We start from the raw sequence: 57,671 nt of genomic DNA, 5'->3' as shown, positions 1-57,671 counted from the left end.
GCTCCTGGGTTAGTTGCATTATTATTCGTTTTACTATTTACGTTTTGATCTTGCTTTGCGTTTGATTTAGGAGTGGTTGTACTTTGTGTAGGCTGGAATGATTTAGAACCAGATTTGTATCCACCACCGCGCTTTGCATCTACCTCATGCGCGTTTATTCCAACGGTCGTAAACATTAGAGCTAATGCTAGAAAGACCATCATTAGTTTGTTTCTTTTCATAACGGTATGAATTCCCCTCTCTTTTCAAATGACAAGTACGGTATACGATCGAGCTGGTAAAAGGTTTCACTATTTGAAAACATTTTTTAAGATCTGACCACGCTACGTCTATTATGCCATTTCCTTGTCGAATATAAGTGTTTATGCATATTATTGTAGCACAGATTTATAATTTTTCCAGAAAAAGCAACGCTGAAACTGTTAAAGAAATTTCCTTGATAAAAAAAGACGCTCCCCCGCTAGGGCGCGCCTCATCAATATAAAACAGAGAAAAGATGTGCTCCCGACAGGAATCGAACCTGCGACCTCTTCCTTACCATGGAAACGCTCTACCGACTGAGCTACAGGAGCATGGCTCCTCAGGACGGACTCGAACCGCCAGCCTACCGGTTAACAGCCGGTTGCTCCACCATTGAGCTACTGAGGAATAGTCAGATAAATACAACAACTCATCTCCACATTACCATGTTCTCCTTCTACAAGTCAATAGAGTCCGCTCCACTACTTATTTTTATGGGTGGATAGTACACCTCTTGTAGCCAACCTTTTTTCATATAAATAGGCAGACACCAAAATACATCCACTGGAATATAACCAAGCTGCCACGACATCACTAAAAAAATGAACCCCTAAGTAAATTCGGCTACATCCAACCAATAGTGGGATTGCAATACCTATCGTAGGCCAGATCCATGCGTTTTGACGTCCACGCTGGTTCTTCCAAAACAGATAAGCTCCCATTCCAAAAAACAAGGTACTAAAAGTCGTATGTCCACTGGGGAAAGACCAAGAAGAGGGCAGATCGATCAGATTTACATCAATAGGTCGCTCACGCATGATCGTTCTTTTCAAAATTTCTTTTCCTAAAAAGCCATAAACAAGTGTGCCTAAAAAAAATAAGGACTCTAACCTGTGTTTATTCCACCAACCAGCAAATAACAGGACAACGACAATTACTAAGATATACACATCTCCCAACTGGGTAATGGCATTCATAATCGTTGATAGGAGCGGATCGCGTACTTCTTTACTCAACCTAATGCCCCACTCATCCATCCCATTCGAACGAAGCCCGATTACGATATACGTGATCCAAAAGAATGCGATAAATAAAGCGCCTGCAAGGATAAGTGAAAATTTACTATAAAAGAGCGAGGGGCCTTTTATTTCACCTTTTCCCATCATTTTTCCCCTTCCTCTTGCATCAGGTACGCAAGTGCATCCTGAAAATGTTGGTCGTCTACTGAAGTTCTAGCATGTGGACCCTTTGTCCGTCCGCCACCACGCCGGAAACGAGCCTTTTCATTACGTACTTCCAAATCAAACGTAATGCTATCGGAAGTGAAAATTTTTCCATGTGGCGTCAGAGATTTGGCTCCCTTTCCCATTACCATAGCACCCAAACCGATATCCTGCGTCACCACAATATCGCCTGGTTTCGTTTCATTGGTCAATCTGATGTCCACTGCCTGCGAGCCTGCATCAACAACCACATGATTGTCATGCTGAAACTGATGGTTATAGCTAGCGAAGGTGATCAGCTCATAGCCATTTTCTTTACATAGCTCTACTGCTATTTGGAGAGCCTTTTTTGGACAAGCATCTGCATCAATTAAGACTCTAGGTTTTTGGTTCATATCATAATCCTCTCATACGTACTGTTTCCTGCATGCATTAACTTTTCTATTTTTTGCAGTTTTATGTAGGATAACCCTATATTCTTTGCTCTTTTTCGTATACCATAATTATAACATGCTTTGCTGAAGGGAGTCAGATTCGTGGTACGTTATGAATTTAAACGTGAGGAGCGACTAGGCATTCTCCTCCCGATTCTCTATTTGGAGTGGGAAGAATATGATCCTGCTGAGCGGACTGATATCTTGTTCAAATGGGAAGAAATTCGCTCCAGAATACCAGATCACGTCATCGCTCTTGAAGCTGTTATTAATCAAAAACAGGCTCAACTGTATCAGGAAGATAATTTTGAACGCTCGTGTGAACTTAATTCTGAGATTGCTGAATTAGCTAGTACAATCAATGATTTAAACATTTGGTTTCGTGTTCAACAAGATTTTGAGCCGACAGAAATACATGGGTGACACTATCATGACTATAGTTGCAAGTAGGGTTACAGAAATCACATTTCATGTAGTTTATAAAAAACAGCAGGATTTTGTGGGAATCGATATCTTTTAAATTTGTACGTTATCTTCACGAATGTTAAACCGATGGCTAACGTAGCATGGCAATGTCAATTGGGGCGTTTGATTACTGCTACGAGATTAATTTCCCAATCCCCCATAATGCAATTGCGAGCGTGATTGTTTCAAATGATATGTATAAAAAGCTTTTATTTCACGCCTGAAACGACTCAGTTTCCTCACACGACTAAAGTCGCGTGTCTCCACTGAGAAATGATGAAAAAGGTTGTTGCCTCTTACTCGAACTACGCTGCTTCCACCCATGTAACCATTGCTCTCCTTGACGAACTACACCAACACCAAGCAAGATGAAGAATGCTCCACAGGCTTGCCAGATATTCATCCCTTCATCAATCCAAAGCATCGCAATCACAATAGCCGTGACTGGAACTAAATACATGTAGGGCATCACGCGGGAAGACCCTACTTTCTCTATCCCATAATTCCAAACCACAAGCGAATATGCCGTGACTGGATAAGCAGCAAATAAGAGCGATCCCCATGTGGCTACTGGTAAAGTCGTAAAATCTGTTCGAAGCCAATCTGCTCCACTGTAAATCGCTAAAAATATACTACCAAATAAAGCAGTATACAAGGTAATGGTAAGAGCGGTATACGTTTTTTGCAGGCGAGTAAGGGTAAAAGGATAAATTCCAAACAACATGCTAGCTAATAAAGCAATGATATCACCACGCAAGGAATCCCAGCTAAACTGAAATGGAACATCTCCCAGCCCTTTAATCATAAAAACGCCCATTACGGCAACAAAAGAGCCAATGACCCGAGTTGGTGTTGCTTTCTCTTTCTTGGTGAGCAACAGCCCAATAACAGTAAACAATGGAGACATTGCGATTAACAGGGATGAATTAGACGCAGTCGTATAACGTAATGACGCAACAAATAACGTTTGGTAGAGTGAAATTCCCACTAAGGCGGCAAGTAAAAAGGCAGGGATATCTTTCAAACGAATTTTCACGTTGCGTTCTGTCATATACACTAGCCCAAATAATATAGGAAGAACCATCAAAAAACGGGTTAACGTGAAGACCTCAGCCGATAACGTTACAGAATAGTACGGGAGATATACATCCCAATCCCAACACAGTTGATATGTAAGCCAGCTATAAACAACAGAATAGCCCAGCAAGAAACATGGCATAACGCAAAACAAATCTGACGCCATGTGTTGGTCTTATCATGATCCAAGCCACTCAGCAATTACTTCATAGAAGATTTTCTCTTCCTTAAAATAAGCCATTGCGTTTGGTTTTTCCAAATACTTCCCAATCTCTGCTAAACGCTCATCAGATAATATAACTTGGCGTTGCTTTCCATTTTCATCCCGATATTCCACGGTGATAGCCACCTCACGCTCACGTCCGTATTCGGCAAGCTCAGTTGGGTTTTGAAAAGTTATGCGTTTCATTGACTATGTTCACTCCTGTCTGATATTGACACTGTATGGCGACATTATGGCATTAAATGAAGCGTTGGTAAAGAGGGAAGTGGTTTTAAAAAAAGAACGCCCAGATGAGCGTTCTAAAGAGTATCTATCAAATCAATGCATATATTCGTCCAACCTGTTTACCTTGATATGTAAAATAAATTGGTCAGGTATGTTTTCGAGTAAATGCAAGGTATAAATTTTATTAATTGAATCAATTTCATAAATCAGAGCCCTACGGGCCCAAGAGTTTTTGAGCATAGAAAAAGGAGTACCTCCCCAAATCTCTAATAAGTTAAGTGCGACCCAAACTTAAGAGGTGGTGGTGACTCCCAATGTCTATTATAAAACAAGGAAGCCTATTTGATATACAGGAATTATTCGACTTAGAACCTCCCAAACGTTTTGAGGCTATTTTCTCCACTCTTGACATTGAACCGCTTCTTTTCTCTATTTCCAAAAAGTCGATCTATGGTGCTCCTACCGAGTTGAATTATGCTGCCATGCTATATTCTCTGGTCGCTCGAATCGTAGAACGAATTCCCACTGTGAAAGATTTACGAAAACGACTAAAACATGACTTTATCTTTCGAATGGAATGCGGTTTTCTGTTTTCTGACAATCTTCCTTCCGAGGCATCGTACTCTCGTCTCGTTCAGAAGCTTTCTGAAACAGCACACCTCAATAAAGTCCAAGACAAGTTACTGTTGCAAGCGATACAGGAAGGGTTCATAGGCGATGAAGCAATTGCCATCGATGCAACCCATTTTGAATCCCGTGATCGAGGTGTGGCAAAAGAAAAAAAGACGAAACCAGAATTGAAAAAACGTGGACGTAAATCAAAAGCAGAAAAAGATATCTACGACAAGCAAAAGCAAGAAAAGGAAGCCCAGAAGTCCTTATATGAAAAAACCATTGCAGCTCAACTGGATGTGACGTTGGAGGACCTACGGTACCAAGTTCCTATCAAACCTGCTTGGGGAATAAAGAAAAATAGTGATGGAAAGAACATGTTTTGGTTTGGATACAAAGCTCATCTTGCAGTCAGTACGAAAAGTCAATATATTCTTTGCTCCCTCATGTCCTCTGGAAGTATGAACGATGGGAAAGCAGCGATTCCTTTGTTGAAAGGAATTCAAACTGTCCTTCCCAATCACATGCGATATGCAATCATGGATGCGGGATATGACTATGTCCCGATCTATCAACAAATCGGACGAATGAACGCACAAGCGATTATTGCTTACAACAAGCGGAATGAAGGAGAAATGGTTGGATTCGATTCACATTTTGCGCCAACTTGTGTCCGAGAATGCTCTTATCGTTACGACAGTTATGATAAGAAGTACAAAACGTTGAAATTTGTACGGCCAAAAGAATGTAAAGACTGTCCATTGAATCAGGATTCTCTCTGTCAAAAAGTCTATAAAATTAAGGCTGAAACCGATCTTCGAAAGTACACCGCGCCAGCCAGAGGAACAAAAACGTGGGAAGAACTATATGACCAGAGAACAGCCGTAGAGCGAGTACATGCTTATTTGAAGGAGTTCTTTCAGCTAAACAATGTCCGATATCGCACAGGAAAGAGGGCAAAAGTCCATTTTGACTTGGTTACTCTTGTTTATAATGCATCCAAGTTAGCAGTGGATCGAATTCGTAGGAACTGGCAAGTAGGATGAAAGTAGCAGCTTAATTTTTTCAAAAAAACAGCATTAATCCCGTAGGGATAGTCTAATTATTTTTGGAAAAAGCCTTTATGAAATTGATTCAATTTACATTAATTGTAAAATAAACATCTTTTTTTATTACCTTTATGACGAAACTCTATCCAATCGTTGAGAAACACAACATGATTAATCTCTACCTGCTCTTACCAGATTATTGGCAATCATAGTTGGCATGGTATAAAAAGATGTCATATGATCCCCTTTCGATTTTATCAATCGAAACAGCCCAAGACGACTGGACATGTGTGGATGCCATCCGTACTGCTCACCTTGCGGAACAGCCGTATCCTCCATGAGGTAGTAGTAGCTTTTTGGGATATCAAGACTGTAGAATGCCGAAAGATCCAGCTTCTGAAATAATGGCCCTGCTGGTTCTGGAGTGACAGTCTGATATATCTCCGTAGCCAGCTCGAGATCAGCTGTATTCATAAATGTTTCCCGCCAGATTTGAAAAGGTAACATAATTGCATTATCTGGTGATTTTTTGGCAAGTTCCGCCCAAAGAGCCTTTCCTTCTGGTGGTATTTCATCCGCAGCACTATAGCCATTACGCACAACGAACGCGTCCATAAATACAAGCTGTCTGATTCTTCCGGGAATCTGTTCAGCCACTTTAGAGATCACCGTTCCACCAAAGCTATGCCCAACAAGAACAAAGTTATATAAATTTCTTTCTTCTATGAAGTCAATGACGGATTTTACATAATCCTCATGAGATACTGCTTTATTCGTATCTCTCCCATGTCCCGGCAAATTTGGTGTAAAAACTGTGTTACCCATCTTACACAGTTCTTCCGCTGTATTATACCAATAACCGCAATCCCCCCAAGCTCCGTGAACTAAAACAAAGGTAATAGGAGGTGATAAGGGATGGCTGCTTGGATAAGGATAATAAAAATGGTGGTAAGGAAATTGGCATTGTACATGTTCAGGATAACCTACAGGAAAAAAAGGGCTCTGACTTACATCCTCGTGCATTTTTGGTCACCTGCTTTTTTATTTGTAGTTCTTTTGACTTTACAGTATGCCTAGCGTGCATAATTGGGAACTTTGAAAATGTGTTTAACCGTTTGCTGTACCATGTCCTTTACAAGAAAAAAAGCCATCCAGGTAGGATAGCTTTTTTACAAACAAGTTCTTACATTTTTACATCTCTATTCTAATCTTACCCATGTTATGATTCTGGTTAATTTTAATGTAGAGTTTGTAATTATTTCTCTAGATGAATTGGAACTTCCCACTGCACATTACTGTTTTCTTTACCTGCTTTATCAAAAGTAAGCGTAAGTTCTTTAGGTTGTTTTCCTTCATTTTTATACAACAGTTCACCCTTCAATTGTACATTTCCATTTTGATTAATGCTTGGTTTTCCATTAAAGAACACACCATGATTTACTTTCCCAGTTTCATCCTTTATCTTCCATCCGGCAGCCTTTATTAATTTAGAATGAGCAAGTTGTTTCATAACCATCTCCTCTCTTCCAAAATTGAAAAACCCCTGCATCACTTTTATTTGTGACACAAGGGTTTGGCCTAGCCTTATTGGTTACAACAACCGCGTTCTCTTCACTTCATAAACACTAAGGTCTTGTGCGATTTGCGTATTTGGAAAAATCTCCTGCGCTTCCTGTAGCATATCATCAAGGGTAATCGGTCCGTCTTCAGTATCATAACGCGGACTCAAATGTGTAAGCAACAAGCCTTTCACTTCTGCTGCAACAGCGATTTCTGCTGCTTGTTTAGCTGTCGAATGACCACTGCGTTCAGCTAAATCTAGATGCTGATGAACATAGGTAGATTCATGGACGAGCATGTCTGCTCCTTGGGCTAAACGCACCATATTAGGACACGGTATAGTATCTCCACTAAACGCTACCTTGAGACCAGGTTGAGGTGGATTTACAAAGTCTTTGCCATGAAAAAACCTTCCATCTTCTAATTGAATACTCTCTCCTGCTTTAAGTTGAGCATACATAGGACCTTTGGGAATTCCCGCCTCTTTTGCTAACTCAATCTTAAACGAACCTGGACGCGGCTTCTCCATCATCGAATAGGCAAAGGCTGGAACACGATGCCTCACCTTTGTCGCTTCCACAATAATGGTATCATCCTCGTAAATAACCCCTTCTTCCACCACTTTAATGATAAGGGGATACTGTAAATGAACCGGGCTAATACGCATGATGGCCTGTACATACTCGTCGATGCCTTTTGGACCATATAGAGTAATTCCCCCCGTATCAGCTCCGCGTAGAGAGCGACTGGCAAGCATACCAATTAATCCATATAAATGATCGCCATGCAAATGCGTAATAAATATATTTTCCAACTGCGAAATATTCAGCACGGAACGCATGATTTGGTGTTGCGTGCCTTCTCCACAATCAATGAGCCACCACGTGCCTCTCTCCATGAAACGAAGTCCAATACCTGATACATTCCGCTTAGTGGTAGGGGCTCCCGAGCTAGTTCCAAGAAAAACAATCTGCATACCCTATCCACCTCCATCCTTTATGTAAAATCCACGTGCATATTTTACCAATCTTATCATATTTGATGCAAAATATCATCTGTGTGCTTGGCACTGTTTTTTTACCCATTACCCATTCACCATTCTCCTCACCTGGGCATAGGCTACAGTAAAACGAAACGCCTAGGAGGTTTTTTCATGAAACGTTTCCTTATCCTAGGCATTGTTCTTTGCCTAGGTCTTACCTGTTTTTTGAGCGGTTGCTCCAGTAGTAGTACGAATAAAATCCGAGTCGGAGAGGTAACTCGCTCCCTATTCTACGCTCCTCAATACGTCGCTCTGGAAAAAGGATTTTTTAAAGAAGAAGGATTGGAGGTTGAATTGACAACAACATGGGGAGGCGACAAAACCATGACTGCTTTGCTATCAGACGGGATTGATGTAGCACTAGTCGGTTCGGAAACCAGTATCTACGTTGATCTTCAAGGCGCTCAAGATGCTGTCATTAATTTTGCTCAGCTTACCCAAACCGATGGGACATTTCTTCTTGCTAGGACCAAACCAGATCAATTCTCTTGGGATCAAGTAAGAGGCAAGGTATTCCTCGGTCAACGAAAAGGTGGCATGCCCCAGATGGTAGGCGAATTTGTACTGAGAAAAAACAGCATCGATCCCCACATAGATACATCCCTTCTCCAAAACATTGATTTTAAAAACATTCCTTCCGCATTCGCCTCAGGTACTGGAGATTATGTGCAGCTCTTTGAACCAACAGCATCTCAATTTGAACAAGAGAGCATAGGTCACGTGGTCGCCTCATTTGGTAAAGAAAGCGGTAATGTTCCTTACACCAGCTATATGGCCAAACAAAGCTATATTCAGACAAATCAAAAAAAAGTCCAGAGTTTTACTAACGCCATTTACAAAGGGCAACAATGGGTAAATTCTCATTCCGCAGAAGAAGTCGCAAAAGTGATTACGCCCTATTTTTCTGACGTAAAACCAGAAATCCTCATACGTTCCATCAAACGTTACCAAGAGCAAGATTCCTATCCAACAAATCCCTTACTCAAAAAAGCCGACTGGGAATTATTACAGAAAATCATGAAAACTGCCGGAGAGCTCAAACAATCAGCACCCTATGAAAAGCTAGTGAATGAAACGTTTGCCAAACAGGCGTTGGGGGGGAAATAACGAATGAACCCTTCCCCTTCTTCTCCGGCAAAAATTGAGCTGAGCCATGTAACCCACCTCTACGTAACACCGCGCAACGCGTTCATGGCCATAAACAGCATATCCTTGCGTGTGGAGGAGGGTGAATTCGTCTGTTTAGTAGGTCCTAGCGGTTGTGGAAAAACCACTTTACTTTCGCTAATCGCAGGACTTGAAAAACCAACAGCAGGTCAAATTTATCTAGACGGTAATAAAATAACAGGAACCACTCGTAAGGTAGGCTACATGCTACAACAAGATTATTTATTTAACTGGCGTAGCATAGAAGAGAATATATTTCTCGGCCTAGAGGTGCAAGGAATACGTACCAAAGAAAATGAAGAATATGCGCTACATTTATTAGAAGAGATGGAGCTGATTCACTTTCGGAAAGCCTTGCCACAACAATTATCTGGCGGGATGAAACAACGTGTTGCCTTAGTGCGCACCCTTGCCTGTCAACCAGAAATTCTGCTCTTGGATGAACCCTTCTCCGCTCTGGATCACCAGACGAAGCTTATGCTTGAGGATCTCATTATTGAAACCTTGCGTCGCCACAAGAAAACAGCCATTCTGGTCACTCATGATTTACAGGAAGCTGTAGCTATGGGAGACCGAATCTACATATTAGATCGTAATCCGGGACGCATTCGTTCGGAAATGAAGATACCAGAGACAATTCGTCAGGCGTTGCCATTCCAAGCTCGACAATTGACCGGCTTCTCTGATCTATACAACCACGTGTGGAAAGAGATGGAGGGATGTTCTGATGGAGCAGATTAACATAGATCGCATTCATCAGCAGTATAAACAAAGCGTAGCACGTACTAAATGGCTAGTTCTCCTCACTCAGTTTCTTATCCTGGTCGTGTTTTTAGGTATGTGGGAAATTGCCGCCCGCTTACAATGGATTGATGTTTTACTGTTTAGCTCACCTAGTCGCATCTGGAGTTTATTTATTGAAAAAATCACTGATATGAGCATATTTATGCATACCGGTGTAACCGTGCTAGAAACCGTAATTGGATTTTTACTCGGAACCCTTTTTGGTACCTTGATTGCCATCGTGATTTGGTGGTCCCCTTTTCTATCTCGGGTGTTGGAGCCTTACTTAATCATCGCAAATAGCATGCCAAAAGTGGCATTGGGTCCTCTGTTTATTGTCGGTTTAGGCCCCGGTATCGTCTCCATCATTGCCACAACACTTTCCATTTCCATCATTATTACCGCCATAACGATTTATACGAGCTTCCGTGAGGTTAATCCTAACTACATGAAAGTAATGCAGACCTTTGGTGCGAAAAAAAGTCAGATGTTTACCAAGGTGATTCTCCCCGCCACGATGCCGACGATTATTTCATCCTTAAAGGTAAATGTCGGTCTATCTTGGGTAGGTGTTATTGTCGGAGAGTTCCTCGTTGCTCAAAAAGGCTTGGGGTATCTGATTATTTACGGATTTCAGGTTTTTAACTTTTCCCTGGTCATGGTATCTCTCTTCGTCATCGCTCTCGTCGCCGCTTTGATGTACCAAGGTGTCAGCTATCTAGAGAAGAGGCTTACCAGCCAGTTTAAATAGATAGCAATACCAAAAAGTCGCTCCATGTTCGGGGCGGCTTTTTACTATAAGGATATATACTGCTATCTCTTATTTCAATGAATGGGGTTACATACTCTCCGTTCGTATCTCCTCTTTTTTCATCGTCTGCAAGCAACCTAATTGCACCATCGCTATAAGTCCCGCAACTAGGATAATAACAGCGGATCCAATAAAAATAAGTCTGGTAGAAATCAAAGACTGTAAATACCCCGATAAGCCAACGGAGACTAACATGGCAAGGAGTGGAGCCGTTTCTAACACAGCACCAATTCTCCCAAGCAACTCTTCTGGAACTTCATATTGAAATAAGGTGGTAAGTGAAACAGTCAACACGGTCGAACCAATCCCTGTAATGAATCGACTAGCAAGCATGATCCACGCATTAGGAGAGACAGCGAGTAACACAATGCCTAGAAAAATAATCCCTACTCCACCAATGCTCAACCAATTAAAGGCTTTGACTCGTTTACTAATGACACCCAACAGAATGGCTGAAGCTAACATTCCGATAGCTTGACACGTATTACCCCAAGCAACATGATCTTCAGGTAGCTCAAGGATATCTACCACAAGAAAGATATTTAAAAGGTTAACGGCACCCGCACCTAAACTAATAATACAAAATCAATAAAAAGATGCCACGTACGGCTGAATTTCCCCAAGCAAACTGCATGCCTGCAAAAAAATCTTTCCAAAATGATGTAAATAAACCAGAAATCCGCCTGTTTTCCCCATCTACGTTTCTATCCATACGAATGATAAAGATACATGCCGCTGCTAAAAGAAAACTAAGCCCGTCTAGAACAAGAGATAGTTCTGCTCCAAATAGCTGGTACAGGGCTGTAGCGCAAATAGGTCCTAGCAGATTAAGGGAGGTTTTTGTACTTCGCGTGAGGCTATTAGCTGCCAGCAATGATGCTTTGGGAACAAGAACAACCATTAATTTTGACATGGAAGGCTGAAAAAACTGGGCGATTACAGCTGAAATGGCAATTAGAATCAAGATTGCTCCCATATTGACCGTGATGATAAAAGGAATGATTGCTAAAGAGAGCAACGACCGAACGATCAAAGAAAAGTACAATACACGTTTATGATTAAATCGATCTACCCATACGCCTGCTAAAGGCCCGAATATAATAGCAGGAACATACTGAGCAATCAAAACCATCATCTGCATGGTCGGGGAATGATCGCTCATCTTAAATATCCAGAAAATAATAGCCCACGTTCGAACTTGATCTCCTAATCCGATGTAGAACAGGCATGATATCATAGGTAACCGCAAGCGTTTTAGCAGGTTTCACCATTTCTTCTGTACATTGTTGCGTTGGATCAACACCTTTGTATCGTACCCATCCATTAGCTCCATCTGTAAAGTCTGCCACAGAAGTATAGACGGTCTCATAGTTCAGCACATCTTGTATAAACATTCCTACATCACCTGGTAAATCTGCTACAACTGCTTCTAAAGCTTGCAGCAATTGTTCTGGCAGCCACTCACGAAAATCCCCAGACAATTTTTTTACCAATCGTGCCACTATTTGTACATTTTGCAACCCAACTAACCGTTTTATTGCATATAAAGTCTTAGGTCGATAATGAACAAGATAGAAATAGCTTCCTCTCGCCTGATACACGAGTTCAAGTGGATAATGCTTGGTAGGCACGGAGTAAAAATTACTAAAGATTTTTTTATGTTCTTGAATCCACTTTAATTCTACCTCAGTAATATCAATGACAGATGTGATATCCAGAAACGTAAGCAAATTAGTATCAAAAATGATATCATCTAGACATTGTTCCAATACCTCTGTACCTGGTAATGTAGTTAACGAATGCAGTTGGATATCTCTATTTCCCGCCATTTTTAGTTCCAATGCCATAGAGAGCGTATCTTCAAAATCAGCCAATGTTTCATCCGGAAAACCTACAATAAATGAAGCAGTCGCATTAATTTTTACCTCTTGCAAGTGAGTAAAGGTTTCCAAAGCATTTTGAAGTTTTAAGCGTTTCCCAATATTTTTTTGCATCTCTTGACTGCCTGACTCTACACCAAAAAAGATACCTTTACACCCTGATTCCTTCATTTTCTCCATCATTTCTCTGTTGATCGTGTCCGTTCTTGAAGAACAATACCAGGTAAAATTCTCACCCGACTCAAGAAAAATTTGACATAGTTCGAATATCTTTGTTTTGTTTACTGTCAAGTTATCATGAATAAGCCCAAATCCAGTTATATTCCAATGCTCTTTTAGCCACTTCATCTCATTCACTAAACGCTCTGGGGATTTCACTCGATATCTACGGGAGAAAAACAGCGATGTGCTACAAAATTTACATTGAAAAGGACATCCTCTTCCAGCTTCAATCTCAATGAACCGATCTGCCCCAGCTCCATAATACTCCTCAATATTATCGATTAAATGATAGGCAGGAATGGGTAATTCATCCAAATCATCCAGCACATCCCGTTTGTGGTTCTTCACAATCTGATTATTGTCTCGATAGGTAAGACCAGCAATGTTTGTAAATGGCAATTGATTCAAATAGGCATCGAGAAATTCCAGAATTGTCTTTTCTCCTTCCCCCACCACAATGGCATCTACGAAAGGAAATGCCAGTAGTGTATCCTGATCGACAAAACCAGCGTGGGGTCCACCAAATAAAATAAAGCGAGTAGGGTCCTGCCTCTTGCATTCTTCGGCAATCCTCAATGCAGCCGCATACGAACTACACATCGCTGTAAAACCCAAAACAGGAGATGGGTCTTCCAGTAAATGCTGTGCCATGCTTTGGACACTCTCACTATCTAATGAAATTTCATTCCGTATATAAGGAGGAACCAAGTCTGTTACGGTTACTTTATAATAAGGTTCTACATATCCAGCTAGTGTAAGTAGATTAATGGGTGGACAAATGGAATCCGTCCTGTATGGTGGTCGAATGAGGTGGAGCATCCTTTGATCCCTCCCTACGAGTGTTGTAACATATTCATCCATTCTCGAACGTCTTCTCTTGATGGATCAAGCATAATAGCTTGCGTCAAAGCTACCGTTGCATCTCTAGTCTCTCCTATGTCCCAATACAACCGCGCCATATCAATCCATGCATGTACATGATGTGGATTGATACAGATTGCTTGCTGATAATAATCGATTGCTTCCGATTTTTTATCTAATTCCTCCATCACTGTAGCTTTGAGAAGAATGATCTCTATATCTTGCTTTCCATATGCTTCCGCTCGCTCTACATCCTGAAGCATTCGTTTATACTCTTTCAAATGATACAAACATAACGCCCTGTTAATATATAGCTCAGGCTGTGCCACGTTTTCTTCTAGCGCCTTTGTTGCCCAGTCCTTAGCCTCTTCCCATTTTTCTAATTTAGCGTACACTTTACTTGCTCGTATCTTCCCAAAATCATGATACTGTGCAGCTCTAGAGAGACGAGTTGCCCATTTTTCAGAAGATTTCGTTTCATAAAGCAAAAGGGTGATTCGAACTGCATTATCACTCACAATACTTACCTGTCCTGCATATTTTTCTACAAGCTCGTTATTATCAATGGTGGCAAATGCCCGTTCCAATTTTTGTAGTGCACTACGATATTTCTTCCTGCGATATAGCAATAATGCTGTCGTGTTTAAGCGCATCGATTCAAGTAAGATACGTTCAGTGCCAACAACCTCTCTCTCCAGTTGCTTCACCTCGGCAAGACAGCGTCTAGCCTGTTCAAATGATTCTTTCTGTTGATCCTGAGTGATTAATTGAGCAGCAAGACTGATTCTAGCATGACAGCCTTCTATAGGGGTCCGTGCATGCTCCACAAGCCAAAAAAGGTGTTTAATAGCTCGTTGGTGTTGTTGTAGGGCTAAATAAACGAATGCTTGTCGCTCCTTTAGGGAATACGGAATGGGACCCATTCTACGAAACAGGCGAGTTGCCATTACTATTTTTCTATTTGCTTCATGATAGAAGGCAGCTTGTAATGCTCGGTCAATACCTCCAATGATCAGAGATAATAAGCGCTGCTCTCTAGTAATTCTTCTTGTATAGAAAGAAACAGTTTGTTTGGCTTGTTTCAGCTTGGGGGTATACATTTTATCTGGAAAATCCGACCGCTGTTCTCTTACATCTTGTTCGTACCATTTAAAAGTTACATGCTTATCTACAGCTTTTAAAAAGAGTCGATCTGTTTTACTTATAGATAATCCTGCTGGGAGAACCAAAACTAGAGTTTGTTGCATTGTCTTTTGAATCGTCCTGATTACATTGGCCACACACTGAATCAATTGATAGCTGGTTTTCTCTTCGGGATGATCATTATTGTCGGGGGTAAGACTCGGCATATAAAATAATCCTAGTCGTTTGCGTAGTAAAGGGTTTATGAATGGAACAAGGGAGACAGGTATCTCTAGCGTAGGTTCTATTCTCTGTGAGTATGCTTGTATTTCTGTGTAAATTTGTAAGACATCATTCACAATCTGACTCATAATCGGACAAGGCTTCCATTTAGAGAACTTAGAATTGACAACTAGGTACATCTTTTCGTTGTCTGCATGCATATCAGTAGTTCCTTTCCCCACTTTCTTATACTTGGGACAAAATTTTAGGAGCGACCGAATCTAAATAATCATGTAATTCTTTTTTTGAGGTTCCACAATAAGAAGCCATAGGAGAACCATACTTCCTGTTAGCCATGACCGGACAACCACCTGAGCAAAGGAAGGCAACACTGCACTCCATACATTGAGGCATATTACTAACATCTCGACCATGCCATAGGTCTGCTGCTTCTTGGTTAATATAAAACTCGGAATCATAGGTACCAATCGCCCAACTAGGGTCTGCAATGATCTGATTACAGGGATAAATGTTGCCATCTGGTGCAAATACATAAAAACTTCCGCCTGAGGCCTCACAATAAAATAGCGATGGCATAAACTCATCTTTTATAAAGCTTTCGCCTATCGCCTTACTTACAGGCAAATTCAACCGCGAAAAATCACCATTTAACCCAACCTTAACCTCTTTTAGTAAATTCATAGGCACTTGCTCCCGCACACGTGCCTCCACCTCATGTGGAGCCATAATTCCTTCCCCACCAAGTCCGGTATAATTTGTTACAGGGGATAGCGAAAGACAAAAATTATCGTATTCAGGGAATTTTTTTTCTTTTAGATACTGTAATAACTCTGGTACGATATGAATATTTTCTTCATTTAAATTCATTCTGACATCAATTTTAAAGCCTTTGCTAAGGTATAATTCAATGTTAGAAATAATTTGTTCAAAGGTTCCCTTACCACCAGCCGTTATCCGCCTTTTATCATGTATCTCTTGGCTTCCATCAATGGTGATTTGAAATAGTAAAAGTGTTCGATAGGGATATAGGATATCCACAAATTGATGGAGATGGGTGCCATTTGTGGTGATAGAACCATATAAATGACGTTGGGCAGCCTTTTGGACAACGGATTCTACTATTTTTTTAGTAGTAGGCAACAGGGGTTCCCCACCAAACAAATTGTAGCCTGCCCTCGATAAATCTTTACGCTGTTCACGAATCGCATCAAGCGCTTCAAATGCTGCCTCCACCTGACTCTCTGTCATCACCTGACTCGTTTCATGCAATTTATGCGGCTCAAAACAGTATGGACATCGCAAATTACAGGCCATGGTCGGACAGATACAAATGTAATAGGGGTATGTTCGTCACGATGCTTACGACTCCAAGCAATTAATTGATCTACTACCTTTTTCTCGTCGGTTCTGTCTTCATACAAGTAGCCACGCTCTAGTAAAAAGAAGTGTTCCTTAGGAGAAAACGGGAAGGTTCCATGCTGTCTAATCTGTTTTAATCCCGTAATTACGTGCTGTTCAACCACATCAACTGCCCCTGTTAATGAGTTGAGTAATAAATAGTTCCCTTCATCCAACTTATGTTGAAAGAGATAATGGGTAACGATCATATTAGTATCCCCCTATTTGGGTATCAAGTAAGCGATTGAGAAGGAGAGAAACCATAAACGGTTTCTCTCTCCCAAAAGTTACTAATTTTTTGAATTTGGTGTACTTCCTTCATCGATATTAACTTTGGCAATCAGACAGCAACTTGCTTGGTAGTTTGAATTTTCAATCTCTTTTACAGACAATTTTGTCCAGATTTTATTGTTCAAAGATTTCATATGTATCACCTCCCTTCAAGGCTAACTACGTAAAGTAAGACAGCAATTTTACTAATTGCCAATGACAGTTTCCTTTTCTATTCAAGACTTACTGATTCACCGCCAACAAGTCCAAGATTCTCTGTCTATTCTGATCCAGATAGGTTTTCATTGTCTGCTGAGCAAAATTACAGTGTGGCTCATAGGCATCTTCCTTACTACTATGGAAACCATGCCACGGACAGGCTCCTCCACATACCGGAGCAATATTACACTCAGAGCATTTACTTGTATTTGAAATATTTAAATCCCATTTGTTCCACTTATTGCGATCAATAAAATGCTCAGGGCTATAGTGACCAATCGCTGCCTCTTTATTCCCCACCGATTCAGGACAGGCATAAATGAAACCCTCTGCGCCATAGACCACATAATGGTGCTTGGATGCACTACACCCAGTTAAATCAATACTTTCCCCTCTCCACATGATTGAATCCTTGCCATAGATCGCCTGTCTTAATAAGCTGGTTCTTCTTTCCATATCATAGCCTAATGCTAGTCGATAGCGATCTCGAGCTACTTCCCAATCACCGAACGTCTCGTGTAATTGTGTTAAAAGCTTAAATTCTGGCTGATAATTAGGTACACACCCCGTACAGGCATGATCATTTATCGGAGCAATCTGACACATAAAATGTGGGGAAGCAGTCCAACCCATTTGTTCAAATTCGGCAAACATTCTAGGCAGATGGCTCACATTATCGGTACCTGTATTCACACGTAGCAGAACAGGAATGTTAAGCTCTAATAGTGACATTCCGGCAAATTTGTAAGTAGGTTCCACCACCGTCAGCACGAATACGTAGCTGGTTGTGTATTTCCTCTGGCCCGTCCATGGTAATTTGAATCTGATCGACCTTGCCTGGTATTCTGGAAAACAGATCAAAATACTGATCGATTTGCGTACCATTCGTTATACCAGAAATCGTCCATCCTCGCTCAACAGCTTGTAGCGTGATGTCCTCCACAATCGCTTTGTTCGATCGTAAAAATGGTTCTCCTCCGAAATATTGTAGGTGTACGGAGGTTGCTCCCCGTTCTTGAATGAGTTGATCCATAGAAGAAAACATCTGATGAATTTGTTCCTTCGTCATAGCGGTTTTAGACGATCTAATATCGAGGCCTTCATAGCAGTTGGGACAACGCAGATTACAGGTAAACGTATCAATTTTACTTTCACTGACTTTCGCCATCAAGAATAACGAATAAAACAAAAAAGAAGGGATGCTCACCAGTAGAGTGAAAGGATTGATTTATAGCACGTAGGAATACGCCGATCCCTTGTAACACACGAAAGAACAAAAACCAAGAAATACTTCCCGAAAAGCGTGTAAATATTTTGGGATTGCGATCCTACTAACGCACTTGATTGCTAACGTATACAAGATCCATTTTGTTTTAAAACTCAAGATTTCCTTCTCACAAATTGAAAATGCCCTATTCTCTCTGCTTGTTCGTATGTTCTGCGATGGCATCGGTCAGCAGACGATCGATGAAATCTAGCTCAGAACAGGAGTATTTTTGTAGAAACCCCTCCACTCGTTTCTCAGCCTGTTCATGTAACTCTTCATGCACACGAAATATCTCTTCGCCCGTGGATGTTAACTGAAAATGAACCTCTTTTTGGTTGTCCGCTCGTTGTTTTTTAAGTAGAAATCCTCTCTGCAATAATTTGGTACTAATTTTAGAAATAGCTCCACGAGTCATATCCATCTCTTGGGAAATGGCCGTTACATTTACCTGCCCTTGCTTTCCAATGCAAGCGATAACATGCAGCTCAGATAAAGTCAGTTCTCCTGTCTGTCCATCCAGCTCTCGAATGGAGTTCATTAAGCTAGTCTGATTCTTTTTGATGTTTTCCTCATGTTTGTGCAGTAGCTTTTGCCACTTTCCTACGATTTGTTGTGTAATCATTTATCTTCTCTCCTTTACCATTCGGATACCTCTTTTTGTTTCTCAGGAAACAAATTAAGTATATCTTTCCTTGCTTAAATCACAAGATTATGCAAGATCATTTATACTCCTTACCTGCTACTTCACGAAAAACAACAAAAAACATTCCAGCATCACGCACCAGTGATAAATGGAATGTTGAGCTTACCCTTGTTGATCTAGTTGTTATTCGGCGCCCACATGAACGCGAGACACCCATTGATCCAGCGAACGGCGTTCCTTTGCTTTAGGTACTTGTTGTGGATAACCTAAATGAAGAGAACCTACAATTTTTTGTTTGGAAGTAAATCCCATTTCCTTTATAAATTCTGGATCAAAAATATAAGGATTGGTTCGCCACACAGCCCCAATATTCTTCTCCCAGCACAATAGTTGAACGTTTTGGATAAATGCGCAAGTAGCTCCAACTGATTCAAAATCCTTTTTTTCATGGTCAAACACATCGGTTGCTACCAGGATAGAAACGGGCGTACCTTCAAAATACTCCCTGTACGATTCTTTTACTTTCTCTTTTTTCTCATCCGTATATGATTCAAAAATACCAATACGCTCGTAACTGTTAAAGACACATTGGAAAAAATATTTCTTTTCCTGCTCAGTCGAAGCTATTTTGACTGCCCAAGGCTCTACTTCGCTATGAAAAGGAGCATACGCTGCCTGTTCCAAAATTTCATGAATCGACTCCATAGGAAGTGGAGTGTTTTGAGTTTGTCGTACTGATCTTCTCGATGTAATAAGCGTTGCCAGCGTTTGCGTTGCTTCTGCCATATATATTCCTCCCCAGTGGTTTTCAGTCTGAAGATTATGATGCTGTTCTTTATGTGTGTAGGCAATAACATGTAGTTGGTCATTTTTTATTTGCAAATAAAAATGATAATCATTATCAAATATACAATTGTATTTTATCACCTTTTTATCTACGGCGCCAGATGATCTTGTCAATAAACTGTTGACTCTGCGAACATCCGGTAAAACACAAAACAAGACCCGATCTTCCCGCAAAGGAAAACCGAGCCTTGTTTACATTCCTGTATTTCCTATTACCAAACCTTCCACCAAGGTTTCTTTTCATCTCCGTTGGCAGATACAGCATTTTTATCGTCTGCTTGATGTGCCTCAAGAAGCTCTTGTGGAAATTTGTCCACATACTCTTGTACCGCTGGCTTAAACTCTTCGCGTGTATGTTCGACTAATTCTTTTAGTACCTCAATGGCCTTTTTTGTCTCATCTGTTTGCAAGAGGGCATTGATGTAGTTAAAGCCGGCATAAGGGCGTTCAAAGCTTGGTTTCCAATATTGCTCACTTATCTGGATCAACTGATAGACGTACCCTGCTTGTCCCAGTTCACCTGTCACGTTCATCACGATTTCTTCATGACCATTCACTTTATCTAGTGTTTCCTTAAACATCTTCATAGCAGTCAAGAGATCGCCTTCCTTTAAAGCGACAAGTGCCAAGACATAATGGGGACGCCATGCTCCTTCTCGATTGCCAAGTTCTGTTAAATATTGATACAGCTCCTCCTTTTTGCCTGCTTCCATAAAAGAGTTAGTCAACCATTCCAAACCACTATCTTGGTTTGGATCGATGAGCAATGACTTTTGCAACAACAAACCCGCTGTATGATCATCACTCGCATGTGCATACAAGCGGGCTAGATTAAGATGAGCGGTAGCTGATTCAGGATATTGGTCAATTGTTTCATGCAATAATTTCTGTGCCTCAGGAAATTCCCCCACTTGCATATGTACAATGGAGCGGAAAATCATCGCAGGTTCAATCGGACCATACAATTCTAATAAACGATCCGCTGCTTTAGAAGCTTGTTCAGGAAATTCCTGACGTACCAACTCCATAGCAAATTCTCGTAATTTTTCATTTTCATTCCAGTACAGGTCCATATACTTCGGAATGATTTTATCTTGAAAATCCTCGCGGGATAACTGCATACTCTGTCCATCTTCGTTTTGAAATTCAATAAAATCTGACATGGCTAAAGGGCCTCTCTTTCCTTGGCGAAACAAGCTTCGTCACCTAGTTTTTAATGATCTATCTCTTCTCTAACTGATTTCTTGTTATACCCTTGCAATTCCTGCTACCAGAAGGAATCGAAATACAAAATGATCTCCCCAAGCCTCCCTTCCTTTTGGCCCGATTGGGAAATCATTCTGGTAGGCAACTTATATCCATGCTTTCATATTTACTTTACGAATAAATTCCTCAGTTGTTTCCTTTGTCGCACCTTGTTCGGGCTCTTCGTCAGCAAGACCTACCACTTTACGAAACAAAGCTTCATTTTTGGTGGCCAAAGCAAAATCAAGCAAAGCTTCATGCTGCGCTCGCTCAGCTGCTTCTTCCCAAATCGTCTCTTCTAAAGAGATATCTTTATCCGTCACAGGAAAATGTCGATCGTATTTTGGGACACGAATCAACCAGTCAAAAGCCGAATCCGGGTTGCGATCGCGGCCGATAAGATAGGCATGTTCTCCGATTGGCAACGATTGTTCAAAGGAATCTGCTGTGATAATTACCCGTTGTCCAAGTGTAAACATAGGCACGAGCCCCCTTTTTCCAACAGCTATTGTACTATCTATCTTACTCATTTCATGTAGAATTGGAAAGAGAAAATCCTTAAATAGGCGAATCACTGTAGAGAGATGGTTTGCATTTCGCTAGTTTCTTTGTACTCCTCCTCTTAAAAAAACGGAATATTTGTTGTACAATGAAAACGTTAGGATAATAGTTGAATTACGGATAGTAAGAAGCATAACGATAACGAGGTGTAGCTTGTGAACGGAATGTTTTCCTGGTTTATTATCGGTTGGACCATTGTGTTGGTTGGACTGTTTGCCATTGGTGGCTATTTTATGTTCCGAAAATTTCTAAAATCAATGCCAAAACAAGATGGTAAATCTGATTTGGATTGGCAAGATCACTTTATTGATCAGACACGGCACATGTGGGACGATGAAGGCCTGAAGTTGTTAAACGAACTAGTACACCCTGTTCCTGAATTATTCCGCCCGGTAGCGAGGCGCACCATTGCTGCAAAAATTGGTCAGTTGGCACTGGATGAAAAAGTGGACCACATGACTACAGAGCTGATCATTCGTGGCTACATTATTGCCACTCCAAAACGTGATCACAAATTTTTAATTGCTCATTTGAAAGAAAAAGAGATTGACTTTACCCCTTATCAAAAATATTTACAAGCCTGAAACTTCTGTGCTCCTGTTTCGTATATATTACTAGCCGACTTAAAGGGGAGACAGAGATGAAATTCTTACTCATTTTGGCGATGTTAGCCTTGATACCGATTGTATTGATTGCCGTGGTGGCACTTGTTATAGCAGGGAAAGCTGGTCGATTTATTAAAGGACTGAAAAATGACGGTAATCCTCGTGTCTTTACCAGTACCATGTCGCATCAGAACAGTTCTGTCCAGAACAAACCACGCGAGCATTCTATCTCAGATGATGAAGATGTCGTGTTCCTTGGCAAACGTCAATAGCACCAGTTGCTGGAGCCATTCTCTTTTGAAAAAACCCTTCTGACAGACAACCCACCTAATGAAAATGGCTGGACCGTCAGAAGGGTTTTCGCATGGAATTTACATAGGAATAATGGTGTAAATAATAATACGATTTATAACTTGAATAGTAATATAACCTAGCCTCAGGTTGTCGAGAAACCTCGGTAGCTTTTTATGTTATTTAACTTAAAGCTCCCCAACAAAACGTTAGGGAGCCAAATCGAAAATGAACTGAAATTATCGTACATAAAATCATATTTTCCTATTATAGAGCCGTGCATGAATCCACGCTCTTGCTCAACTTAGCCTTATTTAAATCCTTCTAACACCTGCTCCAAACGTCGCTCTGCAAGTGACTCCAAGCGAACATCATACTCTGTAAAAGCATGCTGACGAGATAGCTCATGTGGTGTAATGATGCAGTACATACCAGCCGCTTTGGCTGCAATCGCGCCTGTGACCGAATCCTCTACAGCAATCGCTTCATGCGGTCTTACTCCAAGGCAAGAGAGCGTTTTTGTGTAAAGCTCTGGGTCAGGTTTTACTTGTAGCACATCATCTTTAGTAAAAATGCAAGAGAAATAATCTCGTATTCCATATTTTTTTAGATGGGGCTCTACCCAGGAACGTGGGGAGCTGGATGCAAGTCCAATTTTTAATCCGTGTGATCGCGCTACTTCCAAATAATCTCGAACGCCTGGTCGTAAATCTGTTGTCTGCAACATTTCCCGGTGACGATTCAGCCATCTATCTTCTGTAGCAACCCGGTCTACTGGGGCTTGGGTCAGCTCTTCTAAATGAGCGAAGGGATCAAATACGAGTTCACTTCCCACACCCTGCGACCATAAATCGATAGGAAGTATTACTCCATAAGATTCATAGATTTCCTTAAATGACTGATATAATGTCCATTCTGTATCCAAGATAGTTCCGTCAAAATCAAACACTAACGCCTTTATCATGGTATCCTCCTGCCTGTTTATCTGGTTTATATATGAACCTGACAATCTACCAGAAACAAAAAAAGCTTCCTTATGTCTTTCCCTACTTATGTGCCTATGGAAGTTGGGCTGTATCCCTCCCTATACCCCAATGTACCATCCTTTCCAAAGGCGAAACAACTTCTAATCTGTTATAGTATTAAAAAGGCAAAATTTCGATCTATTATGGAAAAGAGGGATTGGATGTTACAGGATAAGCTGCAAGACCCCGTAGTGCAAGCTGGTTGGCTTCATGAGCATCTGAAAGATCCATCTGTAGTGATATTGGACTGCCGGTTTATTCTCGGACAACCAGATGTAGGTCGGGTGGAATACGATGCGGGACACATTCCGGGTGCCATCTATCTTAGTCTGGATTCAGACCTATCTGGTCCGAAAACAGAGCAAGGTCACGGTGGACGTCATCCTTTACCGAGCGTTTCTGCCATTGAAGATTTATTTTCCCGCATCGGTATTGACGAACATACCACCGTTGTCGCTTATGATGGTGTAGATATGGCGATGGCAGCTCGCTTGTGGTGGATGTTGCGCTATGTGGGACATGAGAGTGTGTACGTACTGGACGGCGGTTATGCCGCGTGGAACAAAGATAATTATCCCATTAGCACCGAAATCCTACATAGAGAGCCTCGTTCCTTCACAGCGAATGTCCAACCAGATATGCTTCTTACCAAGCACGCAGTGGAGCAACGGGAGGCTACCACCCCTCTACTCGACTCCCGAGCACCGGAGCGTTATCGTGGTGATGTGGAACCCTTGGACTCTAAGGCAGGACACATTCCTGGAGCTGAGTGCTTCTTTTACAAAAACACCTTACAAGCAGATGGTACATTAAAAACGAAAGAGCAGTTGCAAAACCATTTCGGTGAGTTATTAAAGCAAAAGCACATTATAGTTTACTGTGGATCAGGTGTAACAGCATGCGTCAATCTCCTGGCACTAATGAGAGCCGATCGACCCGATGCAATGTTATACGGAGGTAGCTGGAGCGATTGGTCATCTTATGAGGATAGTCCCGTGGCAACAGGAGATGAGTAAATACAATAAAGACCACTTGGCAAGTTTAGGTGGTCTGATCTTACCGCTGTCAAGTAGACAACTTTAAACAAGCCCCATCTAGGCTGCCTGAGTTCGGTATTCTACCGGACTCAGGTTTTTTAATCGAGATTGAAACCGTTGCTGATTATAGAAATTAATGTAGCCGTGAAGAGCTTCTACTGAAAAAAATGCTGTATCTGACACCGCTCACTTTTAAGAATCTATGCCATGAAGTGCATGCAACGCTTCGTCTTCTGTTCTTTTGAAAAATACTTGCTTTCCTTTGTTGCATTCGTAAATGAAGTCATTCAAACTTTTACTGTTATATGATTCAAATTCACCAACGATTGCAATTTTCATGTTGTAGTTTGTTATTTTTGTAAAACCTCACCCGCAAGGCCTGTTTTTAAATCAAAGAAATCATCAATTATATTCTCTTTTCTCACCAGCATTTTCTCGCAACCGTTATATCGGACGTTTGCCATTAAATCCAAGGCGTCGTTTACGTTATTTATAATTACGCTGTCGCCTGATATAATGGCAACTTTTGAATCTCCCTTATGATTTACTTTAATTTCCATCCGTATATTCCTCTCCATTTATCTAATAGTTACACGTGTTATCAATATAACACACTCCACATGTGTGGAATTTAGAAGGATCGAACACCTGACCCCAACTCTGCCAACGATGAGGTCAGCGGTGGTTGGTTCTACTGCCCCAATATGAATTTGTATAGAAACGTATTCAAAACCTTCCTCTACATTATAAAGCAAGCGCTCTTGTTTATCTTTTATATACCGGGGTATAATTTTCAAACTTTTACTTTTGCTTAGCTACTAAAACATTAACAATAGCATCAAGCTGAAGCTCCAGCGAGTAAGGAACCTCATCGCCTTTATCGCCTGCACCGTATACAAATATGCCGCATTTTCACAAAGGAAAAATACGGCGTTCTTCAAGTAACGAATCCGTTAGTTAAACGTAAGTCATAATATACATCTAGTGTCAAACTGAACAACTATTCTGAAGCTTCACCACTTAGCAGCCCAAGCTTCTATTTCCTCAACCTTGAATGCAAATATTTTACAATAAATCATAAAAGAATATACTTTAGGGAACATTACAATATTTCAATATATCTGTCAACTGAGTTTGATAATTTTACCTACTGTTCTTCCACTATCTGCCACGTCATTCTATCAACCCGGTTTTTCTAGACTCATAGGGACTTACATGCTAAATTTTTTGAGGGCCTGATGCTTCGATTGTCAATTTCAAGTTCTTTCGCAAGCGCTTTGTATCCTTTTGTTCCGTGTTAATACATCTTCACGATTTCCAATTTGTAATTCTCAACGAATGTTCTCCGCATTTTGCCCATAAAGAAGCACCTCCTTCGAATCATATTAGAAATACGATTCAGGAGGTGCTTTTTCCTTGTCTCAATTTACTGGGTCACTTCAAGAACAGAATTAGGTGCTTCTTCATTCTTGTCTACAAGAAGGGGATCATATCAATTCTTCGTTTTTTTAGCGTTGATAGCCTGGGTAAGCCCAGATTCCAGATGTACGTAACAGATCGCGGTAAATACCTAGTTTTTCATCTTTTGTTACTTGTTTTGCTTTATCTACAGAAGGGTAATCCATATATACCATGTTCGTAAAAGTACGTTTATTTTCTTTTCCCATTAGACGAGCATAGTGGTCACTAGATGCTTGGAATCCAGAGAGGGCGCGGCGCATATGAGTTGCGTTTGTAACCAATGTAGCATCTGTTATTCCCATGGTTTCTAAAATAGCTGTTGTACATAATGCGTTTTCTACTGTATCAGATGCGCTTTTTTCTAGTACGATACGATTCTTGTCCACGCCTTTTTCCAACAACCATTTATTCATGGCTTCTGCTTCTGTTACGCCATTTTTAGCTGATCCGCCTGTAACGATAATTTTTGAATTTGGATATTTTTTTGCAATAGCTAATCCAGCTTGTAAACGTTCAATTAGTGGTTGTTTCATGGAACCATCGTTTTCAAGTGCAAAACCTAAGATGATAATCGCATGGTCTTTTTGAGGTAGGTTTTGAGGCACTGTCGTACTAAGCTCGGTTGTTAAATAAGCATCCGCTGCCTGTAGCTTCGCTTGAAAAGCATTCGCTTGTTGTGGATCAAGCTTTTGTAACGTAGCCATGGCTTTATTGTATGTAGCCTCATCACCATTTACTTTTGAATAAACGCCATACAAAAGATTTGCTTCAAAATGATTTGGTTGGAAATTAACAATCTGCTTGTAAATGCTAACAGCTTCATCTACTTTCTTTTGAAAAATCAAAGTTGAGGCCAAATAAAACTTTAACTCCATGTTAAATGGATCTAATGAGCTAGCTTCTTGCAGATTTTTTTCCATGAGCGCAAATTTATCATTTTGAGAGCTATTGCGGAATAGATCGATCGTTGAATCAACAAGATGCTGAATCCGCTGTGCGGTCGTCTCATTTTTTACAACGGGGCTTTTTTCTGCTTGAGCAAATGCGCTAGTCAAAGGAGAGACAGAGAGTGCCAACGCTAATGAAAGGATTAGTTTACTTTTGTGTTTTGTCATGATAGTTCCTCCTAAAAAATCTTGGCAATGTAGGGTACCTGCACGTTATAACAGATATGTCTAGTTGATGTAAGCGTATAAAAAAATGAAAGGATAAAATAAAAATAGCATAACCCAAAAAACGGTAGAAATAACTCCGTTGTTTGGCTTATGCCTAGTCTAACTAGTAACACGCCGTATTATTGATATCGCTTACAAAAACATGATACCATAGTCTATTTATACAAACAATTGTAAATAACGATTGTTTTACATCCAAAAAGTAAAAAACTGACTAACCTACTTAAAAGTAAGGAATGAAGAGACAAAAAGTACCTTAATACAGTGAGCGGAACGTATGTTCACAAATAGCACTCCATTGACAGATAAGAAACGAATGATTCAAACGTGCCAAAGAAGGAATGTACTTAGGGGTCAGGATTGTTTAAGATCAGTAAAACTGTGTTGATTAATATTAGATTTAAAACAAGGATTTATTTGGAGTAACAAGTTTCTAAAAATCATGGAGGGATATTATGAAAACTTTCATTTTCATGGTGAGACATGGCGAATCACCGAAAACAGAAGGGAACGAGAGAACACGTGAGCTGACTAAGAAGGGTAGGTCAGATGCCCATATAATAACTGAATTATTAAAAGATGAGGGAATAGACACGTTCATTTCAAGTCCATATAGAAGGTCAATTTTAACAATCGAGGAATTAGCCCAGTCTTTAGGTACAGAAATATTAGTTGATGAAGATTTTAGAGAAATGGTTTTTATAAGTGACGATAAGATATTGTCTGATAAGGAATTGTATCCATTAGTAAAGAAGATGTTTTCTGATCCAGACTTTTCGTTACCTGGAGGGGAATCTATTACAAATTGTCAGAATCGTTCTGTAACAGCTTTGAAAAAAATTCTAAAGAAATATACAGGACAGAAAGTTGTAATAGGAACTCATGGGGCTGTTATGACATTAATGATGGGGTATTTTGATCGTCAATACGACTTGGAATTTTTATTAAAAACTTCAAAACCCGATATCTACAGAATGGAATTCAATGGTCAGGAATTGGTAGAGGTTAAAAGATTGTGGAAATGTTAACAGAGGTGTTTATTTTTCTCGCTATCTAAAATCGTGGTTTGGATAGTCAACTATAAAACTCCAAACTAAATTACATTCCCTTCTTTTGCTAACGGGTGCCTTATTTGAAGAAGCTACATAAAAAAATCGATTCCTTAACATACAGGGTCTACTCATTAGAGGACTGGAACAGTGGAAACAGCTCCAAACGAGGGATCGAATACGTATTTATTCAAGCAAGAGCAGGCATATCACTGAAAGAAATAAAAAAACAGCTTCAAGTAGCTTAGGGGTGATCCATTTCATATCAAATGTAAAATTTTTCAATCACTTTTAGGCGAGTACAGTAAATAATTTATTTCTAAAGATAAAACCTCAAGGCCTTGATTAAAGGAAAGTGTGGAAATAACCCATAAATCGCATAAACAAACGTATTTCCATGAATTTCGTCCAAGCATTTTCAGCTATTTTCGATTACATATACAGTATGAAACAATGAGGAGGTGGAGTTATGTCTTGTTGCTGTCGTCGCCGCCGTCGCTGTTGCGGTTTCTTCCGTAGACGCCGTCGTTTCTTCTTCTTCTGATAGGATTAACCCGATACCGTCCGAATTTAGCATTTTGGACGGTATCATTTTTTCCTCTCTTTCGCATCCCAAGCGCTCCGCATCCACCGCTTTGTGTGCTACAAGCTTCTCCTGATGGAATCAATATTTATAAAAAATCTGGCTTTCAATCTGTCGGTCAGATCAAAGTTTTTGAGAATAGACATTTAGTTGAATAGCCGTATATAAGGACGCTTCATGAAAACAAATGACTTTCATCTGTTGCTCGTGTAGGTTCTATATATGAAAAACCCACGATTTCTCATGTATCAAGGAAATCGTGGGCTTTTAGCTTTACTTTATATCTGATAAAAGATTGGAGCCTGTTTAACTAGCCCCTTAATGACCATCTCCCGATCAGCTCTTCCGCTGTCAATACGGTCTCTTCTTCCCATTGTTTGCCGAGCTGAGTCACATATGGCGTGTCCAATCCCGCGCGTTGCAAAAGCTCCTGTTGGGAAAAGACGTCGCGTGTATCTTTGTCTCCCAGCACCTGTCCCTGGTTCAGGACGATTGTTCGCTCAAAATGAGCAGCAACAAAATCCATATCATGCAGAATAGCCATCACTAGTTTTCCTTCATGTTTCAACTGCTTGATAATCTCTGCAATCCGGCGTTTGCCAGCGTCATCCTGCGCAATGGTTGGTTCATCTAAAATGATGATATCTGTATTCATGGCAACCACAGATGCAATTGTAATTAATTTTTTCTCAGATAGTCCTAAGTCATGGGGATTCTCAGCATGACGCTCCCACAAGCCTACTAGTTCTAATGCTTCTTGGGCACGTTGTTTCGCTGTTTGTTCATTCACCTTAAGTTGTAAGGGGCCAAACATCACTTCATCTACTACCGTTCTTTTAAAAATCTGGTCATGCGGATTTTGAAAGACAAGCCCAATCGTACTGGCTAGCTGTGCTACAGTGGCCGTTTTTGTATTAACCTCTCCAATAAAAACGTCTCCTGCTGTCGGCTGCAATAAACCTTTTAACAGCTTTACCAACGTCGTCTTCCCTGCTCCATTCTGACCAATAATAGCCGTCGTGCGCTGATCAAATGTGAGTGAAAGTCCTTTTAGTACTTCCTGCCCCGGTTGATAACCAAATCGAACATCCATTAGTTTAATCATGCTGTTCACCCTCGCTAGACTGTGACCTTTTTTGCCCATGAAGTTGACCAGCCTGCTTTGTAGATGTCGAAGAATCTTGTATCCGTTCAAGTGACTCTACCCCATTTTGTTGGCGTTGAGCCTCATAAGAACGTTGCGCTTCCTCCAACGTAACGGGATATGTATTGGAGCCTGGTACCTTTAACGCTAGTTCCCGACAAACCCGCGTGTATACTGGTGGTTGCACGCCATATTGCGCCAAGTCATCTCGTGAGAACAGTCGGGACGGTGTATCCACATCAACCAGTTTACCCTGATGAAACAAGGCAATCCGGTCAGCATATACTGCTAGCTTCTCCATTTTGTGTTCAGCCAGTATGACAGTCATGCCTTCCTTACTCAAGCTTTGAATGGCCTGAAACACCTCTTCTGAACCTTGAGGATCAAGTTGAGATGTAGGCTCATCTAACACAATCACTTGGGGGCGCATAGCAATGACACTAGCGATGGCCATTCGTTGCATCTGACCACCAGACAGATCGAATGGGGCACGGTCTTTACACTCTTCTATATCCAACAGATGCAGGACGTGATCAATTCTCTCCATCATTTGTTGACGTGGTACACCCAAATGCTCCAGTCCAAATGCAATTTCTTCATATACAGTTAGCTTGGCACCCGTCACCTGCGTAAATGGATTCTGGAAGACAATGCCTACTTTTCGTATGGTTTCATCTACACCTACTTTGCCTACATCTGTACCATCAATCAATACACTACCGCCATAGGCTCCTTTGTAAAAGTGAGGAACTAAACCAGTTAACGCTTGGCAAAATGTCGATTTACCAGCTAGATTTTGTCCAATTACTCCGAGGAACTCACTACGTTCTACTGTCAAGCTAACATCATCTAAGGCCAATTGTTCGTTCATGGGATACCGATATTTTAGCTGATTAATCTCAATGTGACTCATCCGATTACCCTCCAAACAATTGCAACCACTACGCATACTGCCATGAGTACCCGTAATATTTTTCTATGCGGATATTGTGTTTCTTCCTGAAGAAACGTCTTAGGCCCCGATACATTAAATCCGCGAACCTGTAAGGCAAGACTCCGTTCCTTCGTATCAATGAGCGAGCTTAGTACAACCGGACCAATCAGCGGGACAAATGCTTTCATTCTGGCAAACAGGTTCCCCTCGGTCTCCATTCCACGCGACCGCTGCGCATCTGTAATCGTATCCATTGTTGTCATCATTTGTGGAATGATTTGGAACACAGAGCTTAACACATATCCAAATCTGGCTGACAGTCCTTTTCGGACGAGCGATTCAATTAAATCCGACGGTTTTGTAGTTAACACAAGAATGAGAAAAGCTCCTACGATATTAAGTGCGCGAAAGCAAATCCCTAAGGCATATAGCAAACCTTCCTGATAAAACGCCCACGAACCTATGTAAAACAGCACCGTCTCATTTTTCACATAAAAAAAGCCTTGGATAAACACGACTGTCACAAGCACGAAGCCTACAAAGCTAATGACCGCCAATGCACGTCTGAACACCTTGGCAACAAGTAGAATCAGAAAGCTAACTAGCATACCAATCAAAGCAGTATGCAGGGACGGTAAAATGATTGGCACCAATACGGCAAATGCAATGTAGCAGAGCTTGGTAATCGGGTCAATCTGGTGTATCATCGTATCCTTTGGGACATATAGGCTAAGTGTCTTCATGGTTTCTACACCTCTTATCTACCAACTTAGTCCAGTGACTCAATATCTGACTTGTTTTTGTACATATGGATAAGGCTCTTAGGCAACACGCGATATATTCCATAGGCAACCAAAACGGTTAATAATTTATCAGGTACATCCACCACTAATTCGTCTAAAAAAGATGCAAGCCAGATTGACTGGGTATTGTTCATCACATAGGCAAATACCATATCGCCCCATAAATTACCCGTCTGTCCTCCCCAAAACCATACATTTAGCGGTGTAGAAATAACCACGGCGGTTACACCAACGGTTAATCCAACAACAGCTGCTTTCCCCCAACTGTTAATCCATCCTTTAAAAGCCATTGCCCCTGCAACTAACCCCATACATAAACTAGTCAGTGCATATACAAACGAAATCGGGTCCACCGTTAAACCATAAATAATGTTATTAATGAGACCGGACAATCCGCCGATAATAGGACCCGCGAGCAAGCTAGCTAGTACTGTTCCGATAGCATCCAGCCACAGTGGTAGTTTTAATAGTCCAGCAAACAATTTACCGATGTAATTAACACCGACAGCTACTGGAATAAGTACGAGCGCTGTAGTTGATAACGACCACATGCTGCGTTTTGTAGACATGATCATTCCTCCTTTACAAAATTAGTTATAGTATGGGGGCTAAAAGCCATACTAGCAATAGTTTCGTGACAATTTGAGCAAGAAGTTTTTTATTTTCCCTAGTTCTCTAATAGATTTACCATGTAATTACAATTTACTCCTCATAAAATTGAATTTCCCCCGGTAAGACGCCATATTAGCGCCGTACCGGAGAGACTGCCTGCCACTTTTTATCCTGAAATAAGATGCAACATATACTAGCGGTCATCAGCACGAGAAACCCAGAAAAAAATGACCGACTGACATTATCATACATTCCTGCCATTACCGGACTTAATATGGCTCCAGCAGACATGATCGCAGAGTAAAAACTAAAAGCAGTACCGTACAGATGACGCGGTGAATAAGAAGTTAAAATGGTAGTCATAGCAGGAAATAACAGTCCAAAGGCACCGCCCACAAAAAACATCATCCAGTAAATCGAAACATTCCAATTCATCGCTGTCGCATAAAACATAGTGCTCAAAATTGTAAGCCCAAATAAGCACCGCACCACAGGTGATTTACGTTGAATCTGTGTCAGACTTAATGTAAGCAATGAACCTAGTCCCATCATGCTGAAGACCATGCCAGTCACAGTAGGATCTAAATTCTGACGGGCAATTAATAACGGCACTTCATACATCATTATCCCTTGTGCATACATGATCGCAAACGCAGAAAAGAAGGCGGGATACATCCCGATGCTTCCGAATAGCAGGTTCAAGGTTGTTTTCAGATTGTCTTTCTTGTTATTCTTGTTGTTTTGTTTAGTCTGTCTTTGTTCATTCTCCTCAGCATTGAATATAAATCCACCAGGTGTCACCTGTTTTCCTTCCCCACTTTTCTTGGGTAAAAAGAGCAATGCTATCAGTCCAGTAATCAACATTACCCACCCTAAAATGACAAAGGAATTAGCAAATCCAAACCTTCCTGCGAGAAATCCCCCTACCGCTGGTGATAAAATGGAAGCGAAAGTTAAAATAATCCCTTTTTGTACAAATATTTTATTTTGCTCATCAATCGTATCGGCGGATGAGGCGAGCACCGCAAAACAAGCTGGTGAGACAAAAGCCATGACGTACCCATAGGTCAACCGAATGCCGAGCAATTGCGTAGAGCTATCAATGATCCCATGCAGCATTAATAAAATTCCTGAGATCATCAAGCCTGCGCTGATAAATCCTTTTTTGCTGTAGCGATCAATGATAGGTCCTGCTGTCAGATTGCCAATCAGGTTTGTGAAGGAATACGCACTCAACAATAGACCAATTAACAAAGCTGGCGCACCCAATTCTTTAATAAAGGGTGATAAGAGAGGCATCTGTGCATGCATGTCGAACGAAGCCAAAAACAAAATGACAAACAGCAACCAAAGGGCATATTTTCTCCGCAAAACATTTCCACTCCTTCCTTTGCTACTGCTCTTTCACTATATGAGAGTGGCTGTCCGCTTCATGAATAGAAAAAACCTTTTCATACAAGAAAAGACGCAAGAGATGTCGAAACATCCCTTTGCGTCTCTTGTTCTTGTTTCTAATAAATTAGTCCGTCACACGATGTAATCCCAATGAACTCTCATGGAAAGTAAGCTTCGGATACTTCTCTTGTGCCATCCGTAATTGGTATTCACTATCAAATAGCATGACCAGTCGCCCGTAACGATCTGTAACGGATTGGCTACGGGATTTTACAGCATCCATCGCTTCCTTATCCCCTTCAATCCAGCGAGCAACTTGGTACGACATACGTTGCAAATGAATATCGACACCGTACTCTGCTTTCAAACGGTATTCCAGTACCTCAAATTGCAAGACACCAACCACACCAATAATGAGTTCTTCCCACGGGTGTGTCTTAAACAACTGCACCGTACCTTCTTCGGTCAGTTGCATAATACCTTTTTGGAACTGTTTATGCTTCATCGCATCTTTAACTGTTACCTTAGCAAAGAACTCCGGTGAGAAATGTGGCATTTCTTCATATTCAAACGCAGACCCGACACATAGCGTATCTCCAATTTGGAAAATTCCTGGGTCAAATAAGCCAATTACATCACCTGCATATGACTCTTCTACAATTTCACGGTCTTGCGCCATGAATTGCATCGGCTGGGCCAATTTAATGTCTTTACCTAAACGTACATGACGAACATTCATTCCCCTTTGGAATTTACCTGAGCAAATGCGCATAAACGCTACACGGTCACGGTGAGCTGGATTCATGTTGGCTTGGATTTTAAAGATAAAACCAGAGAATTTACCATTTAATGGATCGATTTCTCCAATCGTACTTTTCTTTGGTGAAGGTGGCGGTGCCATTTGTAAGAAATTCTCCAGGAAAGTTTGCACACCGAAGTTATTGATCGCCGAACCAAAAAATACTGGAGTCAGCTCTCCCCTAGCGATCAATGACTCATCGTATTCATCTCCTGCGATGTCTAATAGAGAAATTTCTTCCTGTAGTTGATCATATAATACTTCGCCAACGCTATTCTTAATTGTTAGATCATCAGCTCCGCTTACTTCAACGGAAGAAATCTGCTGGTGATCACTACCATCCTGATATAGCTCCACGCGGTTTTTTACACGGTCATATACACCACATAGATCGCTACCCATACCAATTGGCCAATTCATTGGATAAGAGCGAATACCCAATACGCTCTCTAATTCCTCTAAAAGAGAGAACGGATCTTTTCCGTGACGATCCAATTTGTTAATAAAGGTAAAAATAGGAATTCCACGCATCCGACAAACCTTAAACAGCTTGATGGTTTGCGCTTCCACCCCTTTTGCCACGTCAATGATCATGACAGCAGCATCGGCAGCAGTCAACGTACGATACGTATCTTCACTAAAGTCTTCATGACCAGGTGTATCCAAAATATTAATATGGTGTCCTTTATATTCAAAGTCCATCGCGGAGGAAGTTACAGAGATACCACGTTTTTTCTCGATCTCCATCCAGTCGGAAGTAGCGTGCTTGGAATTTTTACGTCCCTTGACCACACCTGCTTCTCGAATGGCGCCTCCATAATACAATAATTTTTCCGTCATTGTCGTTTTACCGGCATCCGGGTGGGAAATGATGGCGAATGTACGCCGTCTCGTAATTTCATTTTCCCAATTCACTTGTGATTGAGTCATTTATTCATTCTCCTATGGCAATCAAATTCTTCCTTACGCTTCTCTACCAGTACGATTATACAAACAAACACGCTCCGTTAAAAGAGAAAAGTCTACAATACGGTCGAATCTCTTCTACAAAGTCCTGTTTTCATGAAACTTTATTAAAAATGACTCGTAATTCATATATAAGATTTTACTATATTCATTCAACAAAGGAAGTGGATATCATCGATCGTATAAAAATGATCGTACTTGTGTTAGTAGCTGCTTTAATTGGCATTGGACTTGTATCTAAATATATGGATTCTAAACAAACAGCCGAGTTAGAAGAGCACTTGCTATCATTACCTATTCAGAAAAGTTTTGACCTTTCTAAAGACGGACTGCAAATTGTAAAAGGAACTATGGAAGCAGGCTCACTGATAAGTGATCAGGAGTATCTGAAGCAATCCTATGTCATTCTTCAAAAAAACAAGCACACTAAAAAGAAACTAAAATGGCGCAATGATGATACTGAACTATTAGTTGCTACTAACATGACCTTTAATGGGCAGCCTATTTCTCTACATGAGATTTATGTAATTAAAACGGATTTGATATTAAATGAAACGACGGTAAAACCTGAGTTTATTGGTGAAATTACTGATGAAAACCAAAAACTTTCAATCAGTTCTCTTCCCCCTAAAGCTCTTAGCTACAAAGCCATTCCGAACCATTCGGAGATCTATCTAGCAGCGGAAGTACATAATGGTCAGGTCATTGCAGGGCTGAACGGATTGTTGCCAAATAGCACATACGTCGTGGCTGGTTCCCTGGAGGAGATCGTACAATCTATAGATTCCCATAATAGTGATATAAACTGGACTATTATTTTAGCACCTATCCTTGCTATTTTCTTTATTGGCTATATTGTCATTGGTTATTCAAAACGGAAGGCAGGCAAATAATTTGCCTGCTTTTTCTGTTAGAAGATAGATGTACATACACGAAAAATCAGATATAATAATGAGATAGTCGGCGTGTGTAAAGCGAAGAAAATCGTTTGACACGCTATATATACATAATTTTCAAACAAAATTTTTTTATCAGAAAATTATCTTTAGGAGGCGTTTCTGTATGGGTACGATTAATCAATTAGCTACTGATTTTACTACCTTCTCTAAAAAAATTCATGCCTACAACAATGCAACAGCAGTTTTATACTGGGATCTTCGTACGAAAGCACCGAAAAAAGGGATGGATGCACGCTCAGAAGTGATTTCTACATTATCTACTGAGGCGTTCAAGCTCTCTACATCTAAACAAATGGAGGATTACCTACAACGTCTGACTGAAGAACAAACCTACCAGCAACTAGACGCAGTCACACAAAAATTAGTGGAAGAATCCAAAAAGGAATTTGACTTAAACAAGAAGATTCCAACCGAGCGCTATCAAGAATATGTACTCATTACGAATCAAGCCGAAAATCTCTGGGAAGAAGCTCGCGAAAAAAATGATTTTGCTCTGTTCCGTCCCTACCTTGAAAAGATCGTAAATATGAAATTGGAGTTCATTGATTATTGGGGAGCCAAAGAGGATAAATACGATACCTTACTGGATCAATATGAGCCAGGTATGACAGTAAAGCAATTGGATCAAATTTTTACCTTATTGCGTGACAAAACAGTTCCATTGGTTCATGCAATCAATGAATCAAATCGACGACCAAATATTAGCTTTATGGAAAAACATTTTGCCAAAGCAGATCAAGCAGCATTTAACCAGCTTGTGTTAAAGAAAATTGGCTTCGACTTCCAATCTGGTCGCCTTGATACCAGTACCCATCCGTTCTGCATTCATTTTGGTTCGAGCGATGTACGTCTAACCACACGATACGATGAACAAGATTTCCGCTACGCGCTATGGAGTAGTATTCATGAAGCAGGTCATGGTATGTATGAGCAAAATGTAAATGCAGCGTACAATGGTCTATTGCTTAGTAACGGTACTTCCATGGGCGTTCATGAATCCCAATCTCGTTTTTGGGAAAACATGGTGGCACGTAGTCTACCATTCTGGGAGCATTTCTATCCAGATGCGCAACAAGCGTTCCCTGAGCAATTTGCTGGCGTAGCATTGGAAGATTTCTACCGGGCAGCAAATTTAGTAGAACCATCTTTTATTCGTACCGAATCTGATGAACTTACCTACAATTTGCATATAATGGTTCGCTATGAGATTGAAAAAGGCTTGATTAACCAGACAATTGAGGTAGGCGAACTACCACAAATTTGGAACAAAAAGATGAAAGAATACCTAGGCGTCGATGTACCTAGCGATGATCTGGGTGTCTTGCAAGATGTCCATTGGTCTAGTGGTTTAATGGGTTACTTCCCAACATATTCCCTAGGAAATGTTTATGCGGCTCAATTTACACATGCTATGAAAAAACAGCTTCCTAACTTTGATGATCTCTTACGCGCTGGTGATTTTGCGCCGCTCAATCAATGGTCACGTGAGCACATTCACCAATTCGGTAAAATGAAGTCTCCACAAGAGCTATTGCAAGATGTAACCGGAGAGCAAGTGAATGCAAGCTACCTAGTTGATTATTTGGAAAAGAAATATAAGGATTTGTATCAGCTGTAGGAATAGGACTAGCCTATTCTTTATAGGAGCATAAAAAAATAGCCTCCTTGTACGCTCATCTATTTTCTAGATAGTGCTATGGGGAGGCTATTCATTATGATAAAAGTATATTATCGAGTCAAAAATACCATTATAGGTTAACAATTAAACTTGATCTGTCTACATGGTATTCATTTCTATTGGTTTTTCATTTGTCCTTGTAAGAACAACAATCCCCATCAGTACAAACACCATTCCCAATATGTGATACCAATAAATGTCTTCCTTTAGCACTAGACTTGATAATAAAATCGTAGTAATTGGTGTTAACGCAGTGAAAACGGAAGCTACACTAGCAGGTATTACTTTTAATCCTTGATTCATTAAAATGACTGCTACGATTGTAACAATAATAGCCGTATATAAAATCAGTAGCCAAACAGATATGGATACTTTAGAGAAATCTAGGCTCAAAGAATCATGGATAGCTAGTGGTAAAAATAAGATGGCTCCTATCATACTCAGCGCTGTTGAAATCGCTAAAGGAGACCACGCTTTAGATAGTAATTTTCCAAACGAAAAAAAGATAGCATCACCTATTACAGCACAAAGAATAAGGAAATTTCCGAATAATGAACTAAAGCTTATACTATTAGTAGAAATAATTCCGAAAACATTAATTGAAATGGTTCCTAAGATAGTTAATAAAATACCTGATATCTTCGTAACCCCTAATTTCTCTTTCAAAAAAACATAAGCAATGATCCCCATTGCAGCAGGAGTACAACTTAAAACAATTCCACTCTCAACAGCGGATGTATATTGTAATCCATATAATAAACATACACTAAATAAAAAAATCCCGACAAATCCTTGTACAAGTAAAACAAAAGCATCTTTTTTATGTATTCGAGGAAATTTTCTTTCTTTACGATAAAACATAGGTAGTAAAATGATAGTGGCAATAAGCAACCGCAACTCCGATGCTAAAAAAATAGGGATTTGTTCCAAGATAAATTTGTTTACGACGACAAAACTTCCTACAATAGACATGGCAATGGATACTTTTACATACGCAACCGTGCTATTAGACAAAGTAAATCTCTCCCACTATTTATTAAGAATAACTGCTTTTTTCATTTAAAATATACCTACATTCCCAACCCCAATTGTTTACCTTTATTTTAAGTCAATGTAATAGTACCACAATTAGGTAATTTATTGGTTTTTTTACAAACGATAAGTGCACCCACATCACTGTCAGGTTACGTTAACGATTGACTACCAAAATGCAGATCAAGCGCCGGATAGCAACATGTGTTTCATTTTCATGTAAACATGCCATAACTCTTACCTAGACAAAGATGTGGGAGCACCTCTTTTTTATGTTATTTTTTTCCTTTTTTCACTGACTTTTGTGGCATGATATATCCGACAATAGCACCAATAGCAGCTGGCACCATCCATCCAATTTTCAATTGGTAAAAGGGAATCATTTGTGCATAACGGATGATGCTCTCTGACATCCACCCCTGTTCTTCAAGTACTTGAAGGAGACTAAAAATGGTTGCTACTGTCATTGCAACAATATAAACAGATGGTTTTCCAGTTATATACTTATCAAGAAACGATAACACAATTAAAACAATGATAATTGGGTATAGCACCATTAATACAGGCCCTGTAACTTGAAGAAGCGCATTTAGTCCTAAGTTGGAGATACCGAAACTAAATAAACAAACAGCTAAGACAATCTTTTTATAAGAAATACCCGGTAACATTTTTGAGAAATAGTTACCAAATGCAGATGTTACGCCAACAGCAGTTGTTAAGCACGCTAAAATGATTACTGCTCCCAGTAACAAATTCCCACTTGCTCCAAATAAATGATTCATCACATTTGTAAGAAGTTCTCCTCCATTGCTTGCTACTCCAAGTGAAACACTAGAAGCTCCAATATACCCTAAAGCAAAATAAACAAGCATTAGTCCAATAGAAGCAATGATTCCAGCATAAATCATGTTTTTGGCAATCGCTTTTCTTTCCGTTACCCCATATTGCTTAATCGTATTTACAACAATAACAGAAATTACTAAAGCACCAATAGCATCTAGCGTTAAAAATCCTTCTAAAAATCCTTTAAAAAAAGGAATTTCAGCATAATCCCCTGTTGGCTCAGCAAATGCTCCCATTGGGGAGATAAGAGCCTTCGCTAAAATAACTCCGATCATAACTAAAAAGACAGGCGTTAAGATTTTACCGATACGGTCTACTAATTTAGTGGGGTTTAGCGATAAGAGGTATGTGATAACGAAGAAAATGAATAGGAAACACCATCTTCCCGCATTGCCCTCAGATAATACAGGGGCCACACTCATTTCAAAAGATACTGTTCCAGTACGTGGAATAACAAAAAGTGGACCAATAGCCAGATAGATAACAATACTTAGTACGGTTGCAAATGTTGGATGAACCTTTGCCCCTAATTGATCAAAACTACCACCCGCAAGAGCAACTGCTATTATTGCTAGTAAAGAAAGACCTACATCTGTCACAATAAAACCGGTAATGGTAATCCACATATTCGTTCCTGCTGCTTGTCCCAATGCAGGAGGAAAAATCACATTTCCAGCACCAAAAAAGATAGCAAACAGCAATAAACCAATCGTAAAGATTTGTGAAAATCTCAAAGAAGAATTATTCATAACAAACTCCTGATTCATGTTGTTTTTTATTTTTGTTTATCAATATAGCAATTCTATAGGATGAGTTATTAAGAAGCAAGAGATAAAAAATAACAAACAATTAAAATTTTTATTTTATATAAAATTGTCAAAAAATTCTTCCTTGAAACAAATAATAACCATCCCCACATGTCAGGATATTGGGGCTGGTTATCAAATTTTTGCATGTAAATTTGAAATTTTTCATATGTTAGTCATCTTAGACGACCTCTGGTTCTCACGTCCACAACCGTTCTCTATGCCCTTGAAGTAGCTATTTTTCCAAAATAGGTTTCAAGCGCGCTGTAAAATGGCGCAACACAGGTGGTTCGTATGTAAACATGAGTCCGCCCAAATCATTTGCCTGCTCTTTAATCCGAATCAAACCCTCTGCAATAACATCCATATGTGCATATGTGTACACTCTCCGTGGAATCGTCAGGCGTAATAATTCCAAGGGACTGGCAAGCTGTTGCTTTGTTGCTGTATCTCTTCCCAGTAAAAAAGAGCCAACCTCTACAGCCCGAACCCCACTTTCTACATAAAGCTCATTCGCCAGCACTTGACCCGGAAATTGATGAAATGGAATGTGTGGTAATAGCTTCTTAGCATCTACAAATACAGCATGACCTCCAGTTGGCGTCTGGATTGGGATTCCTCCTGCTGTCAGTCGATCTCCTAAATAAGCAATCTGCGCAATCCGATAATGCAAGTAATCCTCCTCTACAACCTCCTGTAATCCAATAGCTAACGCTTCCATATCACGTCCAGCCAAGCCTCCGTATGTCGGAAATCCTTCAAGAGGAACGACAGCAGAACGGATTTGTTGATACAACTCTTGCTCTTCACGAATTCCAATAAGTCCTCCTATGTTGACCAATCCATCCTTTTTAGCACTCATGGTATAGCCGTCTGCGTAACTGAACATTTCACGGACGATTTGACGAATTGATTTCTGCTGATAGCCAGCTTCACGCTGTTTTATAAAGTAAGCGTTCTCAGAAAAACGAGCCGCATCCAGCAAAAATCGAAGTCCATATTCTTTAGCTAATTCTGATGCTTGCTTAATATTTTCCATGGAAACAGGTTGACCACCTGCACTGTTATTCGTAATTGTCATGATTAGAAAAGCAATATTTTCCTTACCTTTTTCCTCGATGACCTTCCTTGCTTTTTCAATATCTATATTCCCCTTGAAATCATGGTACGTACTTGTTTCCAAAGCTTTATCCGTAACCAAATCAATCGCCTTTCCACCAGCCAATTCCACATGGGCACGGGTCGTATCAAAATGCCAGTTACTAATGACAGACTGTCCTGGCTTGATCAGTAAAGGAAAGAGAACCTGTTCCGCTCCCCTGCCCTGATGGGTGGGGACGACATAAGCAAACCCAAACACATCACGTGCACTCTCTTGTAAATGATAAAAGCTACGACTACCTGCATAGGATTCATCGCCTTGCATAAGCCCTGCCCATTGTCGATCGCTCATTGCCCCCGTTCCACTGTCCGTTAGTAAATCAATGTACACATCTTCAGCACGAAGCGAAAACGGATTATACCCCGCTTCTTTCAACGCAGTAATCCGTTCTTCTCGTGAAATGAGCCGCAACGGTTCTACCATTTTGATTTTAAATGGTTCCGCTGGATATTTCATATTTACTCACCTCTTTACATATTTAATCCACCAATTTCTTTATGAAGAATACATGTTATGCTACTTTGACGGATCACCGATTCTCTATCATATGATACAACGACCCATAACATATCAATAATGGAGGAAAAAATGAAAAAAGCCTGTTCCCACGTGCCTAAGAACAGACTTTCTTTATCATATGAAACCGTTTCATTTCGCTTGCAGACTAGCTCTTTCTGTTGTAGCTATCTGCTGGTTTTCTTTGAATTCTTCCTGTTGTTTTCCTTTTGTTAACTTGGTTTTGAGCGGTGACACCAGCCAGTACATGGTACCGACAAATAATGCTCCACCAACAATGTTTCCTAATGTAACAACGCTCAGGTTATGAGCCCAGCCCGCAATGGTAATAGTCTCTGGGTGTGGAAGCATGAGCGCCAGTGTTAACACTGTCATGTTGGCTACGCTATGCTCGTATCCAGAGGTAATAAAGGCAAACAACATCCAGAAAATCAGAATTAGTTTCGCTGTATCTTCCTTTGCCCGGGTGGCTGTCCAAATAGATAAGCAAACTAACCAGTTACAAAGAATTCCTCTGAAAAATAATTGCACAGTTGGTAGGTTCATTTTTTTAGCTGCTAGGTAAAAAAGCATATGGTCGTTTGAAGCGTGGCTAAACACTCCCGAACCTAAAATGATCAGACAGAATACAGTTGCTCCGAGTAGGTTTCCAATCCAGCACCACACCCAATTTTTCCCTGCATCCTTCCATTTAGTCGCACCGCTTAATGCTCCAATCGTGAAATACATATTATTCCCGGTAAACAAATCGGAACCTGCGAAAATGACCAAGGTTAAGGCAATCCCAAACGACACGCCCATCAATGTCATAGTTAGGGGGGAGCCAGCTTGTAATAGCGGCTCACCCACCGTTAAAATTAGTACGATTCCAATACCTACATAGCATCCCGCAAGCGCTGCATGCAACAAATATCGGGCTATACTTCTATCTAGCATATCTTTTTTCTTTACTGCGTTCTTAGCCATCACTTCCAGAGTATCTGTATACAAGGTCTCCAACTCCTTAGGTCGTTAGGCACGTGTCGTTAAGATAAAAAGTTATCGCAAGCAGGTAAGCCTAGTTTCACAGTTTTTCCTTCTACAATAACCGGGTAAACTTCTACTTGGCCACTATCAGGAGCTTGCACCGTTCCATCTACCAGCGAAATCTTCCAGTCATACAAGGGATCATACAAAAATAGATCAGAAATGATACCATCTACTAATGTGCCACCTTTAGGATGTGGATTACGATTTGCTACTGCATAGAACTGATCATCTTCCAAACGAAATAGGGCAACCTCAGTCTCCTCTACGCAGACAACTCTACCTACTTTCGTTGAAAAATCATCAATGCTCCCTATTTCAAAGAAACAAACTAGCTGTTCAGCAACAGGATATAGCATGCTTCTAACAACTCCCTTCCCTTTTGGAATTAATAGAAATTGTCTCTATTTCATTCTACAATCGTAGTATAACGGGTTCGACACAATTGCAAAAGCTATATATGTCACTTAATGAGAAATTTTTCACTTTCTTTTCTTGTTTGTCACATTTGAGAAAAAAATTTGGTGTTTTTCTCCACGTTTGTAGAATGCTAATAAAAATATTAAACATTTCGGAGGGACAGAAATGGATTTTTCTCAACTACGCCAATATTTTAACGATATTACGCACAGTATTGGCGATATTGGAAGTAAAACAGGAAATGCTTTGTTTGGAATTCAATCCGAAATAAATAAGTTAAATCAAACGTTACATACAACAAACATTTTGCTTAGCATCCTCATCATTCTAGTTGTGGTTCATTTTATTTATTCCGTTGTACAAGTACAAAACAGAAAAAAAAATAAATAACAAAGAAGACCTCTCACGCTTTGTAAGGGTCTTCCTTTATATAGACTGTATCATTCAATCCTAACTGCCTATGAACTCGACACTTGTTTATATCCTGCTTTTACCTGCTCTTGTTGTCTAATGTACTGTGTCAATTCTACCGTCATCTGATAATAATTAAACGGGGTAATTAAGTAGATTCCATTAAAGTATTGAAGCGTTACATCGATCAGCTCCTTTGCCATGCGATTGCCTTCCTGACGGGCAGCTTCACCGGTAAATAGCTTCATTTGCTCAAGAGCATATGTGGACAGCTTGATTCCCGGCACTTCGTTATGCAAAAACTCGGCATTACGCAAACTCGTTAGTGGCATGATACCGATGAAGATAGGTACATGAATATGCTTTGTAGCTTCATAAATATGTACAATGGTCTCCGCATCATAAACGGGTTGCGTCATAATGTAATCGGCTCCAGCTTCTACCTTCTTTTCCAGTCGTGCCACTGCTGCATCCAAATGGCGCACATGCGGATTAAACGCCGCTCCAACAATAAACTGAGCATTTTGCTTCAGTTGTTTGCCTGAAAAAGCAAAGCCTTGATTTAACTGCTTTACCATGCGGATTAAATCAAACGAGCTCACATCATAGACAGAACTTGCACCTGGTAAATCTCCAAAACGAGAAGGATCGCCAGTAATGACCAGTACCTGATCGATACCAAGCGCATGAAGTCCCATCAAATGTGATTGTTGCCCAATTAAATTACGGTCTCGGCAGGCAATATGAAGCAGAGGCTCTACCCCCAAACGCTTCATCATAGCTCCTAATGCCATATTACTCATACGAACCGTTGCCAATGAATTATCGGCTAGCGTTACCGCATTAGCACCTGCCTCATGTAAGGCACAACAACCATGCAAGAAATCTTCGGTATGAAGATCTTTTGGCGGATCAAACTCAACGATAATCGTCGGATGATGCTTCACTTGATCAATGATACTTGGTTGGAGACGTTGTTGAACCGCTGGCACTGTAATCGTCTCTGAATGGATAGGCGCTTGAGGATTCACCCGTGGTAATGGAGTAACACCCGCCAGCTTTTCCGCAATCGCTCTGGTATGTTCCGGTGTCGTACCACAACAACCGCCAATTAGGCGTACACCCTGTTCACGTAAACGTACGGCACTTTCTGCAAAATATTCTGGAGAAGATTTGTAGGAAAGTGTACCATCAGCCATGCCTAAACGACCTGCATTCGGAAACGCCGACAAATAAACATCGTTGGGACACACTGTAGCTTCAAAGGAACGTAAGATTTCCGCGGGACCCAATCGACAATTAAGCCCGATTACATCTGCCCCTGCGTCCTTGATCAGTTGGAATGCACTGGTCAACATATGACCATCACGGGTCGTTCCTACTTCCAATGTAGCAAGCTGAGCTATGATAGGTAGCTGTGTTATGGGACGAATCACGTCAAGCGCTAGCAGTAATTCATCCACATCTAAGAACGTTTCCAGCAAGATCCCATCTACACCTGCATGCAACAGGGAAGTAGCCTGCTCTTCGAATTGGTCTCGATATTGTTCAATTTGCTTGTTACGGACACGTCCGGCAATAATAGAGCCCATCGCTCCGACTACGAACGCATCATCTCCAACCGCTTCTCTCGCAATGGTAACCGCAGCACGATTCATCCGCGTAACCTTGCTCTCCAGACCATATCGAGATAAGCTATCTCGATTGGCCCCAAATGTATTAGTCTCGATCAATCGTGCACCCGCCTCATAGTAGGCAGCATGTACGTTTCGTATTACTTGTGGATTACTTAAACATAACTCTTCGTAACTAACGCCAATAGGAACTCCTTGCTCGTATAGCTGGGTAGCCATCGCTCCATCACCAACTAGTAAGTGTTGTGTGAGATAGGCTCGCAAATCCCGTTTTCCCACCGAGACTCCTCCTCTTCGTCTTTTTATGATTTACACTTCCACTCCAACTGGCGGAGTTGCATTAAAATACCGGGCTTCGGGGTGAGCAAATACCATAGCAGACACGGATGCTTCAGGGTCCATCATAAAGCCTTCCGTTAATTGAATGCCGATGTCTTGTGGAGACAACAGCTTAAAGAGCTTTTCTTGATCCTCTAAATCAGGACAAGCGGGATATCCGAATGAAACACGAATTCCTTGGTAACGAGCCCCAAAACGCTCCAGCATGGTCATATCTGCTGGGTCTGGAAAACCCCATGAGTCGCGAATAACATGATGTATGCGTTCGGCAAACGCTTCTGCTAGCTCTAACGCTACTGCTTGCAAAACATGAGAACAAAGATAATCCCCTTTTTCTTTCCATTGCTGTGCTAAGTCTCTTACCCCTCTACCAGCTGAAACGGTCAAGAAAGCTACATAATCCATCTCATCCGTTTCCACTGGTCGTAAAAAGTCAGCCAGACACAGATGAGGGTCTTGCGGTTGACGTGGGAAGGTGAAACGTTCTAGCACCTTCGTGTGATCTTTCGGATCATAGATAAGGATGTCATTTCCAGAAGATTGCGCTGGGAAGAAACGATACATTCCACTCGCTTGCAAAATCTGATTACGTATTGCTTCATTCAGCAAATCGTCCACTATTTCATACAATTCGGTCGTTTTTTTATCACCCGATTTTAATAATTTGTCTACGTTGCCCTTGATACCTAGATGCTTTCCGAGCAACATACGTAAATTTATATAAGGACGCAAATAGTTAATTGGGTAATCACGCAAGACATGGCGCTCCAAATCAGGAGCGACATAAATCGGTGTTGTAGTGCTTGTCGTGGAACGAATGATCTCAGTCTGTGTAACAACTACAGATTCGCTAGCCTTTTCTTCTGCTTGGACTAAATTAGCCGTCACTTGTGCTTGTAATTCATCCACTAGCTTGGTGCGCGCTTGTGGATCCTGTAATTTATTAGCAAGATCCAGTCCATCCATTGCATCCTTTGCGTATAAAACAAGACCTTCGTATTCAGGTGCAATTCGGTTTGTGGTGAATTTACGAGTAAGGGCTGCCCCCCAACCATCAGCGGAACGTCGATGCCAGAACTTCGCAAATCCTGCGCAGTAATGACCATCTGTTGCGCTGATTTAACTAAGAGACCAGATAGACCAATCGCATCTGGCTTTTCTTGACGACATGCAGCAATCAATTGCTCCGGCGCCACTTTAATTCCTAAATTAACGACCTCATAGCCATTGTTGGACAAGATGATTTCCACTAGGTTTTTACCAATATCGTGGACATCCCCTTTCACAGTAGCTAACAAGATTTTCCCTTTCATCGCTGACTCGGACTTTTCCATGTGCGGTTCCAGAAAGGCAACCGACGCCTTCATTACCTCTGCACTCTGCAACACTTCTGCTACAATTAATTGGTTTGCGTTAAACAGACGACCTACTTCTTCCATTCCTCTCATAAGTGGACCGTTAATGATATCAAGAGGCACATATTTTTCCAAAGCGAGGGCTAAATCAGTAGTCAATCCATCCTTGGAGCCTTCTACTACGTAATTGGCTAAACGTTCTTCTAGCGACAGGTTAGAAACTTCTTTTACAACCTCTTTCTTTTTCTGGCGATAAAAATCAGTAAACGTCGCTAATGTTTGGTCATTTGTATGAAATAACAAATCCTCTGCTAACTTGCGTTCTTCTTCAGAAATTGAAGCATAGCGCTCTAGTTTTTCTGTGTTAACAATCGCATAATCAAGGCCGGCTAACGTTGTATGGTATAAAAAGACTGCATTCAGCACTTCACGACCTGCAGGTGGTAAGCCAAATGAGACGTTGCTGACACCAAGAATCTGTTTACATAGAGGAAACTTCTGTTTAATTAAGCGAATCCCTTCTACCGTTTCTTTTGCTGAACCAATGTATTGCTCGTCTCCTGTTCCAACTGGGAACACTAGGGCATCAAAAATAATATCTTGCGGATTGACACCATACTGATTCACCAATATATCGTAGGAACGTGTAGCTACTTCCAGCTTGCGCTCCCGAGTAATAGCCATACCCGGCTCATCAATGGTACCAACCACGACAGCCGCTCCATATTTATGAATAAGTGGTACAACCTCTTCAAAACGATCTAAACCATCTTCAAGATTAATCGAATTTATGATTGCCTTCCCCTGGGAGTACTTTAAACCTAACTCCAGTACTTTTTTATCTGTGGAATCAATCATCAGCGGTGCTTTTACTTTGCGGCTCACGAACGGAAGGAATTTTTCCATATCCTCGTACTCTTCACGATCAGGGTCAGCTAAGCAGATATCTATAACAGCCGCTCCCCGCTTTACTTGCGCCCGAGCAATGTCTGAGCCTTCCTCAAATTGGCCAGCCGCAATCAAGTCACGGAACTTTTTGGAGCCGATAACATTGGTGCGTTCTCCCACAAAAATAGGACGGTTGTCATCCTCTACATATAACACCTCAATACCGGATACAGCAGTGACATGGTACTGTTTATTTTCACGAGGTGTAATATCGCGCAACGCTGTATGTAGCGCACGAATATGTTCAGGTGTGGTACCACAACACCCACCCGCTATGTTAAGCCAGCCCTTTTCAGCAAATCCTTTCATTTTCATTGCTAAGCCTTGAGGTGATTCATGGTAGTGACCATTCTCATCAGGAAGTCCTGCATTGGGATAACAACTAACTCCGCATAAGGCCAGGTCAGATAAGGTACGTAAATGGTCTCGCATAAATTCAGGGCCTGTCGCACAATTCAGACCAATGGTGATAGGGCGAAGATGCTCAATCGACACATAAAAAGCCTCAATGTTTTGTCCTGCCAGCGTCGTTCCCATTGGCTCGATTGTACCGGAGATCATGATTGGAAGTTCATAGCCAAGCTCTTCAAAGGCTTGACGTATGCCAATACCACCAGCTTTTACGTTCAAAGTATCCTGAGAGGTTTCCAATAGTAGTAAATCGACGCCACCTTCCATCAAAGCTTTTGTCTGGCGATAGTATGCATGTATTAATTGCTCAAATGTAACGCCACCTGTTAAAGAAAGGGTTTTAGTAGTAGGCCCCATGGAGCCTGCAACATAACGCGGCCACTCCTCTGTGCTACATTCATCTGCTACTTCTTTAGCAATACGTGCCGCAGCCAAATTGAGTTCATAATCTCGATCCGCTATGTCGTAATCAGCGAGAACAATATCGGTTGATCCAAATGTGTTGGTTTCTACAATGTCAGCTCCTGCCTCAAAATACGTGGCATGAATATGCCGAATGACATCTGGTCTTGTTACGTTTAACAGCTCATTACAGCCTTCATATTCCTCACCGCCAAAATCGTCCGCTGTGAGATTAGCCTGCTGTAGCATCGTTCCCATTGCCCCGTCGAGTATCAATATTTTTCGTGCCAGCTGCTCTTGCAATGTCGGTTTGTTCATCCTCCATAACCCTCCATAATCTCCATTAGACTTTGACAAATAAGAAAATCCTCTTCCTGCCTGAAAGCAAGAAGAGGATTTGTATGGTTCATTAAAAAGGAACTCATCCTCCCTTATCTTTCAAGACATAAAGCCTTGCTGGAATTGGCACCTGATTTATCGGTTGCCGAGGCATCTTCGGGCCAGTCCCTCCGCCTCTCTAGATAAGAGAAATCATATTTAGTTAATCGCCTATATGTCGTTCTATTCGTGTTTTGAATACAGGTATCTTAACATTCAGATATTATTCCGTCAATGGATATCTATCTACCTTTCTTCTTTTGTGGTTATTTGCCCAATTTTACTTCTCCCTAGGCGTAAGCCCACACCAGATAGACAGATATGTATAGACTGTAGAATAACAAAGCGAAGGAGGAATTGCCAGATGAGTACATCGTTTTGCGGTAACTTTGGAGGCGGAGGTTTTTGCTTCATTCTTGTATTGTTCATTCTGCTGGTAATCATAAGCTGCGGCTGCGAGAACTAGCAGTTGAGCAGCGACACCTTCAACCATACAACCATTAAGGAGGAATTCTTTCATGAGCACATCCTACGGCGGAAACTTCTTCGGAGATAACTTCAGCTTCATTTTAGTGCTGTTCATCCTACTTGTCATCATCTCTTGCGGCTGCTGCTAATATAGCAAGTTACTCCACCGACAAACCTGAATACAGCTACGCTCTGATTCATCTACACTCAATCCTACAGGATTCTATACTGTTTCATCCAATTAGCAAAGTGACCAGAAAACCCCTAATCAGGTTTGCACACCCCACTAATAATCTAGCTAGAGGGAAAGGGGCAGGCACATGCCCCTTTGCTCTCTTTTCCATACATCCCTTGCTTGTAGAGACAATTGACCTCTGCTAGGATAAAAGGAGGATAGACGGAGGGATTTTCATGGAAAATAATCAAGCATGTTTACATACATCAGTGTTTCAAGCATCATTAATACAAGTAAAGATACTAGAGGAAACCGACTGGGAAACTTACACCGTGATCAAACACCACGAAAATGAACAGCATTATTTGCATTACCAAACACGGCACATTGATCTCATGGCAGGCGGTAGTATGGAAACCTACGAATTCTATCTTCCTTTGTCCGCTGATCAGGTCATGGGTCTTTTATTTGGCGAGGAGCCTTATCACTATCCTGAACACTGGCGTACCACTTATTGGCGTACAGGACAAGATGAACGTCTGTTACCATTTGACCCCACTGAAAACTTTTTGAATGTGGAAGAAGCCGAAGCCGAGCGTACTCTCCTTGATTCATTGCGGCAATATAAACAGCAATTTGATTCTGCCACTGATAAAGAAGCCCTGACCAAATATTTTTTTGAACAATGGGATCAACAAAAAAAGAAACAGTGATAAACCTTGCTAGAATGCCTTTTATTGGGTATACTAGACGCTATATAACCAAGTACTCGATGATGAGGAGAGTAATGATGGTTCCGTACTACTAGCGAGTCAGGATTGGTGGAAGCCTGATAGAACGGCCATGATGAAGCGCACCTCGGAGACGCGGCTTGAAAACTTGTCTATAGACAACGTATAGAGTTCGCCGGGTTTGCCCGTTATAGCTATCAAGCAGGTTTTTTACCGATTGAGATCGACTTATATATCTCGTCGGAAAAGAACAAAAAGAGTGGCACCGCGGGAGTATGATAACCATAACCTCTCGTCTCTTTACGGATTGATTTGTGATCATTTCTATCCAAAAGAGACGGGAGGTTTTTTGCTGTTGTTTCTTAGTATTATCGTATGCCCCTACTTACCAAATCGCTCTGTGCTTGTATACCTTATGGTTATATTTATGCTTGTATCCCACTTTTCACGGAATTGTAAGCTGATCCCTGAATGTTTGTGTCGATAAAAGAAAGGATGAAATAAACATGAATTACAAACAACTTGTAGCCGAACAAATCTCTACTATCCTAACTGACATGGGCGTAGAGGATTTTTCCTGCGAACGTGTCCTAGGCATGCTCGAAACTCCTCCTAACCCACAAATGGGTGATTTAGCTTTCCCTTGCTTCCAATTAGCTAAAGCATTGCGCAAAGCCCCCCAATGATCGCAACGGAATTAGCTTCTAAGATTTCCTTGCCTTTCTTACAAGAGGTACAAGTAGCAAATGCGTATATAAACCTGTATTATAACCAAACCAGCGTCATTACTACTTGCATCGAAACGATCCTAGAGCAAGGTCCTTCTTATGGTAATACAGTAGTAGGTGCTGGCAAAAAAGTACCGATCGACTTATCTTCCCCAAACATTGCTAAACCGTTCTCCATGGGACATTTGCGCTCCACCGTTATCGGAAATGCACTTGCAAACATCATGGAAAAGCATGGTTATCAGCCAGTTCGCATCAATCACTTGGGAGACTGGGGTACCCAATTTGGTAAACTAATCGTTGCCTATAAAAAATGGGGCGACGAAGAAAAAGTGAAAGCAGAGCCTATCAAGGAATTGTTGAAGCTGTATGTTCACTTCCATGAAGAAGTAGAAAATGATCCAACACTTGAGGATCAAGGCCGCGAATGGTTCAAAAAATTAGAAGATGGCGATAAGGAAGCCGAACAACTATGGCAATGGTTTCGCGATGAATCCTTGAAAGAGTTTAAGAAAATCTACGAATTGATGGGCGTTTCCTTTGACTCCTTTAACGGAGAAGCCTTCTACAACAATCAAATGGATCGCGTCGTGAAATTATTGGAAGAAAAAGGATTGTTAACGGAATCAGATGGCGCAATGGTTGTATCCTTAGACGAGTATGACATGCCTCCTTGCTTAATTAAAAAACGGGATGGAGCAACCTTATACGCGACGCGTGACCTAGCTGCTGCTTTTTATCGTCACGAGCAATATGATTTTGGGAAAGCTTTATATGTAGTTGGCGGAGAACAACGCCTGCATTTCCAACAATTATTTAAAGTCTTGTTAAAAATGGGTTATGACTGGGCTAACAACATGCACCATATTCCATTTGGCATGATGTTAAAAGATGGTAAAAAGATGTCCACTCGCAAGGGTAAAGTGGTTCTGTTAGAAGAAGTATTCTCCCAAGCAATCACTGACGTACTCAAAGTTATCGAAGAGAAAAATCCATCTCTTGCTAATAAAGAGCAAGTTGCTCGCCAAGTTGGTGTAGGTGCGGTTATATTCCACGATTTGAAAAATTACCGTTTGAATGATGTAAACTTTTCATGGGAAGAAATGCTTACCTTTGAAGGGGAAACGGGGCCTTACGTTCAATATACACATGCCCGTGCTTGCTCTCTATTGAAAAAGGGTGGCTACCAACTAGGAGCAGTAACAGTAGTAGACCAAGCACTAGAAGGTCCAGAAACATGGGCTGTCATTACTACATTAATGCAGTTCCCTGTTATTCTAGAAAAAGCACGTGATCAATTTGACCCTTCTCAGATTGGGAAATATGTGATTGACCTAGCTCAAACCTTCAATAAATTCTACGCTCATGTTCGTATTGTTGCAGAAGATGAACAAGTGAAACAAGCTCGCTTGCAATTGGTTGCAGCAGTAATTGTTGTACTACAAGAAGGACTTCGCCTATTGGGATTGGAAGCTCCTGAAGAAATGTAAGAGAACAAAAGGGCACCTAAAACTGATATGCTCCCCTAAAGGTAGACAGGTGAAATAATAAAACCTGTTACTGTGAGGGGAGCTTTTTCATGCCTAAAGTACAATATGGTGCGCCAGAGAAATTCGCCATCCTACAAGAAGTTGAAAGTGGCCAGTTGGGTCTTATGGCTACAGTTAAAAAATACGGGATTAACAAATCAACCTTAGCGAAATGGCGAGGTCGTTATGAAGTGTATGGATACGAAGGGTTAGAGGTTCGAACCCACAATAGAAGTTATTCTGCGGAACTAAAGCTTCAAGCGGTGAGGGATTATCTCTATGGGGGATTGTCACAATATCAGACCATCGATAAGTACAAGATAGCCAGCCGAACACAACTCTCCAACTGGGTAAAGAAGTATAATGGTCATAGCAGCTTAAAAACCTATACAGGGGGAGTGAAAGCTATGACGAAAGGTCGATCTACAACTTGGCAGGAGAGGATTGATATTGTTCTTTATTGTCTTACCCATCATCATGACTATCAAAAGACAGCGGAGCAGTACCAGGTCTCCTACCAACAAGTGTACCAATGGGTAAAGAAGTATGAAAATGACGGTCAGGATGCTTTACAGGATGGGCGGGGAAGAAAAAAAGCGCTTGAGGAGTTAACCGAAGCGGATCGCCAAAAGTTCGCAATGAAAAAGCTGGAGTATGAAAATGAGCGGCTTCGAGCAGAGAATGCTTTCTTAAAAAAGTTACAGGAAATCGAAAGGTGGCGACGTTAAGCCAATATCGGCAGGAGAATGTCTACCTTGCCATTCAAGCTGTTTGGCAAGAAGAACAATGTAGCGTGCAGGTATTGTGTGAAATCGCAAAGATTTCACGGTCAAGCTATTACAAATGGCTCAATCGCAAAACCAGTTCTCGTGAACTGGAAAATCAACAACTCACTGATGCCATGCTCTCGTTATACGAGAAGGTTGATGGCATCTACGGGTACCGTCGGTTAACCCTCCATTTGCGCCGCCAGACCCAGCGACGGATCAATCATAAGCGAATACAACGCCTTATGAAGAAAAGAGGAATCCAATCGGTGATCCGCAGAAAGAGAAAAAAATATGCGCGTTCAGCTCCACAGCAAGTTGCTGAGAATCTGTTAAATCGTAAGTTTTATGCGAAAACACCGAATGAGAAGTGGGTAACCGATATAACGGAATTCAAGTACGGAAGTGGCCAGAAGGCCTATTTAAGTGCTATCTTAGACCTTCATGATAACTCGATTGTCTCCTATGTTTTAGGCCATTCCAATAACAATAGCCTTGTGTTTAAAACAGTGAATTTGGCCTTGCAAGCGGTACCAGGAAGTAAGCCTATGCTTCATAGTGATCGAGGTTTTCAATATACCTCTTTCAGGTTCAAAAAGTTATTTGCCGACAAACTAACCCACAGCATGTCCCGAGTTGGCAGGTGTATTGATAACGGTCCAATAGAAGCGTTCTGGGGAACCCTTAAATGTGAGAAGTATTATTTGCATTCATATAGTACCTTCGAGGAACTTAAGAAAGACATTGATGACTACATGTACTTTTACAATAACGACCGATTACAGGTAAAACTAAACAGCCTTAGTCCAATGGAATACAGAACTAAGGCTGCTTAACTGTTTTTTATTTTTTGTACTGTCTACTTGACAGGGTGCAGTTCAAACACTAGGTGTCCTTTTTTCTATTGATGTAAGCAAAAATCCATCTTTCATATACGAAAAAAAGGAAGGTTTCCCCTCCTCTTTTCGTTTTGCTTTGACAATAAAGCAAATCTATAGTGATTTTCTCTTATGCTTCTTCGTTTATTTTCTGTTCAACTGGTTTAGAGAACCATGCTTTCGCTAATTGTTCTACCAATTTTTTCGGGACAGATACTGGCTCTACTTTCACAGTACCAATAGGATCAACACCGCGATACAACAATGCCTTATCATCATTGGGGTCTGACATCGTTTCCAAAATCAACTCGCCTGTTTTTCCCGCAACTTTCCACTCCATAATCATCAGCTCATATTCATCAGGAGCTAATTCAATATATTCTTCGTCGGTGAGATCCACAATAGCATAGCCATCTGCTTCAATTTCAGCTTCTAGGACTTTGCCGTTTGCATCTTCATAAAGCTTCAATTCATTGCTTTCCGCTAAGTTTTCCTTGATTTTATCAAAGTTGTGGATGGTTACTTTAATTGTACGTGTCATAAGATCTCCTCTGTCTAATAAAATTGCCCGCTCTCAAGTACGGTCTCCCTAATCATATCCTACTGTGGCCTTCCAAACAATTGTTTGACAAAAGCGATTTCCGACGCATGACCACCAGGACGTTCTCCGGGCGTTTCTAAGAATAGGGGAACTTCACGAATCACGGTGCTTCTAATCAGCTCGCCTAACCTTTCTGCCCCAATCTCTCCCCAACCAATATCTGCATGACGATCACGATATGAGCCTGTTGGATAGCGAGAATCATTGAGATGAACTGCCTTCAAATGAGTAAAATAACCTAATTTCTCTCCTTTTTTCTGCACATCCCCCCAATTCTCTCCTGTCCATAAACCACTCGCAAAAGCATGGCATGTATCCAAACAAAACCCGACAAGTTCTGGTTTGTTAAGTAGTGAACGCACTTGCACAAGCTCCTCTAGTGTCAAACCCATTTTATTTCCTTGCCCAGCATTATTTTCAAGTAAAATGAGCGCTTTGCCCGTCCAATCTTCTAAAATTTCGTTTAGTGAACGGATCATCAATTGATAGCCATATAACGGATCTTGGTGATTTCCTTTGTATTGACCAAAATGAACGACGACTCCAATGGAGCCACAAGCATCTGCAATCTCCAAATCATTACGTACAGAAGCCACCATAGCTGCATGCTCCTCCTTCCCTTCTGTACACAGATTAGTCGGATATGGCGTATGGGCAATGGATATGATTCCATTCTCTTCACAAAAATGACGACATTCCAACGCATCCTGTCTGGAAAAGGATTTGACTGTTAAACTGCGTGGATTTTTAGGGAAATACTGGTAACAAGTACCACCCAAGCGTTTAGTAATGCGTGAGGCTGCTGCATACCCTTGGCGTACACTCACATGACAACCGATGTGCAAGTTGTTTGCCTCCTTTGACTATTCTCGTTGCTACGCTACTTTCTTTATCTATTATTGTTTCAGAATGGAGAGTGGTACATTCACATGCACAGTTGTTCCTTGATTTATCACACTATCAATGAGTAAGAAACCTTGATGATCTCGAATAATTTTTTTGCTGACCATAAGGCCGAGTCCAGTACCTTTATCTTTTGTGGTGTAAAAAGGCTCCCCTAGTTTGCTAACACGATCTTTCGGTATGCCGCATCCTTCATCACGAAAACAAATGTCAACCATCTGTCCCTCTTGTTTCACGGTTATTTGTATTATTCCACCATTTGGCATCGCTTCCATTGCATTTTTCATGATATTAATAAAAACTTGTTTGATCTGATTCTCCTCACAGGTAATCAATATCTGCTGATCTTCAAAATCGAACTGAAAAACCACATTATGCATCAATGCTTGGCTCTCTAATAGCGTCATAACATTGCGAATGAGGTCCACTACATTTTTTTGCTTTACATGTTGAACTTGCGGCTTCGATAGCACCAATAGCTCACTGACAATAAAATTGATTCGATCCAATTCAGATAACATAACCTCAAAATAAAAGTGATGTTCATCTGTCTGTGCCTGTAATAATTGGATAAAACCTCGCAATGCTGTTAACGGATTACGAATTTCGTGAGCAACACCTGCGGCCATCTCACCAATAAGAGAGAGCTTGTCCGAGTTACGTAATAGGGCCTCCGCTTGTTTGCGATCTGTAATATTGCGAGCTACAAATACAAAATGCTCTAAATTTTGTTTACCATTAAAAACCGGCGTTCCGTTTGCCTCCAAATACATCCACTCACCAGAAGCACATCGATAGCGAAGCTCCACTTGCATAACTGTACCCTCTGCAACCAATTGCTTGCGTCCCTGCCTCAAAAACTCTTTATCCTCCGTATGTATCCACTGACGATAATCCATTCCCAATAAACTCTCAGGTGTATAGCCCAGAATAGTTTGGAACGATGGAGACACATAGATATAGCGCCCACTCCGATCCAAAATTGCGATAAGATCCGTCATATT

56 protein-coding genes, 2 tRNA genes, 4 pseudogenes and 1 riboswitch (2 of these 63 running past the window's edge) are annotated in these 57,671 nt (G+C 40.9%); of the genes and pseudogenes, 19 read left to right on the top strand and 43 right to left on the bottom strand.

Annotated elements, in window-relative coordinates; translation table 11 throughout:
• The 5 genes from EEL30_14600 to EEL30_14580 form a co-directional block, all read right to left on the bottom strand.
• Nucleotides 1-221, bottom strand: the 5' end (the start) of a protein-coding gene (locus EEL30_14600) for a hypothetical protein (protein ID QDX93416.1). It extends 238 nt beyond the left edge of the window; 221 of the gene's 459 nt are visible here — the first part of the coding sequence; it begins with the start codon at nucleotides 219-221; the stop codon falls past the left edge of the window.
• A 278-nt stretch (nucleotides 222-499) separates the two neighbouring features.
• Nucleotides 500-572: transfer RNA gene (locus EEL30_14595), tRNA-Thr, on the bottom strand.
• Between the two features lies 1 nt (nucleotide 573).
• A tRNA-Asn gene (locus EEL30_14590) sits at nucleotides 574-648 on the bottom strand.
• A gap of 74 nt (nucleotides 649-722) precedes the next feature.
• Nucleotides 723-1,403, bottom strand: a complete 681-nt coding sequence (locus EEL30_14585; GenBank protein ID QDX95776.1) for a phosphatase PAP2 family protein — start codon at nucleotides 1,401-1,403, stop codon at nucleotides 723-725.
• The gene (locus tag EEL30_14580) at nucleotides 1,403-1,858 is read right to left on the bottom strand and encodes a DUF188 domain-containing protein (protein ID QDX93415.1); all 456 of its coding nucleotides are present in this window, start codon (nucleotides 1,856-1,858) and stop codon (nucleotides 1,403-1,405) included. Before EEL30_14580 ends, EEL30_14585 begins: the two co-directional genes overlap by 1 nt.
• Nucleotides 1,859-1,999: 141 nt before the next feature.
• Here EEL30_14580 and EEL30_14575 point away from each other — a divergent pair, with 141 nt between their 5' ends.
• Nucleotides 2,000-2,320 (top strand): hypothetical protein, encoded by a 321-nt coding sequence (locus EEL30_14575; protein QDX93414.1) that lies wholly within the window; start codon nucleotides 2,000-2,002, stop codon nucleotides 2,318-2,320.
• A gap of 289 nt (nucleotides 2,321-2,609) precedes the next feature.
• Here EEL30_14575 and EEL30_14570 read toward each other — a convergent pair whose 3' ends face one another.
• Together EEL30_14570 and EEL30_14565 are read right to left on the bottom strand one after the other, a co-directional pair.
• Nucleotides 2,610-3,605, bottom strand: a complete 996-nt coding sequence (locus tag EEL30_14570; protein ID QDX93413.1) for a DMT family transporter — start codon at nucleotides 3,603-3,605, stop codon at nucleotides 2,610-2,612.
• Nucleotides 3,606-3,617: 12 nt separating this feature from the next.
• Nucleotides 3,618-3,848, bottom strand: a complete 231-nt coding sequence (locus EEL30_14565) for a hypothetical protein (protein ID QDX93412.1) — start codon at nucleotides 3,846-3,848, stop codon at nucleotides 3,618-3,620.
• Between the two features lie 353 nt (nucleotides 3,849-4,201).
• On the opposite strand from EEL30_14565, the gene EEL30_14560 reads away from it, so the two are divergent.
• On the top strand, nucleotides 4,202-5,545 hold the full coding sequence (locus EEL30_14560; GenBank protein ID QDX93411.1) for a transposase: 1,344 nt from the start codon (nucleotides 4,202-4,204) through the stop codon (nucleotides 5,543-5,545).
• A gap of 174 nt (nucleotides 5,546-5,719) precedes the next feature.
• Here the strand turns inward: EEL30_14560 and EEL30_14555 are convergent, their stop codons facing one another.
• From EEL30_14555 to rnz, 3 genes are all read right to left on the bottom strand, one after another.
• On the bottom strand, nucleotides 5,720-6,571 hold the full coding sequence (locus EEL30_14555; GenBank protein ID QDX93410.1) for an alpha/beta hydrolase: 852 nt from the start codon (nucleotides 6,569-6,571) through the stop codon (nucleotides 5,720-5,722).
• Nucleotides 6,572-6,803: 232 nt separating this feature from the next.
• Nucleotides 6,804-7,058, bottom strand: a complete 255-nt coding sequence (locus tag EEL30_14550; GenBank protein QDX93409.1) for a hypothetical protein — start codon at nucleotides 7,056-7,058, stop codon at nucleotides 6,804-6,806.
• Nucleotides 7,059-7,139: 81 nt separating this feature from the next.
• Nucleotides 7,140-8,084 (bottom strand): ribonuclease Z, encoded by a 945-nt coding sequence (rnz, locus tag EEL30_14545; GenBank protein ID QDX93408.1) that lies wholly within the window; start codon nucleotides 8,082-8,084, stop codon nucleotides 7,140-7,142.
• A gap of 177 nt (nucleotides 8,085-8,261) precedes the next feature.
• Here rnz and EEL30_14540 point away from each other — a divergent pair, with 177 nt between their 5' ends.
• Genes EEL30_14540 through EEL30_14530 form a run of 3 tightly spaced genes read left to right on the top strand, consistent with a single transcriptional unit; the run spans nucleotide 8,262 to nucleotide 10,851 of the window.
• Nucleotides 8,262-9,257 (top strand): ABC transporter substrate-binding protein, encoded by a 996-nt coding sequence (locus EEL30_14540; GenBank protein ID QDX93407.1) that lies wholly within the window; start codon nucleotides 8,262-8,264, stop codon nucleotides 9,255-9,257.
• A 3-nt stretch (nucleotides 9,258-9,260) separates the two neighbouring features.
• Nucleotides 9,261-10,058 carry an ABC transporter ATP-binding protein gene (locus EEL30_14535; GenBank protein ID QDX93406.1) on the top strand — a complete coding sequence of 266 codons (798 nt, stop codon included), beginning with the start codon at nucleotides 9,261-9,263 and terminating at the stop codon, nucleotides 10,056-10,058.
• Nucleotides 10,045-10,851, top strand: a complete 807-nt coding sequence (locus EEL30_14530) for an ABC transporter permease (GenBank protein QDX93405.1) — start codon at nucleotides 10,045-10,047, stop codon at nucleotides 10,849-10,851. Before EEL30_14535 ends, EEL30_14530 begins: the two co-directional genes overlap by 14 nt.
• An 87-nt stretch (nucleotides 10,852-10,938) precedes the next feature.
• On the opposite strand, the gene EEL30_14525 is transcribed toward EEL30_14530, so the two are convergent.
• From EEL30_14525 to EEL30_14470, 12 genes are all read right to left on the bottom strand, one after another.
• Complete coding sequence (locus tag EEL30_14525) at nucleotides 10,939-11,490, bottom strand: MFS transporter (protein ID QDX93404.1); 552 nt, start codon at nucleotides 11,488-11,490, stop codon at nucleotides 10,939-10,941.
• Nucleotides 11,483-12,148, bottom strand: coding sequence for an MFS transporter (locus tag EEL30_14520; protein ID QDX93403.1), 666 nt, complete (start codon nucleotides 12,146-12,148; stop codon nucleotides 11,483-11,485). Before EEL30_14520 ends, EEL30_14525 begins: the two co-directional genes overlap by 8 nt.
• Complete coding sequence (locus EEL30_14515) at nucleotides 12,075-13,874, bottom strand: radical SAM protein (GenBank protein ID QDX93402.1); 1,800 nt, start codon at nucleotides 13,872-13,874, stop codon at nucleotides 12,075-12,077. Before EEL30_14515 ends, EEL30_14520 begins: the two co-directional genes overlap by 74 nt.
• A complete protein-coding gene (locus EEL30_14510) occupies nucleotides 13,847-15,439 on the bottom strand; it encodes a tetratricopeptide repeat protein (protein QDX93401.1) in 1,593 nt (530 codons plus the stop codon). Before EEL30_14510 ends, EEL30_14515 begins: the two co-directional genes overlap by 28 nt.
• A 25-nt stretch (nucleotides 15,440-15,464) precedes the next feature.
• Nucleotides 15,465-16,553, bottom strand: coding sequence for a radical SAM protein (locus EEL30_14505; protein ID QDX93400.1), 1,089 nt, complete (start codon nucleotides 16,551-16,553; stop codon nucleotides 15,465-15,467).
• Entirely contained in the window at nucleotides 16,487-16,846 is a 360-nt protein-coding gene (locus EEL30_14500; GenBank protein ID QDX93399.1) for a hypothetical protein, read from the bottom strand. The genes EEL30_14505 and EEL30_14500 overlap by 67 nt, the downstream gene beginning before the upstream one ends.
• Before the next feature lie 304 nt (nucleotides 16,847-17,150).
• On the bottom strand, nucleotides 17,151-18,011 hold the full coding sequence (locus tag EEL30_14495) for an SPASM domain-containing protein (GenBank protein ID QDX93398.1): 861 nt from the start codon (nucleotides 18,009-18,011) through the stop codon (nucleotides 17,151-17,153).
• Nucleotides 17,839-18,315: a 4Fe-4S cluster-binding domain-containing protein gene (locus EEL30_14490; protein QDX93397.1), complete on the bottom strand. Its 477-nt coding sequence runs from the start codon at nucleotides 18,313-18,315 to the stop codon at nucleotides 17,839-17,841. Before EEL30_14490 ends, EEL30_14495 begins: the two co-directional genes overlap by 173 nt.
• Before the next feature lie 223 nt (nucleotides 18,316-18,538).
• Complete coding sequence (locus tag EEL30_14485) at nucleotides 18,539-19,015, bottom strand: MarR family transcriptional regulator (GenBank protein ID QDX93396.1); 477 nt, start codon at nucleotides 19,013-19,015, stop codon at nucleotides 18,539-18,541.
• Between the two features lie 204 nt (nucleotides 19,016-19,219).
• Nucleotides 19,220-19,822 carry an NAD(P)H nitroreductase gene (locus tag EEL30_14480; protein QDX93395.1) on the bottom strand — a complete coding sequence of 201 codons (603 nt, stop codon included), beginning with the start codon at nucleotides 19,820-19,822 and terminating at the stop codon, nucleotides 19,220-19,222.
• A gap of 272 nt (nucleotides 19,823-20,094) precedes the next feature.
• Complete coding sequence (locus EEL30_14475; protein QDX95775.1) at nucleotides 20,095-21,045, bottom strand: hypothetical protein; 951 nt, start codon at nucleotides 21,043-21,045, stop codon at nucleotides 20,095-20,097.
• A gap of 189 nt (nucleotides 21,046-21,234) precedes the next feature.
• A complete protein-coding gene (locus EEL30_14470) occupies nucleotides 21,235-21,606 on the bottom strand; it encodes an ATPase (GenBank protein ID QDX93394.1) in 372 nt (123 codons plus the stop codon).
• A 237-nt stretch (nucleotides 21,607-21,843) separates the two neighbouring features.
• Between EEL30_14470 and EEL30_14465 the strand changes: the two genes are divergently transcribed.
• Nucleotides 21,844-22,272 (top strand): DUF2621 domain-containing protein, encoded by a 429-nt coding sequence (locus tag EEL30_14465; protein ID QDX93393.1) that lies wholly within the window; start codon nucleotides 21,844-21,846, stop codon nucleotides 22,270-22,272.
• Nucleotides 22,273-22,328: 56 nt separating this feature from the next.
• Nucleotides 22,329-22,565: a hypothetical protein gene (locus EEL30_14460; GenBank protein QDX93392.1), complete on the top strand. Its 237-nt coding sequence runs from the start codon at nucleotides 22,329-22,331 to the stop codon at nucleotides 22,563-22,565.
• 329 nt (nucleotides 22,566-22,894) lie between these two features.
• Here the strand turns inward: EEL30_14460 and EEL30_14455 are convergent, their stop codons facing one another.
• Nucleotides 22,895-23,548, bottom strand: coding sequence for an HAD family hydrolase (locus EEL30_14455; protein QDX93391.1), 654 nt, complete (start codon nucleotides 23,546-23,548; stop codon nucleotides 22,895-22,897).
• A 222-nt stretch (nucleotides 23,549-23,770) separates the two neighbouring features.
• Between EEL30_14455 and EEL30_14450 the strand changes: the two genes are divergently transcribed.
• On the top strand, nucleotides 23,771-24,625 hold the full coding sequence (locus EEL30_14450; protein ID QDX93390.1) for a sulfurtransferase: 855 nt from the start codon (nucleotides 23,771-23,773) through the stop codon (nucleotides 24,623-24,625).
• A 78-nt stretch (nucleotides 24,626-24,703) separates the two neighbouring features.
• Here EEL30_14450 and EEL30_14445 read toward each other — a convergent pair whose 3' ends face one another.
• From EEL30_14445 to EEL30_14435, 3 genes and pseudogenes are all read right to left on the bottom strand, one after another.
• Entirely contained in the window at nucleotides 24,704-24,829 is a 126-nt protein-coding gene (locus EEL30_14445; protein ID QDX93389.1) for a hypothetical protein, read from the bottom strand.
• Nucleotides 24,830-24,838: 9 nt separating this feature from the next.
• Nucleotides 24,839-25,206: pseudogene (locus EEL30_14440) on the bottom strand (DUF4180 domain-containing protein).
• Between the two features lie 948 nt (nucleotides 25,207-26,154).
• On the bottom strand, nucleotides 26,155-27,222 hold the full coding sequence (locus tag EEL30_14435; GenBank protein QDX93388.1) for a YdcF family protein: 1,068 nt from the start codon (nucleotides 27,220-27,222) through the stop codon (nucleotides 26,155-26,157).
• 515 nt (nucleotides 27,223-27,737) lie between these two features.
• Between EEL30_14435 and EEL30_14430 the strand changes: the two genes are divergently transcribed.
• Nucleotides 27,738-28,310, top strand: coding sequence for a histidine phosphatase family protein (locus EEL30_14430; GenBank protein ID QDX93387.1), 573 nt, complete (start codon nucleotides 27,738-27,740; stop codon nucleotides 28,308-28,310).
• 439 nt (nucleotides 28,311-28,749) lie between these two features.
• Here EEL30_14430 and EEL30_14425 read toward each other — a convergent pair whose 3' ends face one another.
• The gene (locus EEL30_14425; GenBank protein QDX93386.1) at nucleotides 28,750-28,962 is read right to left on the bottom strand and encodes a hypothetical protein; all 213 of its coding nucleotides are present in this window, start codon (nucleotides 28,960-28,962) and stop codon (nucleotides 28,750-28,752) included.
• 5 nt (nucleotides 28,963-28,967) lie between these two features.
• Here EEL30_14425 and EEL30_14420 point away from each other — a divergent pair.
• Nucleotides 28,968-29,072 (top strand): annotated as a pseudogene (locus EEL30_14420) (N-acetyltransferase).
• Between the two features lie 152 nt (nucleotides 29,073-29,224).
• On the opposite strand, the gene EEL30_14415 reads toward EEL30_14420, so the two are convergent.
• From EEL30_14415 to EEL30_14390, 6 genes are all read right to left on the bottom strand, one after another.
• Entirely contained in the window at nucleotides 29,225-30,019 is a 795-nt protein-coding gene (locus EEL30_14415) for an ATP-binding cassette domain-containing protein (GenBank protein QDX93385.1), read from the bottom strand.
• A complete protein-coding gene (locus EEL30_14410; GenBank protein QDX93384.1) occupies nucleotides 30,012-30,971 on the bottom strand; it encodes an ATP-binding cassette domain-containing protein in 960 nt (319 codons plus the stop codon). Before EEL30_14410 ends, EEL30_14415 begins: the two co-directional genes overlap by 8 nt.
• A complete protein-coding gene (locus EEL30_14405) occupies nucleotides 30,968-31,735 on the bottom strand; it encodes an energy-coupling factor transporter transmembrane protein EcfT (protein ID QDX93383.1) in 768 nt (255 codons plus the stop codon). The genes EEL30_14410 and EEL30_14405 overlap by 4 nt, the downstream gene beginning before the upstream one ends.
• Before the next feature lie 26 nt (nucleotides 31,736-31,761).
• On the bottom strand, nucleotides 31,762-32,364 hold the full coding sequence (locus EEL30_14400) for an ECF transporter S component (GenBank protein ID QDX93382.1): 603 nt from the start codon (nucleotides 32,362-32,364) through the stop codon (nucleotides 31,762-31,764).
• 175 nt (nucleotides 32,365-32,539) lie between these two features.
• Nucleotides 32,540-33,778, bottom strand: a complete 1,239-nt coding sequence (locus EEL30_14395) for an MFS transporter (protein QDX93381.1) — start codon at nucleotides 33,776-33,778, stop codon at nucleotides 32,540-32,542.
• 148 nt (nucleotides 33,779-33,926) lie between these two features.
• Nucleotides 33,927-35,531, bottom strand: a complete 1,605-nt coding sequence (locus tag EEL30_14390; GenBank protein ID QDX93380.1) for a peptide chain release factor 3 — start codon at nucleotides 35,529-35,531, stop codon at nucleotides 33,927-33,929.
• A gap of 563 nt (nucleotides 35,532-36,094) precedes the next feature.
• On the opposite strand from EEL30_14390, the gene EEL30_14385 reads away from it, so the two are divergent.
• Together EEL30_14385 and EEL30_14380 are read left to right on the top strand one after the other, a co-directional pair.
• Nucleotides 36,095-36,460 (top strand): hypothetical protein, encoded by a 366-nt coding sequence (locus EEL30_14385; GenBank protein QDX95774.1) that lies wholly within the window; start codon nucleotides 36,095-36,097, stop codon nucleotides 36,458-36,460.
• Nucleotides 36,461-36,629: 169 nt separating this feature from the next.
• Nucleotides 36,630-38,144: a carboxypeptidase M32 gene (locus tag EEL30_14380; protein QDX93379.1), complete on the top strand. Its 1,515-nt coding sequence runs from the start codon at nucleotides 36,630-36,632 to the stop codon at nucleotides 38,142-38,144.
• Between the two features lie 159 nt (nucleotides 38,145-38,303).
• On the opposite strand, the gene EEL30_14375 is transcribed toward EEL30_14380, so the two are convergent.
• The 5 genes from EEL30_14375 to nirD form a co-directional block, all read right to left on the bottom strand.
• Nucleotides 38,304-39,218, bottom strand: coding sequence for a DMT family transporter (locus tag EEL30_14375; GenBank protein ID QDX93378.1), 915 nt, complete (start codon nucleotides 39,216-39,218; stop codon nucleotides 38,304-38,306).
• A gap of 293 nt (nucleotides 39,219-39,511) precedes the next feature.
• A complete protein-coding gene (gene brnQ / locus EEL30_14370; protein QDX93377.1) occupies nucleotides 39,512-40,828 on the bottom strand; it encodes a branched-chain amino acid transport system II carrier protein in 1,317 nt (438 codons plus the stop codon).
• 292 nt (nucleotides 40,829-41,120) lie between these two features.
• On the bottom strand, nucleotides 41,121-42,503 hold the full coding sequence (locus EEL30_14365; GenBank protein ID QDX93376.1) for a tryptophanase: 1,383 nt from the start codon (nucleotides 42,501-42,503) through the stop codon (nucleotides 41,121-41,123).
• Between the two features lie 192 nt (nucleotides 42,504-42,695).
• Nucleotides 42,696-43,553, bottom strand: a complete 858-nt coding sequence (locus tag EEL30_14360) for a formate/nitrite transporter family protein (protein QDX93375.1) — start codon at nucleotides 43,551-43,553, stop codon at nucleotides 42,696-42,698.
• Nucleotides 43,554-43,588: 35 nt separating this feature from the next.
• Nucleotides 43,589-43,948, bottom strand: a complete 360-nt coding sequence (nirD, locus tag EEL30_14355; GenBank protein QDX93374.1) for a nitrite reductase small subunit NirD — start codon at nucleotides 43,946-43,948, stop codon at nucleotides 43,589-43,591.
• Between the two features lie 226 nt (nucleotides 43,949-44,174).
• Here nirD and EEL30_14350 point away from each other — a divergent pair, with 226 nt between their 5' ends.
• Nucleotides 44,175-44,399, top strand: a complete 225-nt coding sequence (locus EEL30_14350; protein ID QDX93373.1) for a hypothetical protein — start codon at nucleotides 44,175-44,177, stop codon at nucleotides 44,397-44,399.
• A gap of 68 nt (nucleotides 44,400-44,467) precedes the next feature.
• Here EEL30_14350 and EEL30_14345 read toward each other — a convergent pair whose 3' ends face one another.
• A complete protein-coding gene (locus tag EEL30_14345) occupies nucleotides 44,468-46,333 on the bottom strand; it encodes a bifunctional homocysteine S-methyltransferase/methylenetetrahydrofolate reductase (GenBank protein QDX93372.1) in 1,866 nt (621 codons plus the stop codon).
• Between the two features lie 30 nt (nucleotides 46,334-46,363).
• A pseudogene (gene metH, locus EEL30_14340) lies at nucleotides 46,364-49,827 on the bottom strand (methionine synthase).
• A gap of 110 nt (nucleotides 49,828-49,937) precedes the next feature.
• Nucleotides 49,938-50,037: riboswitch (SAM riboswitch) on the bottom strand.
• Nucleotides 50,038-50,251: 214 nt separating this feature from the next.
• Between metH and EEL30_14335 the strand changes: the two are divergent.
• The 6 genes and pseudogenes from EEL30_14335 (at nucleotide 50,252) to EEL30_14310 (ending at nucleotide 55,121) form a co-directional block, all read left to right on the top strand.
• Nucleotides 50,252-50,353, top strand: a complete 102-nt coding sequence (locus EEL30_14335) for a YjcZ family sporulation protein (GenBank protein ID QDX93371.1) — start codon at nucleotides 50,252-50,254, stop codon at nucleotides 50,351-50,353.
• A gap of 52 nt (nucleotides 50,354-50,405) precedes the next feature.
• Nucleotides 50,406-50,504, top strand: a complete 99-nt coding sequence (locus EEL30_14330) for a YjcZ family sporulation protein (protein ID QDX93370.1) — start codon at nucleotides 50,406-50,408, stop codon at nucleotides 50,502-50,504.
• Between the two features lie 262 nt (nucleotides 50,505-50,766).
• Nucleotides 50,767-51,243: a hypothetical protein gene (locus EEL30_14325; protein QDX93369.1), complete on the top strand. Its 477-nt coding sequence runs from the start codon at nucleotides 50,767-50,769 to the stop codon at nucleotides 51,241-51,243.
• Between the two features lie 524 nt (nucleotides 51,244-51,767).
• Nucleotides 51,768-53,479 (top strand): annotated as a pseudogene (locus tag EEL30_14320) (arginine--tRNA ligase).
• An 89-nt stretch (nucleotides 53,480-53,568) separates the two neighbouring features.
• Complete coding sequence (locus EEL30_14315; protein ID QDX93368.1) at nucleotides 53,569-54,246, top strand: transposase; 678 nt, start codon at nucleotides 53,569-53,571, stop codon at nucleotides 54,244-54,246.
• The gene (locus tag EEL30_14310; protein QDX93367.1) at nucleotides 54,234-55,121 is read left to right on the top strand and encodes an IS3 family transposase; all 888 of its coding nucleotides are present in this window, start codon (nucleotides 54,234-54,236) and stop codon (nucleotides 55,119-55,121) included. The genes EEL30_14315 and EEL30_14310 overlap by 13 nt, the downstream gene beginning before the upstream one ends.
• Nucleotides 55,122-55,293: 172 nt before the next feature.
• Here the strand turns inward: EEL30_14310 and EEL30_14305 are convergent, their stop codons facing one another.
• The 3 genes in view from EEL30_14305 to EEL30_14295 are tightly spaced (at most 59 nt apart) and all read right to left on the bottom strand, a layout consistent with a single transcriptional unit that may run on beyond the window.
• Nucleotides 55,294-55,704, bottom strand: coding sequence for a hypothetical protein (locus EEL30_14305; GenBank protein ID QDX93366.1), 411 nt, complete (start codon nucleotides 55,702-55,704; stop codon nucleotides 55,294-55,296).
• A gap of 59 nt (nucleotides 55,705-55,763) precedes the next feature.
• Complete coding sequence (locus tag EEL30_14300) at nucleotides 55,764-56,609, bottom strand: deoxyribonuclease IV (GenBank protein QDX93365.1); 846 nt, start codon at nucleotides 56,607-56,609, stop codon at nucleotides 55,764-55,766.
• Nucleotides 56,610-56,660: 51 nt separating this feature from the next.
• Nucleotides 56,661-57,671 carry the 3' portion of a PAS domain-containing sensor histidine kinase gene (locus tag EEL30_14295; GenBank protein ID QDX93364.1) on the bottom strand. 1,185 nt of this gene lie beyond the right edge of the window, so the window shows 1,011 of its 2,196 coding nt (coding positions 1,186-2,196); its start codon lies off the right edge, out of view — the gene reads right to left on this strand; its stop codon occupies nucleotides 56,661-56,663.

The sequence above is a fragment of the Brevibacillus laterosporus genome, assembly GCA_007833815.1.
Taxonomy (GTDB): domain Bacteria; phylum Bacillota; class Bacilli; order Brevibacillales; family Brevibacillaceae; genus Brevibacillus_B; species Brevibacillus_B laterosporus_D.
The sequence above is the reverse complement of the archived record's forward strand: the minus strand, read 5'-3'. Positions and strand labels throughout refer to the sequence as shown.

Bases quoted from the DNA above. Each gene is read 5' to 3' on its own strand.
- EEL30_14585 (QDX95776.1), bottom strand. From the start codon at position 1,403: ATGGGAAAAGGTGAAATAAAAGGCCCCTCGCTCTTTTATAGTAAATTT.
- EEL30_14580 (QDX93415.1), bottom strand. From the start codon at position 1,858: ATGAACCAAAAACCTAGAGTCTTAATTGATGCAGATGCTTGTCCAAAA.
- EEL30_14570 (QDX93413.1), bottom strand. From the start codon at position 3,605: ATGGCGTCAGATTTGTTTTGCGTTATGCCATGTTTCTTGCTGGGCTAT.
- EEL30_14565 (QDX93412.1), bottom strand. From the start codon at position 3,848: ATGAAACGCATAACTTTTCAAAACCCAACTGAGCTTGCCGAATACGGA.
- EEL30_14560 (QDX93411.1), top strand. From the start codon at position 4,202: ATGTCTATTATAAAACAAGGAAGCCTATTTGATATACAGGAATTATTC.
- EEL30_14555 (QDX93410.1), bottom strand. From the start codon at position 6,571: ATGCACGAGGATGTAAGTCAGAGCCCTTTTTTTCCTGTAGGTTATCCT.
- EEL30_14550 (QDX93409.1), bottom strand. From the start codon at position 7,058: ATGAAACAACTTGCTCATTCTAAATTAATAAAGGCTGCCGGATGGAAG.
- rnz (QDX93408.1), bottom strand. From the start codon at position 8,084: ATGCAGATTGTTTTTCTTGGAACTAGCTCGGGAGCCCCTACCACTAAG.
- EEL30_14540 (QDX93407.1), top strand. From the start codon at position 8,262: ATGAAACGTTTCCTTATCCTAGGCATTGTTCTTTGCCTAGGTCTTACC.
- EEL30_14535 (QDX93406.1), top strand. From the start codon at position 9,261: ATGAACCCTTCCCCTTCTTCTCCGGCAAAAATTGAGCTGAGCCATGTA.
- EEL30_14530 (QDX93405.1), top strand. From the start codon at position 10,045: ATGGAGCAGATTAACATAGATCGCATTCATCAGCAGTATAAACAAAGC.
- EEL30_14520 (QDX93403.1), bottom strand. From the start codon at position 12,148: ATGATATCATGCCTGTTCTACATCGGATTAGGAGATCAAGTTCGAACG.
- EEL30_14515 (QDX93402.1), bottom strand. From the start codon at position 13,874: ATGGATGAATATGTTACAACACTCGTAGGGAGGGATCAAAGGATGCTC.
- EEL30_14510 (QDX93401.1), bottom strand. From the start codon at position 15,439: ATGCATGCAGACAACGAAAAGATGTACCTAGTTGTCAATTCTAAGTTC.
- EEL30_14505 (QDX93400.1), bottom strand. From the start codon at position 16,553: ATGGCCTGTAATTTGCGATGTCCATACTGTTTTGAGCCGCATAAATTG.
- EEL30_14500 (QDX93399.1), bottom strand. From the start codon at position 16,846: ATGATCGTTACCCATTATCTCTTTCAACATAAGTTGGATGAAGGGAAC.
- EEL30_14495 (QDX93398.1), bottom strand. From the start codon at position 18,011: ATGGTACGCAAATCGATCAGTATTTTGATCTGTTTTCCAGAATACCAG.
- EEL30_14485 (QDX93396.1), bottom strand. From the start codon at position 19,015: ATGATTACACAACAAATCGTAGGAAAGTGGCAAAAGCTACTGCACAAA.
- EEL30_14480 (QDX93395.1), bottom strand. From the start codon at position 19,822: ATGGCAGAAGCAACGCAAACGCTGGCAACGCTTATTACATCGAGAAGA.
- EEL30_14475 (QDX95775.1), bottom strand. From the start codon at position 21,045: ATGTCAGATTTTATTGAATTTCAAAACGAAGATGGACAGAGTATGCAG.
- EEL30_14470 (QDX93394.1), bottom strand. From the start codon at position 21,606: ATGTTTACACTTGGACAACGGGTAATTATCACAGCAGATTCCTTTGAA.
- EEL30_14460 (QDX93392.1), top strand. From the start codon at position 22,329: ATGAAATTCTTACTCATTTTGGCGATGTTAGCCTTGATACCGATTGTA.
- EEL30_14455 (QDX93391.1), bottom strand. From the start codon at position 23,548: ATGATAAAGGCGTTAGTGTTTGATTTTGACGGAACTATCTTGGATACA.
- EEL30_14450 (QDX93390.1), top strand. From the start codon at position 23,771: ATGTTACAGGATAAGCTGCAAGACCCCGTAGTGCAAGCTGGTTGGCTT.
- EEL30_14435 (QDX93388.1), bottom strand. From the start codon at position 27,222: ATGACAAAACACAAAAGTAAACTAATCCTTTCATTAGCGTTGGCACTC.
- EEL30_14430 (QDX93387.1), top strand. From the start codon at position 27,738: ATGAAAACTTTCATTTTCATGGTGAGACATGGCGAATCACCGAAAACA.
- EEL30_14415 (QDX93385.1), bottom strand. From the start codon at position 30,019: ATGATTAAACTAATGGATGTTCGATTTGGTTATCAACCGGGGCAGGAA.
- EEL30_14410 (QDX93384.1), bottom strand. From the start codon at position 30,971: ATGAGTCACATTGAGATTAATCAGCTAAAATATCGGTATCCCATGAAC.
- EEL30_14405 (QDX93383.1), bottom strand. From the start codon at position 31,735: ATGAAGACACTTAGCCTATATGTCCCAAAGGATACGATGATACACCAG.
- EEL30_14400 (QDX93382.1), bottom strand. From the start codon at position 32,364: ATGTCTACAAAACGCAGCATGTGGTCGTTATCAACTACAGCGCTCGTA.
- EEL30_14390 (QDX93380.1), bottom strand. From the start codon at position 35,531: ATGACTCAATCACAAGTGAATTGGGAAAATGAAATTACGAGACGGCGT.
- EEL30_14380 (QDX93379.1), top strand. From the start codon at position 36,630: ATGGGTACGATTAATCAATTAGCTACTGATTTTACTACCTTCTCTAAA.
- brnQ (QDX93377.1), bottom strand. From the start codon at position 40,828: ATGAATAATTCTTCTTTGAGATTTTCACAAATCTTTACGATTGGTTTA.
- EEL30_14365 (QDX93376.1), bottom strand. From the start codon at position 42,503: ATGAAATATCCAGCGGAACCATTTAAAATCAAAATGGTAGAACCGTTG.
- nirD (QDX93374.1), bottom strand. From the start codon at position 43,948: ATGCTATATCCTGTTGCTGAACAGCTAGTTTGTTTCTTTGAAATAGGG.
- EEL30_14350 (QDX93373.1), top strand. From the start codon at position 44,175: ATGGATTTTTCTCAACTACGCCAATATTTTAACGATATTACGCACAGT.
- EEL30_14335 (QDX93371.1), top strand. From the start codon at position 50,252: ATGAGTACATCGTTTTGCGGTAACTTTGGAGGCGGAGGTTTTTGCTTC.
- EEL30_14330 (QDX93370.1), top strand. From the start codon at position 50,406: ATGAGCACATCCTACGGCGGAAACTTCTTCGGAGATAACTTCAGCTTC.
- EEL30_14325 (QDX93369.1), top strand. From the start codon at position 50,767: ATGGAAAATAATCAAGCATGTTTACATACATCAGTGTTTCAAGCATCA.
- EEL30_14315 (QDX93368.1), top strand. From the start codon at position 53,569: ATGCCTAAAGTACAATATGGTGCGCCAGAGAAATTCGCCATCCTACAA.
- EEL30_14305 (QDX93366.1), bottom strand. From the start codon at position 55,704: ATGACACGTACAATTAAAGTAACCATCCACAACTTTGATAAAATCAAG.